Origin of the sequence: Klebsiella aerogenes (assembly GCA_029027985.1) — a bacterium.
Lineage (GTDB): Bacteria > Pseudomonadota > Gammaproteobacteria > Enterobacterales > Enterobacteriaceae > Klebsiella > Klebsiella aerogenes_A.
This window is the reverse complement of record CP119076.1, coordinates 1-57671: the sequence shown is the minus strand read 5'-3', so window position 1 is coordinate 57671 and position 57671 is coordinate 1. Positions and strand designations below refer to the sequence as shown.

The following is a 57671-nucleotide window of genomic DNA, read 5'->3' as shown; positions in this document are numbered from 1 at the left end:
CATTCTGCTTAACGTGCTGGTGCGCGAAAGTCTGGCGGAGCATCCTGGCGGCAGCGCCATCGTGCGCAGCCTTGGTGATACGCTGCTAGTGCTGCTGTTGCGCACGTTGCTCGGCACGCAGGAACCGCCGGGCGGCTTGCTGCGACTGATGAGCGATACGCGACTGATGCCTGCGGTATTCGCCGTGCTGGCCGCGCCAGAGCAGCCGTGGACCATCGAGAGCATGGCGGCGCGGGCATTTTTATCGCGCGCCACTTTCGCCCGCCATTTTGCCCGCGTCTATCATTTAACGCCGCAGACGTGGCTGTCGCAGCTGCGGATGGCGCTGGCCGCCCGCCTGCTGCATCTCGACCGCCAGGCGCGGCTCGACATCATTGCCGAACGCTGCGGTTTTCAGTCACTGGCTTCGTTTGCAAAAACCTTTAAAAAACAGTACGGCGTGACGCCAGGCGAGTGGCGGCGGCAGTAAAACGCGCGCCGTGCCGCCACCATGCTATGATTCTTGCTTTGCGTTATTTCATTCGAGGGAAAAATGGGTTCCAGCAAACGAGGGATGTTGAACGTCTTGATCGCCGCCGTCCTATGGGGGAGTTCCGGGGTCTGCGCGCAGTACATTATGCAGCAAAGCCAGATGTCGTCGCCGTACCTCACCATGACGCGCCTGCTGTTCGCCGGGCTGATCCTGCTGATGCTCTCTTTTGTTCACGGCGACAAAATTTTCCGCGTACTGCAAAACCGCAAAGATGCGCTCAGCCTGTTGTTTTTCTCGCTGGTCGGCGCGCTGACCGTGCAGTACACCTTCCTGATGACCATCGAAAAGTCGAACGCCGCCACCGCCACGGTGCTGCAGTTTCTGTCACCGACAATTATCGTCGCCTGGTTCGCGCTGGCGCGAAAAACGCGGCCAAGTCCGTTTGTGCTGCTGGCGATCGGCACGTCGCTGGCCGGGACCTTCCTGCTGGTGACTCACGGCAACCCGACCTCACTCTCTATCTCACCGGCGGCGCTGTTTTGGGGGATCGCCTCGGCCTTTGCCGCTGCGTTTTACACCACCTATCCCTCCACACTTATCGCCCGTTACGGCACGCTGCCGATTGTCGGCTGGAGCATGTTGATTGGCGGGGCGATGCTGCTGCCGTTCTACGGTAGCCAGGGCACCAACTTCGTGGTGAACGGCCGCCTGCTGCTGGCGTTTTTCTACCTGGTGGTGATCGGGACTTCGCTGACTTTCAGCCTGTACCTTAACGGTGCGCAGAAAATCGGTGGCGCAAAAGCCGGGATCCTTAGCTGTGCCGAGCCACTGAGCAGCGCCTTGCTCTCCCTACTCCTGCTGGGCATCACCTTTACCCTGCCGGACTGGCTGGGGACGCTGCTCATTCTTTCTTCCGTGGTGCTCATCGCCGTAGACTCACGGCGGCGGGTACGTGCAGCCTAATAGCAATTGGCTGATTTTAAACAATAAAAACGGCCCAACATTTGCGCAATTTATCAGCTGCGCATATAGTTGACTGAAGCGAAAAATGAAGGAGAAGCGCCATGAAAGCATGTTGGATGTTGTGTCTGGTTACTGCCCTGAGCACAAGCGCGGCATGGGCCGAATCGCCGCTGCAAAGCCTGCAATTTGAACAACAAAAACAGCTGGTGTTAAAAACCGTGAAGGAAAAATGCGCACCGACGAGCACCCTCAGTGATACCGATTTCGCGAATAAGGTGCTCGCCTCAAAAGACAACCAAAATTACGTTCGCGAGGCCACGCTGGCGAAAGAGCGCAATAATCAAAAAGGCTACCTGACTGCCATCGACAAGATCCGCTGCCCGGGGAAATAACGCGCTGAATAGGCGTAACGCTTAATTCGCCTGTCCGGGTGGTAAATCAGGTCACCCCGGCCAGCGTCGCACCGCCGGGGGAACGCTTATTTCTGGCTCAGTCGGCGAGCGATACGCTCAAGTTTCATCATCAGCAACAGCGTCACGCCCACCAGCACGATGGTTAGCGCCGAGCCATCGGCGATATTGCCGCGGTCGGTCAGGCTGAAGATGGTCACCGGCAGCGTCGTCCAGCCCGGCGGATAAATCATCACCGTTGCCCCCAATTCCCCCATCGACAGCGACAAACTCAGCGCCAGCGCCGAGATCATCCACGGCGTCATCAGCGGCAGCGTCACATGACGCAGGCGATACCACGGCGACGCGCCAAGGCTGGAGGCAACGTTTTCGATATCGGCGGAAATCCGCGCCAGCCCGGTGGTCACGTTGCTGAACGTGAACGCGGAAATCAATACGAAGTGCGCCGCCAGTACGATCCAGAACGTCCCGTTCATTTGCAGCGGCCCCTGACTGAACGCCACCAGAATCCCCAAGCCTACCGATACAGAAGGAATGGCGCTGGGCAGATAAAACGCCAGGCCAAGGTATTTTTGCAGCTTCGCGCCATACTGACGCAGCGCCAGCGCCGCCCACATCCCGCACAGCAGCGCGAACAGACTGGCGCAGAAACCCACCACCAGGCTTGAGAACAGCGAATCCCACGCCGCGCCGCGAAAGGCGTTAACAAAGTGGGCAAAGGTAAACCCGGTAGGTAGCAGGCCGTTCCACTGCTGGCTCAGGCTGGAGAGTAAAATCACCGCCAGCGGTAAAAAGAAGACCCCGGCAAATAGCGTGACCGCCAACGCGCCCGCCGTCGCACGACCTTTACGCGACCAAATCAACATCGTTAGCTCCTTACGCCAGTACGCGCCGCGGCCAGGCGGTACAGCATAAACAGCCCCAGCGACAGCAGAATATTAATTAACGCAATCATGCAAGCCACGCTGTAGTCGGACTCCAGAATCGCCTTGCTGTAGACCATCATCGGCAGGGTATTGACCCCTTTGGCGCCGATAAACAGCACGATGCCGAATTCATTGGTGGTCAACAGCAGGCACAGGCTGCCGCCCGCCATCAGCGCCGGTAGCGCCGCCGGGAAGATAACCTGCGCAATCACCCGCAGCGGATGAGCACCGAGGATGCTAGCCGCTTCCAGCTGGCTCTTATCTATCTGCCGCAACCCGGCCATCAGCGGGCGCATCACCAGCGGCGTAAAGACGGTGATCTCCGCCAGAATGACGCCGTTAATCGAATAGAGGAAGTCCACTGGCGGCAGTTCAAAATCAAACAACGACATCAGAGTGCCATTGAGCAACCCCGCTGAACCGTAAATAAAGGTGAACGCGAGGGTGATCAGAAAGGTCGGCAGCGCAATAAAAGTATCGATAATCCGGCTAATCAGCTGGCTGCCGGGGAACGGGATGAACACCAGAATCAGCGCCAGCACGCTGCCGAGCACCAGGCAACCGAGCGTGGCGAAAACGGCGATTTGCAAGGTATTGAGCAACGCACTGATAAAGCGTTTAGAGTCAATCACCTGCCAGAAGGTATCAAGGCTCAGGTTACCGCTGGCATCGCGCAGCGCCTGTTCAGCGATCAGCAGCAGCGGATAGAAAAACAGCGTCGCCAGCACCAGCAGCGGCAACGCCAGCCACAGGTAAGGGCGCAGGTTCAGCGCCGGACGCGCAAGCATTAGGGTTTGCGCCATCATTACACCTCAATCAGAACCGCATCGTTGGGTTCAAAGTAGAGCGCCAGCTTGTCGCCCGCGCGCGGCAATGGATTCACATGGGTCATCACGATTCGCACCGCCTCGCCCGCGACGTCGCACAGCAGATGGGTCAGATCGCCCTGCCAGTGCACCGACGTCAGGGTCGCGTTGAGGCGATTACTGGTCGCCGAACGCGGCGTCAGGCTCATGTGCTGCGGGCGAATACATAGCAGCTTGTTGCTGCCGTGCTGTCCGCCCTGGCTGAAAGCGTTAATCAAGCCGCCGCCGCAGCTCACGCTGACCAACCCCGGCTGCGGGCTATCTTTCAGCGCCGTCGCTTGCAGGATATTGGCGCGACCGAGGAATTCCGCGCTAAAGCGGTTCGGCGGATAGTGGTACAGCTCGTGGGTCTCGCCATGGGCGATCATCGACCCGTCTTTCATGATGCCGATTTTGTCTGCCAGGGTCAGCGCTTCGGTCTGATCGTGGGTAACGTAGAGAATCGTCAGCTCCGGCAGTTCGCGGTGCAGGCGAGCTATCTCCTCCACCATGTTATGGCGGATTTGCGCATCCAGCGCCGACAGCGGCTCATCAAGCAGCAGCACGCGAGGACGCACAGCAATGGCGCGCGCAATAGCAACGCGCTGTTGCTGGCCGCCGGAAAGCTGGTGCGGGTAGCGCGTGGCGTAGTCCGCCATACCGACGATTTTTAATGCCTCCGTGACGCGCTCGGCGATCAACGCTTTCGGCTGCTTTTGCGCCCGCAGACCGAAGGCGACGTTGTCTTCTACCTTCATATGCGGGAACAGCGCGTAGTTCTGCACCACCATCGCCAGCCCGCGTTTGTACGGCGGCAGATGAGTAACGTCAGTATCGCCGATCAGAATCCGACCACCCGCCGGTTGGACAAACCCGGCTATCGCCCGCAGCACCGTGGTTTTCCCGGAACCGGAAGGGCCAATCAGCGCCAGTACCTCACCGGGTTCGATGGTCAATGACAGCGGTTTCAATACCACGTTGCCGTGATACGAAACGCGCAGCGAGTCCAGGGTAATCCCGGAAGTCCCCGCCAGCGACGGGGAAGGAGTGACGGTCGTTTTCATCAACATCGGCTTACTCGCTATCGGTCACTTTATGCCAGCGGGCGATATCCGCCGACAGCGATACTGCAACGTCATCCCAGTTCGGTTCCCAGCTCTTCACGCCGTCGAGCGCCGCTTTCGCCGCCTTAAAGTTGGCGTCATCAGGCGTCACGTCGCTACGCACCGGCAGCCCCCAGGAGAGCGCGCTCACGCTGGATTGCGCCGGCTTGTCCAGCAGGAAGTTGATCAACTTTTTGCCGTTTTCGCTGTTCGGCCCGTTCTGCACCAGCCCGATGGTGTACGGCAGCGCCAGCGCGCTACGTTCGCCTTTGTCGTCTGCCGGCCAGAAGATTTTGACGTTCGGATTACGCGCCATCTGCGACAGGTTCATCTGCAGATCGCCGTTAGCGACATACAGTTCGCCTTTGTTGACCAGCGCCGTCAGCTTGCCGGTGGATGCCGATGGGCCGACGTTGTTCGCCTGCAGTTTGCCAAGGTAATCAAAACCGGCGTCTTTGCCGCCAAGGCTATGGAACGCCTGCAACATCACCGCGGTGCCGTCGCCCGCCTGACCCGGCGTGGAATACTGCAGCTTGTTCTTAAAGCGGTTGTCCAGCAGGTCGTGCCAGCTGGCTGGCGCGGTTTTCAGCAGTTGGCCGTTGTAGATGAAGGTCAGATAGTTGTTCACCAGCGGCGCATAATGGTCGTTGGCGCCAGGGATCTGCTCGTTGCCCTGCGGTTTGAAGGTTGCCAGCAGTTGCTCTTTGGCGGCGCGCTGAATAAACGGCGGCACCGTCACCAGCACGTCGGCCTGCGGGTTGGTGCGCTCCTTCGCCAGACGTTCGACGATCGCGCCGGAACCGCCTTCCACGTACTGCACTTTGATGCCCGTCGCTTTGGTGAAGGCGTCGAACTGGCTCTGATACCAGCTGTTATCGCCGTCATGCAGGCCATCAGCGGAGTAAACCGTGACGACGCCATCCGCCCAAACCGGGGAACTGGTTAGCGCGAACAGGGACAGCAGAGCAAGTCGGGAGAGTTTCATCGTGTAAGCCTCATCGGGGGTAAGTTATTCTGGTCTACACCAGATTGGCTTTCACGCTACCGATGGTTTATGACAAAACGATGAAAGAAGTGTGTCGAAAGAGTTAAAAACGAAAACCCAGGATCAGCGGGTATTGGGATTTGTCGCCCCGGTAAGCGCCAGCACTACCGGGGAGAAAAGACAATAAAATCAATGCGTATCGACTTCAATTCGCAGGCTATCATGACGCCAGTATTCGATATCGTAATCGAGAATGCGCCCGTGCTGATCGTAATTGAGTCGGCGCAACAACAGCGCCGGGCGCCCTTCCATCACCCCCAACGCTTCCGCGGCCTGCGCCGGCATCGAGGTCGGGTAAAACGACAAATGCATACTGGTATATATCAAGTCGTACTGGCTGTGATAAATCTCGGTCAGGCTGCCATTGAGATCGTGACGCAGCAGCTCCGGCACCCGGGCGGGTAAACAGTGGTTTTCGCAGTAGCACACCGGCCGCCCGTCGGCATAGCGCAGGCGCGTCAGCAAGTAAACCTGATCGAAGGGCTGCAGATCCAGCGGCGCCATCACATCCAGCGGCACCGCGGTTAAGCGGCCGTTAAGCAGCACCGTTTTTGGCTCACGCCCCTGTTCGAGACACAGCTTGTGGAAATTGGTGTTCTGCGTCGGATCCAACCACAGACGTTCCGGCGTCACAAACCAACCGCGGCGGTCGGCGCGGTAAATCACGCCGCTGGCTTCCAACTGCGCCAGGCTCTCGCGCACCGTAATACGCGTGGTATTGAACAGCGCGCACAGCTCGCGTTCTGACGGCAGTTTATCGCCGCTTTTCAACGCGCCGTTTTGAATACGCGCCTGCAACTGCGCCTTAATCATCAGGTACTGCGGCATCTCGCCAGAGGGTGATTTCATGTTTACTCACAAGCAGATTTGATATCGCCATTATACCTGGCGAGATGAATTTTTTGTTGCAGCGCCACATTTCCTTTGACCCTGCCCCGACTTTATCTCCATGATAAATGCAAATCTGGTATAGACCAAATGGTGAGACAAATGACTTCACGGAACTACCTGCTGCTGACCCCCGGCCCGTTAACCACCTCCCGCACGGTGAAAGAGGCCATGTTATTCGATAGCTGTACCTGGGACGATGATTACAATCTCGGCGTGGTACAGATCATCCGCCAGCAGCTGGTACAGCTGGCGACCCCGGCCGATGGTTATACTTCAGTGCTGCTACAGGGTAGCGGCAGTTACGCGGTTGAAGCCGTACTCGGCAGCGCCATTGGCGAACAAGGCAAAGTGCTGATCATCAGCAATGGCGCCTACGGCGCACGTATGATTGAGATGGCGCAACTGATGGGCATCGCCTGCCACCCCTACGACTGCGGCGAAGTCGCTCGCCCGGATGCGGCGGCGATCGAACGGATCCTGCAGGACGACCCGGCGATCACCCATATCGCGATGGTACATAGCGAGACCACCACCGGTATGCTCAACCCGATCGAAGAGGTTGCGGCGCTGGCGAAGCAATACGATAAACGCTATATCGTCGATGCGATGAGCAGCTTCGGCGGCATTCCGATGGATATTGCCGCACTGAATATTGATTATCTGATTAGCTCGGCCAACAAATGTATTCAGGGTGTGCCTGGCTTCGCCTTCGTGATCGCCCGCGAAGCGGAGCTTGCCGCCTGCAAAGGTCGCTCGCGCTCGCTATCGTTGGATCTGTACGCGCAGTGGCGCTGCATGGAGGATAATCACGGGAAGTGGCGTTTTACTTCTCCAACCCACACCGTGCTGGCCTTTGCCCAGGCGCTGAAAGAGCTGGCGCAAGAAGGCGGCGTCAGCGCTCGCCATCAGCGCTACAGCAACAATCAGCGCCGTCTGGTCGCCGGGATGCGCGCGCTCGGCTTCCAGCCCTTGCTCGACGACAGCCTGCACTCGCCGATCATCACCGCTTTTTATTCGCCTGATGCGCCGCAGTACCGCTTTAACACGTTCTATCAGAAGCTGAAAGATCAGGGCTTCGTTATCTATCCGGGCAAAGTGTCGCAAAGCGATTGCTTCCGCATCGGCAACATCGGCGAAGTCTACGACGCCGACATCACCGCCCTGCTGGCGGCCATCGACAACGCTATGTACTGGAAACAATAAGGAACCGCCATGAACCGTATTACCGCACTGATTCTCGACTGGGCCGGCACCACCGTAGACTTCGGCTCCTTCGCGCCGACGCAAATTTTCGTTGAGGCGTTCCGTAAAGCCTTTGATATCGAGATCACCCTCGAAGAAGCCCGCGTGCCGATGGGGCTTGGCAAATGGCAGCACATTGAAGCGCTGGGCAAACTGCCTTCCGTCGATAGTCGCTGGCAGGCTAAATTCGGCCGCGCCATGAACGCCGCCGATATCGATGCGATCTACGCCGCTTTTATGCCGCTGCAAATCGCTAAAGTTGTCGATTTTTCCGCGCCGATCGCCGGCGTTGTCGACACTATTGCTGCGCTGCGCGCCGAGGGCCTGAAGATCGGCTCCTGCTCGGGTTATCCGCGCCCGGTGATGGAAAAACTGGTACCGGCCGCCGCCGCTCAGGGCTATGCGCCGGACCACTGGGTCGCCACCGATGATCTCGCCGCGGGCGGGCGTCCGGGGCCGTGGATGGCGCTGCAAAACGTCATTACGCTGGGTATCGATGCCGTCGCGCACTGCGTGAAGGTGGACGACGCCGCGCCGGGGATTAGCGAAGGATTGAATGCCGGGATGTGGACCGTGGGGCTGTCGGTTTCCGGTAACGAATTCGGCGCCACCTGGGAGGAGTATCAGGCGATGTCGGCGACAGAAATTGCCACCCGCCGCGAGCTGGCCGCCAGCAAACTGTATGCCGCAGGGGCGCATTACGTGGTGGATACGTTAGCCGACCTGCCGGGGGTGATTGCCGACATCAACGCCCGTCTGGCGAAGGGCGAACGGCCGTAGGTTTTTGTCCGGGCAATGGCTTACCGCCTTGCCCGGGCGTAACGTTAGTTTATCCGTACTCTCGTTATTACCAGCAACCCGGTGAACAGCATCAGAATGCCTGATAGCACCAGCGGCGACAGCAGACCCAGGTGGTCGAGCGCGATGCCGCCGACCGCCGCGCCGCAGGTGTTGGCGAGCTGGATCACCGCCACCTGAATCGACCCGGCTTTTTCCGCCTGATCGGAGAGCGAACGGGTGATCCACGTAGACCATCCCACCGGTATCAACGCAAAAGCAAAGCCCCAGATAATCGCTACCGTTGAGGCCACCACTTTGCTTTCGCCCCACAACACCAGCGCCGCCGCACTGGCGGTTAACACCAGTGGCGAAATCGCCAACGCCGCCTTAACCGAGTGCTTCAATACCATTGATGAGAGCGACGTGCCGATAAAACTGGCGATACCAAAGCTCAGCAGCACCAACGTCAGGCCGTCGACGTCAAAGCCGGCAAGTGTCATGTAGATCGGGCGAATATAGGTAAAGAAGGCGAACTGCCCGGCAAAGGCCATGAAAATGGCGCACATACCGGCCAGTACTCCCGGGCGCTTCAGCAGGCCGAACATATTTTGCTGCTGCGAAGCCGATTCACCCGGCAGCGACGGTAGCGCCTTCAACACCCAAATCGTACACAGCACGCCCATCACCGCTGCGGCGTTGAAGACGTTGCGCCAGCCGATGATCCCGCCGAGGAAGCTACCTAACGGGGCGGCAATCACCAGCGCTATCGATACCGCGCCGAAGATAATCGACAGCGCTTTCGGCACCACGCGCATGGGTACCAGTCGCATGGTCAGCGACGCCGACATCGCCCAGAAGCCGCCGAGCGCCAGGCCCAGGCAAGCGCGCCCCAACAGCAACAGGGTAAAGCTATTGGCAAACGAAACCAGCAAACAGGAAAGGGTCAGCAAGAGCGAAAACAGAATGACCACGTAGCGACGATCGGTTTTGCCAATCACCGTGGTCACAAACAGGCTGGAGAACATCGCCACAAACGCCGTCGTCGTCACCGACTGCCCGGCCACCCCTTCAGAGATGCCTAAATCCAGCGCCATCGGCGTCAGCAGGCTGACCGGCAGAAACTCAACGGTAATCAGGCAGGCGACGCAGAAAGCAACCGCGAATACTGCCGACCAGTTTGGCCGCGCGAGATCGCTTGCGTGGGGTTTGGCTTCATTTGAATGACTCATGAGTTACCTGCTGAGAAAAATGGCGGAAAGCTGCGCAGTGTAACATTTTGTGTGTGACGTATTTAACGTTTTCACAACTCTCAGCGCTTTTCACGAGAGGATGCGTAGCTGCTCCCATGTTTAAAAAAACGAGAAACGATGCGTCATTTTGATGAATCATGTCTCGGTCGCGTAACTGCTCTTCAACCCATTGAGATTAAAGCTCTACGGGAACAACTCAACGTTAGCCAACCGGTGTTTGCTCGTTATCTGAATACCAGCGTGTCTACCGTGCAAAAATGGGAAACTGGCGCTAAACGACCAAGCGGACTGTCATTAAAATTGCTTAGCGTCGTACAAAAACACGGCCTGAAAATCCTGCTGTAGCCCTTCTGCCGGATGGCGCTAACGCTTATCCGGCCTACAAGGAACACAAGGGACGAACGCGTAAACCGTAGGCCGGATAAGGCGCAGCCGCCATCCAGCACACAAGCCGGGATAACAATGATATCAGTGCAGCCAGTGCACGCCGTCTTCCGGCAAGAACAGGGCGTTATAGCGCTGCTGCAGGTTATGCAAATCGCTCACATCCGGATCCAGCTCGCGTAGAAACCCCTGCGCCAGACGGATCTGCGCGTCGGTTATCGGCGCCGCTAAACGCGCTTTTTGCATCAGGCGATACCAGTAATGCAGGTTCTTTTCGCTGGCGTCGACGATAGCGGCCTGCCAGATCAGCAGGACCTGCGCAGCGTTCTGCAGATGCGCTTCATTTGGCCGCTCAAGATAACGTAAATACTCATTACCGGCGGTTTTTCCCAGCTGATCGATCATCGACTCCAGCGGGACGGGAGTAATACCAAGACGCTCGCTCAGACGGCGAATCGCCCGTCGGGAATCAGACGTCAGCACCCGAAAACCGACAACAAACACCACCGCCAGCGTGGCCAGCATAATCCAGATCATGAGTTCTCCTGCGTTATCTGCACTCATGATATCTGGAAACAGCTCGCTGGTACTAATCCACCAGCATGATTTTCAACGCGAAAAGTACTGCGACCGCAATGACGCAGAGATTCAACTCACGCCAGCGTCCAGTAAACACCTTCATAATGCAGTAAGACATGAAACCAAGCGCAATCCCCTCGGTAATAGAAAAACTAAAAGGCATCATTACCGTCGTGACAAAGGCAGGCACCGATTCAGTAAAATCATCCCAGTTGACACGAGACAGGCTGGAAGTCATCAGCACTCCGACAAAAATAAGCGCCCCCGCCGTTGCATAAGCGGGAACCATTCCCACCAGCGGGGAAAAGAACATCACCAGCAGGAATAAGACACCAACCACCACTGCCGTCAGCCCTGTGCGTCCCCCTACCGCCACGCCCGAAGTACTTTCAATATAGGCAGTCACTGAAGAGGTGCCGATAAACGCCCCGGCGACGGAACTCAGACTGTCAACATACAGCGCTTTATTCATACCAGGAAACTTACCATGGCGATCGATTAATCCCGCTTTATCGGTTACGCCAATGAGCGTTCCTGAAGAATCAAATAAGTTGATAAGCATGAATGAAAAGATAATACCGGCCAGATTGAGTGACAATGCGCCACTCAAATCTACCTCGCCGATCACGTCAGTAATGCCTGGAGGAACGGAATACACGCCATTAAAATGAACATCACCGAAAAACAATCCGCAACAGGATGTCACAACGATGGAAACCAGTACGGCGGCGTGAAAATGCCGCGATGACAGGACGGTAATAATAAAAAAACCTAAAATCCCCAGTAACACGGTATGAGAATTTAAGTTACCGATGGCGACCAGCGTGTCTTTATTGGCGACAATGACACCCGCATTTTTTAAACCCATCATCGCAATAAATAAACCAATACCGCTGGTAATGCCAATACGTAAACTAACGGGAATATTTGAGATCATCCAGTAACGAATACGAAAGAGGGTAAGTAGAAATAAGCCCACCGCCCCCCAGAAGATTGCCCCCATCCCCGTTTGCCAACTGACCCCCATCGCTCCCACGACGACAAACGCAAAAAAGGCGTTGAGCCCCATCGCTGGCGCCAGCGCCACAGGAAGATTAGCGACCACCCCCATGGCAATACTGCCGACACCGGCAATCAGGCAGGTGGTGACAAACACCACTTTGGGGTCCATCTGCGCGGCCCCCAATATCTGCGGGTTCACAAAAACGATGTAGACCATCGTTAAGAACGTTGTCATTCCCGCTATTGTTTCGGTCCGCACGTTAGTGCCATGCTGATGAAGTTTAAATAACCGCGAAAGCAGCCCTGAGTCAGGGGTTACCTCATCACTGATATCATTATTCATTTTCTCATCCATTAGTTAAGATATAACCACAACTCTTTTTAAAGCATATTTCACACGTAATTCAGTGATTACAATCACAATGCAAAAGCACATTTAAAGATAAGCTTAAAATAATTCTTTGTGATAAATAAAAATCAATTTGATAAAATCAAAATGAGAAAAAAATGAATAAATCCATTAACTATAAATATCATTACATTAGCCGCCAGGAACAGCAGGAATTGTTAGCCGTTTCTCGCGGAGAGGCCATTGCCGATTATATTATTGATAATGTCATGCTTCTCGATTTAATCAATGGCGGAGAAATGACAGGGCCTGTGGTCATCAAAGGAAAGTATATCGCAGGTATCGGTGCAGAATATCGTGATGCCCAGGCATTGCAGCGCGTAGATGCTCGTGGCGCCACGGCTGTTCCCGGTTTTATCGATTCACATCTGCACATTGAATCCAGCATGATGACACCCGTCACCTTTGAAACCGCAACGCTGCCCCGCGGCCTCACGACGGTCATCAGCGATCCACACGAAATCGTTAACGTTATGGGGGAAAGGGGGTTTGCCTGGTTTGCGCGCTGCGCCGAACAGGCACGGCAAAATCAGTATCTTCAGGTAAGTTCCTGCGTTCCGGCGTTGGCGGGGTGCGATGTGAATGGCGCCGATTTCCCCCTCGAACAAATGCTGGCCTGGCGCGATCATCCGTTAGTTACGGGGCTTGCGGAAGTGATGGATTATCCCGGCGTCGTTGCCGGACAAAATACGCTGCTTGATAAAATGGATGCCTTTCGCCATCTGACTCTGGACGGTCACTGCCCGGGGCTTGGGGGTAAAGCGCTGAATACTTACATCGCCGCCGGGATCGAGAACTGTCACGAGAGTTTTAGCAGGGAGGAAGGTCTGCGCAAACTCCAACTTGGTATGGCGCTGATGATTCGCGAAGGGTCCGCAGCCCGCAATCTTGACGCGCTGGCGCCGCTTATCAATGCGTTTAACAGTCCGCAGTGCATGCTCTGCACCGACGATCGCAACCCTTGGGAAATTGCCCACGAAGGGCATATTGATGCTCTGATCCGGCGACTGATATTACAACATGATGTACCGCCACATGTTGCTTACCGCGTCGCCAGTTGGTCAGCAGCCCATCATTTTGGCCTGCACCATCTTGGATTACTGGCGCCCGGCAAACAGGCGGATATTGTTCTACTGAGCGACATCTGTAACGTGACGGTCCAACAGGTATTTGTCAAAGGAGAGCCTGTTGATGCCGATATCCTGAAGACGGAAGAGCCGACAAGGCTGGCGCGCACCTCCCCGCCCTATGGCAATACCATTGCGCGCCAGCCTGTCGCTGCCGATGATTTTCCGCTGCATTTCATACCAGGGAAACGGTATCGGGTTATTGATGTTATCCCTAACGAATTGATAACCCATGCCAGTAGTTGCGTCTGTACTCCTGACGGTTTCGATCGTGATGATTTAAGCTACATCGCAGTACTTGAACGCTATGGTCATCAGCTTCCTCCCGCCTGCGGTCTACTGAGTGGATTTGGATTACGTGAGGGCGCGCTGGCTGCGACGGTCAGCCACGACAGCCATAACATTGTGGTGATCGGTCGCAGCGCTGAAGAGATGGCCCTCGCCGTTAACCAGGTGATTGAAGACGGGGGCGGGCTGTGCGTCGTACACTGCGGTCAGGTACAAAGCCATCTGGCGCTGCCGATTGCCGGACTCATGAGTACCGACACCGCAGATTCGCTGGCCGAGCAGATCGACAGGTTAAAAGCAGCGGGCCGCGAGTGTGGCCCCCTGCCCGATGAACCGTTTATCCAGATGGCATTTCTCTCCCTACCGGTGATACCGGCATTAAAACTTACCAGTCAGGGACTTTTCGACGGCGAAACGTTTACTTTTACCTCTCAGGAAATGACTGACTGATTTAAGGCAACCAGAACCAGAAAGACGCGGCAGGAACGCAAAGCATAAAAAAGCCCGGCATCATACCGGGCAAACGTTACCAATACACACTTAAGCGATTTTCAGTTGCTGGATTTTTTTCTCGCGGCGGATTTTGCGCTCTTCAAATACCGCCACGACGGCCATCAGGCAGATACAGCCGATAGCGGCGGCATCCAGCGCCGCAAAGGTGCCCGCCCAACCGGTCAGGCCAAACACCGGCGTGCCGTCGGCGATCATCCCGAGGCCCAGTTTGGCAAAGCTATCGCCAATCAGATAAGCGAAGGTGCCCTTGATCCCATCGGCAGCGCCGATCGCTTTTTTCGGTACAAATCCGACTGCCGCAACGCCGATTAACAGCTGCGGACCAAACACCAGGAAGCCCAGCGCAAACAACGAGGCCAGATAGACATACTGGTTGCTGGCGTGCTGATAAACGCCGAGGGTGGCGATAATCAGCGCCAAGGCGACGCAGGCCACCAGCGCGCGGCGACCGTTGGCCAGATCCGACAGCCAGCCCCACAGTAGCGTGCCGACCAGCGCCCCCACTTCAAACAGGGTAAAGCCCTGAATCGCCACCTCTTTAGACAACTTCAGTTCCTGGAAGGCATACACGGTGGACCACTGATCGATACCAATACGCACCACGTAAAGGAAGATATTGGAGAAGCACAGTAACCAAATCACTTTGTTCTTCAGCACGTACTCCACAAAGATCTGCCACTTGGTCATGGCGTTTTCTTCGGTCTCTTTATCTTCTTCGCTGATCGCTTCGCCAAACAGCTCTTCCGCTGTACCGAGACCGTAGGCTTCCGGCGAGTCGCTACCAAAACGCAGGCCGATGAAGCCGACAATCAGCGCAATAATCGACGGGAAGATAAACATACCGATGACATGACCGTCGAACAGGTAGTTCGCGCCAAGCAGCGCGACGCCCGCCGCGCCCGCACCGCCGAGGTTATGGGAGATATTCCAGAAACCGAGGAAGGTGCCGCGTTTGCGTCTGGGCGTCCACTTAGTGATGGTGGAGTAGCTGCACGAGCCGCCGGTGCTCTGGAAGAAGCCGCTCAGCGCGTAGAAGGCGATCATCAGGAACAGGCTGGTTGAACCCGCGCCCATGCTGGCACTAAAGCCAAGCATACAGATAGCGGAAAGGATCAGCATAAACGGCAGGAACTGCTTGGTGTTTTTGCCGTCGGCATAATAGGAAACCAGGGTCTTACCCACGCCGTAGGTGATGGAGAAGCCCAGGCCGATCATCCCCAGTTGCGTCATGCTCAACCCGTAGGTGGAGATCATGTCGTTCTGCGCGATATTAAAGTTCTTGCGGATCAGATACATGGTCAGGTAGCCGATGAAGACCACCAGATAGGACTGCATGAAGGGTTTGAACCACATTTTGCGCCGCACATCGAGCGGCAGATCCAGGGTCGGCTTGCGTACCTGATTCAGAAAGGCCAGCATGGGTATCTCCTGAGCTGATTTTTTATGCCTGCGTAATAACCAGGCATTGTAAAAATCAGCGCGCCGTCTGGCCTGAGACGGCGTCCAGGTGAAACCGGGAAAATTTCTTAGTTTTGCCCCATTCAGGGCGAAAAGGTGAACTACATCACGCTTCGCTGGCGATACGCGGCGCCTGAGCATTTAAAAACGGCAGCAGCAGCAGCGCGGAGATCCCGGCAGCAATGGCGATCACCACGAAGAAGCCGGTCCAGTGCCAGATATCCATCACCTGCGCCAGCGGCCAGCCGGAGAGCGAGGCGCCGAGATAAGCGAACAGGCCGACAAAACCGGTCGCCGCCCCGGCGGCTTCTTTATGCGAGCATTCAGCCGCCGCCATACCAATCAGCATTTGCGGGCCGAACACGAAGAAGCCGGTGGTGAAGAAGCAGGCCGCCTGCATCACGTAGCTGGCGAATGGCATCAGCCACAGCCCGCCGACTGACAGTAAAATCCCGGCGGCGAAAATCAGGTTCATCGGCCCGCGATTGCCGTTAAACAGTTTATCCGACCCCCAACCCGCCACCAGCGCGCCGATAAAGCCGCCCAGTTCAAACATGGTGACCGCCGAATTCGCGGTCACTAGATCGACACCGAGCGTCTCCGACATATACAGGTTGCCCCAGTCGTTAATTGCCGCCCGCACCACGTACACCAGTACATAGCACAGCGATAGCAACCAGATATAGGGATTAGCCAGCACGTATTTAGTCAGAATCTCCTTGCGGCTCAATCCTGCCCCCTCCTGCTGCTGAGCGATGTCCAATTCATCGTGCCGCCAGTCGCCGACGGCGGGTAAACCGACCGCCTGCGGCCGATCGCGCAACCGCCAGCACAGATACAGCCCGGCGAGGATCGCCAGGCTGCCGGCAATCGTCATCCCGGCGCGCCAGCCGTAGTGCAGCGCCGCTGCGCCCACCACCATCGGGATCAGCGCGCCGCCGACGTTATGCGCCGTATTCCACAGCGCCCACCAGCCGCCGCGCTCGGTTCGCGAATACCAGGCCGTCAGTAGCCGGGCGCAGACCGGCGAGCCCCAGCCCTGGAAGAAGGCGTTCAGCGCCCACAGCAGGGCGAAGGCCCACAGCGAAGTGGAAAAACCGAACAGAATATTCACCACGCCGGTGGCAACCAGCCCCAACCCCATGAAATAACGCGCGTCGGAGCGGTCGCTGACGATGCCGGAGAAAAATTTCGATAATCCGTAGGTAATGTAGAACAGCGTGGCCAGCAGGCCGATATCGCTGCGGGTCAGCACGTTACTGGCGAGGATTTCAGGGACCGCGGCGTTGAAGCTTTTGCGGGTGAAATAGAACAACGCGTAGCCGAGCCAGATAGTCAGCAGGATATGGCGACGCCAGTAGCGATAGCGCTCGTCCAGCTCGCGTTTATCGTCAATCGGCGCAGCGTCCGGCGGGGCTTTTAAAAAGGCAAACATCGGCGCACCTCTCAGGCGTAACGCAGCGGTAGGTTGACGCACACGCGGGTACCGTGCGTGCAGGAGATAGTCAGCGTGCCGCCCAACGCGGTGACGCGTTCGCGCATTCCGGTGAGGCCAAAGCCCTGCAAATTAGACCCCGGCGGCAAACCGCAGCCATCATCCTCCAGCACCAACATCAACCGCCCATCCTGCTGCCACCCTTGCAGGGTAACGGCGCTGGCGCTGGCATGCTTAACAATATTATTGAGCCCTTCCTGACAGACGCGGAACAGGGTCACACGCAGGTTTTCGCTCAGCCCCACTTCGCTAATTCGCCATTCGAGGTGGCTAACGATGCCACGATCTTCCAGTTCCATCTCACGCATCAACGAGCGTACCGCCTGCTCGAGAGAAAGATCGTCAAGCTGGCGCGGACGCAGACGGCCGAGCAGGCGGCGCACGGAGTCATACACGCCCAACGAGAGCTGTTCAATCAGCTGGCCGCTCTGGCGCACGCTGCCATTATTCGGCGCCAGACGCTGGACAATCCCCGCCTGGGTGCGGATAGCGGTAATGGTCTGGCCGATATCATCATGAAGCTCACGCGCCACGTCGCGGCGCACGCTCTCTTCCGTTTCCAGCAGGCGCTCCGCCAACCGACGATTGCGCGCCAGCTCGTTTTGCAGCGACTGGTTAAGCTCGCGCAACCGCTGGATCCCCGCGCCCAGCAGCAGCCCGGTTAAGCTCTGCACCAACAGCGAAAGCAGTAAATCAACCGGGTGATCGTGCCAGGTCTGGCTGGCAATCAACGCGATGGCGTTCATCAGGGCGGCAATCAGCGCCCCCTGCCAGCCGTAGTGCCAGGCAAGCGCGATAATCGGTAGCGCCAGGCAAAAAGGGGTAAAGCGGGAGAGTTCAGCGGGCAACCCAAGCTGCAGCCACAGGCTGACGGTAAACAGCAACAGATACCAGATCAGATGGCGACCGCGCCAGTTGACCGGCTGCGAGACCAGCGATGGCCCCAGCGGCCGCCAGACAGTGCTGGTGAGGTAGTGCCAGATAACCAGGCAGATCGGCGCCAACGTCAGGCCGCCGGTCAGCGTCAACAGCAGCGCGGTCAGTCCCTCGCCCCCTTCCGCCAGCCACGGCAGCGATTGCAGCAAGGCGGCGGCGATCAGCGCTCCTCCCTGACGTAACAGCGTTAGCCAGTCGCGCTGATGGCGATAGCGAGAAATCAACGCCACCGGCAGCAGGGTTAGCAGACTTCCGGTCATCAATATTATCGGATGCGCCAGCGCCACTTCCTGCGCCAACCAGAAGAGAAGCAGCCATTCCGCTCCCAGCAGCACAGGCCAGTAACCGCGCGGACATTGCAGCATCAACCCCAGGCGCAGACCAAATGGGAACAGTAGTACCGCCAGTTCCGGACGTTCCACCAGATGTAAGCTGATGCTCCACAGGCAGAACCATGCGGCGGAAAAGATAAAAAAGCAGGCGACAACGGTGATAAGTCGGGAGAAAAGCGCGTTCATTGCCAGCCGTCAAACATCCGCCGCGCCAGTTCAACATCGTTACTGACGCTCAGCTTTTCCATCAGATTAGCGCGATGGACGTGGACGGTTTTTGGCGACAATCCCAGCTCAGCGGCAATCTCTTTCACCGCCATTCCCTGCGCCAGCTTTTCCGCTACCTGACGTTCGCGTTTAGTGAGCGGATCCTGACGCCCCGCCGCCAGTTTCACCGCAATATCCGGCGTCAGATAGCAGCCACCGGTCGCCACCGTATGTACGGCGGCAATCAGTTCATCGGGGCTACAACGTTTAGAGAGAAAACCACGTGCCCCCGCGTTCAACGCCTGTTCCACCAGCGCCGGGCTGTCATGGACGGAGAGCATGATCGTCGCCATCCCCTTCGGCAGCTGGCTTAACAGCTCCAACCCGGAAATATCCGGCATTGAGATATCGCAGATACAAACCTGTACGCCGCGCCCCGGCAGCCCCGCCAACGCCTCGCGCCCCGAACCAAACTCAGCCACCACCTGCAAATCAGGTTCCAGCCCCAGCAGTTGGGCAAAGCCGGAGCGGACGATAAGGTGGTCGTCGATAAGGGCAACGGTAATCATGGTTTTATCCTGGAGGGTATAAAAAACGCGCCTACCTTAACGATAAGCGCGTTGCTGTTCAAGCCTTGAGCGGTCAGACGATGCCTGTCGTGACGGTAAATGTCCGGGTTTGCTGCGGTTCTACCTGAATCAACGTGCCGTTTCGCTCTGCCGCCAGGAAACCTTCTGGGCGACACGTCGCGGGGAGGGCGAAGGCTGCCACCTGCTGATCGCCGTTATAGAGGATCCAACGGGTCACATAATTCAGCTCCGAACTGGCGAAACGGGTAACGAACGTGGTGCCATCCGGGGCGATCATGCTAAATTCCGGCTTTTCCGTGTACCTGTCCAGTTGGTCAGCAAAGAAGACAATTTCCGGATCGTAAAAGCCCGGCTCATTGAGCGCCGCCAGCGAGGCTTCTCCCTGTAATAGTCGTTGATTGAACGCCAGCCATTGTTCTGTCGGTTTGACATGCGCCGGAACGGATTCACGCAACTTCAGCGCCTCATCGGGGATATTCTGGCTAAAGGTCGCTTCCGGTACATACGCATAGTTCATATGACACATGTACTGTAACGGCATCGCTACGCTGGCGAGGTTAGTGACCGACATTTGAATATCAAACAGCGCGCTCGCCTTATGCATCACCACCGCAGGTTGTGCCTGATAATGATGACCGAACCCCATCACATATTCATAGCGCCCGCTCACCCGCAGGCTATCCCCATCCAGCTCCAGCCAGGCTTCATCCATCGCGGCACAGGCCATTTCGCCGTGCAACGGATGAGAATCCTTCGGCGACGGGCAGCCATTGGCCAGTAGCCCAGAGTGAAAGGCAAAACAGCCGTACGTCGCCACCACTTCGGTTGCTGGTTTGGGTTGGCTGAACATGTTGCGCATGGTCAGATCGTGGCCGTCAAACTGCGCATCCCAGATCATCTGCCCCATCCAGGGCAGAATAACCAAATGTCCACGGCTGTTTTCTAGCTTCAGCCCTTCCACACCGCTGGCATAGAGAAACGCGGTGACCGTGAAATCACTATTCTTCAGTAGAACTCGCGGATGTTCAGTAAACAGTTCCCGCCACAACGTTATACGTGTTGTCATAATCGTGCTCCTCAGGAAGCGGTCGCTTCTGCCAGGTTGCTACGTACTTTGCTTTCGCGCCAGAAGTAGATACCGACGTAAACGAAGCACAGCATAGAGACCAGGAACGACAGTTGCAGCGAGTGGAACATATCCGCCACATAACCCTGAATCGCCGGAACCACCGCCGCGCCGACAATCGCCATCACAATAACCGCTCCTGCCATCTCGGTATGTTCGTTATCCACCGTATCCAGCGTACCGGCATAGATTGTCGCCCAGCAGGGGCCGAACAGGACACTCACCAGCACCGCGACATATACCGCGCTAAAACTCGGCACCAGCGAGACATAGGCAAGAAACAGCGCCCCGATGATCGAGTAGAGAATGAGTACTTTTTCCGGGTTAAAACGGGTCATCAGAATATTGGCGATAAACTTGCCGATAAAGAAGCAGGCAAAGCTATAGACCATAAAGTTGGAGGCATCGCGTTCGTTGATATCCCCCAACTCCAGCGCCAGACGAATGGTGAATGACCACACCGCCACCTGCATCCCAACATACAGAAACTGCGCCACAATCCCACGACGAAAACGCGCGTTGCTGGCCAGATAGCGCAGCGTATCCATGGCTGACGGGCGTTTATGGTTTGCGGTTTGCGCCACTTTACAGGTCGGGAAGCGAGTCAGCAGGAACAGGACCATCACCACCACCAGAACCATAATCATGTACTTATACGGTTCCAGCGTATTTTCCAGCATCAGCAGTTTAAAGTTATGGATCTGCTCAGCATTCATCCCGGCCATCTGCTTTTGCAGACTCTCGCCTTCGGAAAAGACCAGATATTTGCCCAGCAGAATACCGGAGGCTGCGCCGATCGGATAAAAGGTCTGGCTAATGTTCAGACGTAGCGTGGCGTAAGCTTTTGGACCAATCATCGAACTGTAGGTGTTCGCTGCAGTTTCCAGAAAGCTCAGGCCAATTGCTATCGCAAAAATCGCCGCAAGGAACATGGTGTAGGTTGCCATGTGCGATGCCGGGAAAAAGAGCGTACAGCCGACGATATAAAGCGTCAGTCCCATTAAGATGGCGATTTTATAGCTGGTCTTTTTAATCACCAAAGATGCTGGAATCGCAATTAAAAAATAGCCGCCATAAAAGGCACTCTGCACTAATGCCGAAGCAAAGTTGCTGAGTGAAAATACGCTTTTAAATTGCGTAATCAGAATATCATTTAATGCGGCTGCGCATCCCCAAAGCGGGAATAAACAGGATAACAAAATAAACTGGAACAGAGGGGTCTTATTCAGATAACCATCGGGCATCTGAATGATGTTTTTATCGTTCATAGTGCTACCTTTTACAGTGCAGGAGTGTTATTCGTTTAAGGTAAGAAACTCATTAAATTGTTCGATACTCGGATAAGAGGATTGGGTGCCTTTCCCTGTGACGCTAAAAGCAGCGAAGAGAACGGCTTTTTTCATAGCGGCTTCCACGTCACCGCTTTGAACGTAATAGTGGGCAAAACAACCGATAAAAGCGTCGCCTGCGCCACTAGTGTCGACAGCATTCACTTTAAACGCCGGAACATGGACTTCCTGGTCACGCGTCATCCACAGTGCGCCTTTTTCACCCATAGTGACGATAATATTATTCAGTCCTTTATCAACCAGAGAACGTGCCGCAGCGCAAATACGATCGTAAGTATCAACCGGCATACCGGTTAATATCTCCAGTTCGGTTTCATTCGGCACAAAGAAATCACATTTACAGGCATATGACATATCTAACTCCCGTAATGCCGGAGCCGGATTTAATAACACTTCAATGCCATGCTTTTTACCGAATTCAATTGCGTGATATACCGTCTCCAGTTGAACTTCCAGTTGCAGCACGATTAACTGACATTTTTTCAGGTCTTCCGCAGCGCGATCGATATCTTCCGGAGAGAGAAACTTGTTTGCGCCTTTAATAATCAGAATACTGTTACTGGAGTTGGCATTGACGAAAATTGGCGCGACGCCGCTGCTGGTGCAGGGAACTTTTTCCACATAAGTGGTGTTAATGCCCCAGGATTCGAGGTTGCGAATGGTGTTATCTGCAAAGATATCGTCACCGACCTTCGTCAGCATCAACACCTTAGAATTGAGCTTGGCCGCCGCGACGGCCTGGTTTGCCCCTTTACCGCCACAGCCAATTTTGAATGCTGGCGCTTCCAGCGTTTCCCCTTCTTTAGGCATCTGGTTGGTGTAAGTGATGAGATCCACCATGTTGGAGCCGATAACCGCGATATCCATTTTACTACCTCTCAGAAACAATCACACAACAATGATATTAAAATAACATTATCATGTTACTTTCGTACCATTTGTGACTCTGATCGCGATTGGAAGATCATTTTTTTGTTTGTTTATTGTACGTATTGTTGCAGTCTTATCACGATTCAAATCATTTTCTTCGTTACAATTCACTGAAATTGAACTGTTTATAATCAATAAAACGTGAAAAAACGCACTTTTATTTCCCGGTGGCCAGAAGTATAGTAATGCAGCAATGTGATGTTCTCAGAGACACATAAATGTTACTGAAAGAACATACACACGATGATTCGCGGAGAGAAATGCATGGAAACCAAGCAAAAAGAACGTATTCGACGTCTGATGGAGTTGTTAAAGAAAACGGATCGAATCCATCTGAAAGATGCGGCGCGGATGCTGGAGGTTTCCGTGATGACCATCCGTAGGGATCTCAGCCTGGATGATGAGCCGCTACCGCTGACGTTGCTCGGTGGTTACATTGTGATGGTGAACAAGCCCGCCGCCACCGTTAACGCGCCGCTCCCCGCGCAAAAACAGTATCATCGAGACGATTTACCTGTCGCCATCCTGGCCGCCGGACTGGTGAGTGAAAACGATCTGGTCTTTTTTGATAATGGCCCGGAAATGCCTTTGGTTATCAGCATGATCCCGGATGATATTACGTTTACCGGCATCTGCTACTCACATCGCGTGTTTATGGCGCTCAATGAAAAACCCAACGCCACGGCAATCCTGTGCGGTGGAACCTATCGGGCCAAGAGCGATGCCTTTTACGATACCAGCAACCCTTCGGCACTGGATTCGCTTAACCCACGGAAAGTCTTTATCTCCGCCAGCGGAGTACATGAACACTTCGGTGTCAGCTGGTTTAACCCAGATGACCTCGCCACCAAACGTAAAGCGATGGAGCGCGGTCTTCGGAAAATTTTGCTGGCACGTCACGCCCTGTTTGATGAGGTCGCTCCCGCCAGCATTGGTCCACTCTCAACTTTTGATGTACTGATAAGCGATCGCCCGTTACCGGCAGATTATGCTACCCACTGCCGGAACGGTTCCGTCAAAGTGATCACCCCAGATTCAGATGGCGATTAACGTTACTCGAAGAAAACGGCAATCTTGTTAAACATGGTCGGATCGGACTGGTTACGCGCCACGTTGGTGACGTCTTCCAGCTTTTCAATCTGGCTAATCATCTGCCCAAGGCGCTGATCGTCATTCACCAGCAGCCAGATACGGCTGTGTTCGCTGCCCTGAATCGGCAGACAGAGAATGCCCTCCACGTTGAAGGCGCGGCGGGCAAATAGCCCGCAGACGTGGGTCATGACGCCAGGGTGGTTGCGGACGGTGAGTTCCAGAATGACGTTATCACATTGTTTTTGCATGGCTTATTCCCCCACCATCTCAGTATTGGCCGCACCCGGCGGTACCATCGGATACACTTTCTGCTGCGCATCGATGCGCACGTGGATCAGCGCCGGCCCCGGACGGTCGATGATCGCCTGAAGCGCCGCCTGCGGATCGGCTTCGTGATTTAAATCACAGGTTTGCAGGCCGAAACCGGCGGCAATTTGCATAAAGTTAATCATCCCCGGGTAAGTCGCGGCAAAGACGCCCTGCTGATAGAACAGGCTTTGCTGCTGATGCACCAATCCCAGCGCTTCGTTATTCATCAGGATGATTTTCACATCCAGCTGATTTTCAGCGGCAGTGGCCATTTCCTGGATATTCATCATCAGACTGCCGTCGCCGGAGAAGCAGATGACCTTGCGCTGCGGGTTAGCCAACGCCGCGCCGATCGCCGCTGGCAGGCCGAAACCCATGGTGCCGAGGCCGCCGGAAGTCAGCCACTGGCGCGGGCGGTTGAGCGGATAAGCCTGCGCCGTCCACATCTGATGCTGGCCGACGTCGGTGGTGATAATCGCTTCATCGTCAACACAGGCGGCAACGGCGTTAATCAGGCCATAGTGGGAGAGCGGATCGCTTTCCTGCGGGATGGCACACGGGAATTCGCGCTGTAAATCGGCCACCAACTGGCGCCACGCGTCGCGCGGCTGTGCCTCAATCTGCGGAATCAGCTGGGCTAAGACTTCCGCCACATCGCCCTGAATCGCCACGTGCGGTTGCTTGATTTTGCCCAGTTCGGAACGGTCGATATCGACGTGGATAATCTTCGCGTTCGGGCAGAACTGCTCGGTTTTGCCAATCGCCCGGTCATCAAAACGCGCGCCTAAAACAATCAATAAATCCGCTTCTTGCAGAATAAAGTTGGTGCTGCGCGCGCCGTGCATCCCCAGCATGCCCAGCGACAACGGGTGCGCCTTCGGCAGCATACCCAGCGCCATTAAGGTCATGGTGGTCGGCAGGTTGGCTTTTTCCGTCAGAGCGCGAATCTCCTGCGGAGCATTAATCACCCCGCCGCCCAGATACAACACCGGACGCTGCGCGGCGTTGATCATCGCCGCCGCTTCGCGGACGCGTTCAGAGGAAAATTCCGGCGCCGCAGCGCGCTCGCCGGGCTCCGGCAGGGTTTCCAGTTCAATGGTCGCCGACTGCACATCCTTAGGAATATCTATCCACACCGGCCCCGGACGTCCGGACTGGGCGATACGGAAAGCGTCGCTAATCACCTGCGGCAGCTCGGCGATATCGCGAACCAGGTAGTTATGCTTGGTGATGGGGATAGAGATACCGTAGGTGTCGACTTCCTGGAAGGCGTCGGTGCCGATCATTGATGCCGGAACCTGCCCGGTGATGCAGACCAGCGGAATGGAGTCGAGGCGCGCATCGGCGATGGCGGTAATCAGGTTGGTGGCGCCCGGGCCGCTACAGGCCATACAGACCGCAGGTTTGCCTTCAGTACGCGCCATACCCTGAGCGATAAATCCTGCTCCCTGCTCGTGACGCGCCAGGATATGGCGGATCTGCGTGCTTTGGCTTAAGGCATCGTAGATAGGCAGGATGGAGCCGCCCGGAATGCCGCTGACCGTAGTAATACCCTGGCGTTCCAGTAAATGAACAACCAGCTGCGCGCCGGTGAAGCGCATTGTGTTTGATGTTGTGCCCGAACTTGCCATGCTCCAGTCCTTTTATTCTGGGCCGACTTTACCGGGGGGCTCTACAACAAAAAACCCCGCTCGGTTTGCGCCGGCGGGGTTTGGAATTCGTGTTGTTCCGGACCCTACGGCGCATTGCCGACGACGACCACCACAGACACGACGACCACCGCGGCAGGCGCGGTTTTTAGTAGGGTCGAAGTCATCATGGCAGCGTTCATTAGGGACCTGTTGTGTCGAAAAATTAACTGAATTTATACAAACACAGGTTTTCGCATTACACAATGGAATTATTTTCAACCAGCGAAAATTGCGCTCAAGATCACAATTCGCAGCACGGGCGGCAGAAAACAAAAAACCCCGCCGTAGCGAGGTTTTGAACAGCATTTTCACGGGTGGTAACCGCAAGCACACTGTATTACGTCAACGACAAAAGTATACGCGATCGCAGCAGAACGCGCAATTTAAGGCCGTTTTTTCTCTGAAATAGAGTATGGAACGGTAGAATGAATTTGTCCATAAAATACTGTTCATTTATACAGTATCTATCTATACTGAGTGTGTTCACTCTGTGCCATTCGGGGGCCGCATGCTTGACCGGCGCAACGAAGTCCTGGCTGAAACGGGTGGTGCCGTCAGCGCCTTAACCCCGAGAGAGCACACTGTGTTACGTCAACAATACGCAGTTTACAGCCTGCGCGGCAACGCGCTGGCTATCGCTGCGTAACCCCTGTGATAACGGGGATAAGCTGGCAACAGGCAGCGGATAGGTACGTCAGCTTATTGTGCTCCTTAACCACAGGAGACGCGCGTATGGGCGGAATGGATATTATTATTTTAATCCTGAAACTCATGGTTGCTGTGTTGCAACTACTTGATGCAGTCCTGAAACAGTTCCGCTGATTCAGGTTCAAGTCGCACCTGAGAGGGGCGGGAAACCGCCCCTCTACAGGCGCCCGCCGGGCGTTCTGGGATGACTTGATGGAGGAAACCATGCCACCGCTGTTAATTGCCGCAACGACGCCGGATGACCCGGGATTCGTCGCTCTGCGCACCGAAAGTCTTGAGCAGCACTTCAACATGCTGCGCCGCCTGGCGGAAAACTGGCAGAGCGGCAAAAACCGCTTTAACGCGCCGGGTGAAAAGTTGCTGGGCGCGTTCGTCAACGGCCAGTTGGTTGGGGTCTGCGGACTGAATATCGATCCCTTCAGTCAGCAGCCGCGGGCCGGGCGCATTCGTCATCTCTATATTAGCGATAGCCACCGCCGCATGGGGATCGGCCAGCAGTTGCTGGTTTCGGTTATCACTCATTCCGGCGCCTGGTTCGATTTTCTCAACACCCACGCTCCGGCGCAGGCCTGGCCCTTTTATGAACGGCTTGGTTTCCGCCCGGTATACGATGAACCGCGGGTGACACATCGTTTGTTCTGCTCGCTTTAGCCACCGCTGGCTGGCCGCACGGGCGCATGTTACAGTCCGATGACCTTAACCCCAGAATCCGCCAGCAATGACTATCACCGTATTTTGCATTTTGCTGTTCGCCGCGCTGCTGCACGCTAGCTGGAACGCGATCGTTAAAGCCAGCGGCGACAAAATGTATGCGGCGATAAGCGTCAGCGGTTCGGCCTCGTTGATCGCCCTGATAATGCTACCTTTCGTGCCGCAGCCGACGCTGGCCAGCGCGCCATATCTGGTGGCATCCTGCGCTTTACAGGTGGTGTACACCGTGCTGGTGGCGAAGACCTATCAAGTGTCGGATATGAGCCAAACCTATCCGCTGATGCGCGGCGCCGCGCCGCTATTGGTAGCGGCAATCAGCGTGATATTTCTCGGCGATCGCTTATCGCCGCTGGCCTGGCTGGGTATTGGTGTCATCTGCCTGGCGATTCTGGCGATGGCGTTTAATGGCCGTGTCAGTTCCCGCACAGGCATCGTGCTGGCGCTGATCAACGCCTGTTTTATCGCCGGCTATACGCTGGTGGACGGCACCGGCGTACGGCTGGCCGAATCGGTGCCAGGCTACACGCTGTGGACCTTTTTTATGAACGGTTTCTGCCTGCTGTGCTGGGCGATGGCGGCGCGGCGCCGGGAAGCCAGCCGCTATTTACGCCAGCACTGGAAGAAAGGCATCTTCGGCGGTATCGGCACCATGGGCTCCTACGGCCTGGCGCTGTGGGCGATGACTCAAGCGCCGCTGGCGGTGGTCGCCGCGCTGCGTGAGACCTCGATTTTGTTTGGCGCGCTGATTGCTTTTATCGTCCTGAAAGAGCAAGTGGCGGCGCTACGCATCGTCGCCGCCTGCGGTATTGCCGCTGGGGCGATCCTGTTGCGGCTGTCGTAGATTAAAATGGCAACATTAGTTGCCATTCCTGTTTATAAAACCTGCCTGAAATTTCTCCAGCAATCCGTGTTATGTGGTTGTTCTGTCATTTTTATGTGGTAGATTCCTCCAGCGTTTAGGGGGTGTGCCAGTCACATATTCTTCATTTCTCATTGCTCACAAAGTATTCATCGACATGAAACGGCATAAGAACTTCAATTTGTTGTTGATGCTGGTACTGCTGGTGGCCGTTGGCCAGATGGCGCAGACCATATACATCCCGGCCATCGCCGATATGGCGGTATCGCTGAACGTCCGTGAAGGCGCGGTACAAAGCGTGATGGCGGCTTACCTCCTGACTTACGGCGTTTCACAGCTGTTTTATGGCCCGCTCTCCGATCGCGTGGGTCGCCGTCCGGTGATCCTCGTAGGGATGTCTATTTTTATGCTGGCGACACTGGTTGCCATCACCACCCATAGCCTGCCGGTGCTGATCTTCGCCAGCGCGATGCAGGGCATGGGGACCGGGGTCGGTGGCGTGATGGCACGAACGCTGCCACGCGATCTGTATGAAGGCGCGCAGTTACGTCACGCTAACAGCCTGTTAAATATGGGAATACTGGTCAGTCCGCTGATTGCGCCGCTGCTCGGCGGTATCCTCGATACTCTGTGGAACTGGCGTGCCTGCTACGCCTTCCTGCTGGTACTGTGCGCAGGCGTCACTTTTAGCATGGCGAAATGGATGCCGGAAACCCGCCCGCAAGGCGCGCCGCGCACCAAATTACTGACCAGCTACAAAACGCTGTTCGGTACCGGCGCGTTTAACTGTTATCTGCTGATGCTGGTCGGCGGATTGGCCGGGATTGCGGTATTCGAAGCCTGTTCCGGCGTGTTGATGGGCGCGGTGCTGGGGCTGAGTAGTATGGCGGTGAGCATTCTGTTTATTCTGCCGATCCCGGCGGCGTTCTTCGGCGCGTGGTTTGCTGGTCGACCCAATAAACGTTTCTCGACGCTGATGTGGCAATCGGTCATCTGCTGCCTGCTGGCGGGGATTATGATGTGGGTGCCGGGGCTGTTTGGCGTGATGACCGTCTGGACGCTACTGGTGCCCGCGGCACTGTTCTTCTTCGGCGCCGGTATGCTGTTCCCGCTGGCCACCAGCGGTGCAATGGAGCCGTTCCCGTTCCTTGCGGGTACCGCAGGGGCGCTGGTGGGCGGATTACAGAATATCGGTTCCGGCGTACTGGCCTGGCTGTCGGCGATGATGCCGCAAACCGGCCAGAGCAGCCTCGGCCTGCTGATGATGCTGATGGGCCTGTTGATTGTGCTGTGCTGGCTACCACTAGCCTCGCGCTTTAGCAGTCGCCAGCAGCCGGTATAAGCGCTGCTGTCGCTCCCCGGATTGCGGCTTACGCCTTATCCGGGCTACCGGACGGCACAACCGTAGCCCTGCTAAGGGTAGCGCCAGCAGGGAATATCTCCAGGTATCACGCCTTTTATGTCAGGCTGCGTAGCCATTCGAGAAAGGCGTCAATCTTCGGCCACTGACGGCCCGCCAGGGTCGTCACATAGTAATGCTGGTGACACTTCAGCGTCATGTCGCCAAACGGGGCGATCAGTTCGCCGCTCTCCAGTCGCTTCTGCACCAGCCGTTTACGTCCCATCGCCACCCCGACGTGGTTCATCGCCGCAATCACCGCTAAATCGGAACGATCGAAGCCGATACCCGACGATTGCGGCAACTCAATCGCGAACTGCTGCGCCCAACTGAACCACTCATCGGTGCCGGAATCGTTGCTCCATGCCTGGCGATCGTGCAACAGCGTACAGTGGCGCAGATTGCCAGGATTCTGCGTAAGCTGATGACGACGTGCGTAATCCGACGTACATACCGGCACAATCGCCTCATCCATCAGAAAATGGTGGCTGAGCTGCGACGACGGCGCATCATCAAAATAGATAGCCAGATCGATACCCGCGCGCTGCAGGTTGACGTTATCGTTGCCAGTCAGCACGGTGAGCGAGATCGCCGGGTAACGGCGGGTAAAATCACCTAGCGCCGGTACCAGCCAGCACTGCGCTATCGACGGGCGCGAATAGACCGTCAGAGTACCGGAGAGCTCCTGGTTTTTAATATCCAGAATCTCCTGGTTGAGGCTATCCAGCGAGGATTTCAGCGCCCAGAACACCCGCCGCCCCTCGTGGGTCAGTTCCACCTTGCGGTGCGAGCGCATAAACAGCTGAATCCCCAACTCTTCCTCCAGTTGATTGATACGGTGGCTCACCGCGCTCGGCGTCAACGACAACTCTTCCGCCGCCAGGGCAAACGACTCATGACGGGCCGCTACCTCAAAAGTATACAGCTTAGATAGCTGCCAGCCGTTTAGCAGCCGATTTCCCACCACTTTCAACGCTTCCATGATGGCTCCTCTCGCATTTTTATTTCCGCCAAGTGTAAAAAAATCGCCACCCGGATGCGCCTAAAAGATGAATATAAGTGACCCAAGACACATTACATGGTCTATTTACGAACCAAATCACGCTTTTGATTCAATCTGGATCACCTGAAAGGCCATTTATATCGTTTGTCAGCCCATGCCGATTTTCTGTTCAATAACCCCACGTTATTCATGGCGAGGTGGGGTATGGAATCTCAAATCTGGGTTGTGAGCACGCTGCTTATCAGCATCGTGTTAATCGTCTTAACGATCGTCAAACTGAAGTTTCATCCGTTTCTGGCGCTGCTGCTGGCGAGCTTTTTTGTCGGCGCGATGATGGGCATGAGTCCGCTGGATATGGTCAACGCCATTGAGAACGGCATTGGCGGCACGCTTGGCTTCCTCGCGGCGGTCATCGGTCTTGGCACCATTCTCGGCAAGATGATGGAGGTCTCCGGCGCGGCGGAACGCATCGGCCTGACGCTGCAACGCTGCCGCTGGCTGTCGGCGGACGTGATTATGGTGCTGGTCGGCTTGATCTGCGGTATTACGCTGTTTGTTGAAGTGGGCGTGGTACTACTGATCCCACTGGCGTTTTCGATCGCCAAAAAAACTCATACTTCGCTGCTGAAGCTGGCCATTCCGCTGTGTACCGCGCTGATGGCGGTGCACTGCGTGGTACCGCCGCATCCGGCAGCGTTGTTCGTTGCCAATAAGCTGGGCGCTGATATCGGTACGGTTATCGTCTACGGCCTGCTGGTTGGTCTGATGGCATCGCTGGTCGGCGGTCCGCTATTCCTGAAGCTGCTGGGCAACCGTCTGCCGTTTAAACCGGTACCCAGCGAATTTTCCAACCTTGAAGTGCGCGAAGAAGCGACGCTGCCGTCGCTCGGCGCCACGCTATTTACCGTACTGCTGCCGATTGGGTTGATGCTGGTGAAAACCGTCGCCGAACTGAATATGAGCAAAGACGGCACGCTGTATATGCTGCTCGAGTTTATCGGCAACCCGATCACCGCCATGTTTATCGCTGTCTTCGTCGCCTATTACATCCTCGGCATTCGTCGACAAATGGGCATGAGCGCCCTGCTGACCCATACTGAAAACGGTTTCGGCTCAATTGCCAACATCCTGCTGATTATTGGCGCAGGCGGCGCGTTCAACGCTATTCTGAAATCCAGCGGCCTGGCCGATAGCCTGGCGGTGATCCTGTCGAATCTGCATATGCATCCGATTCTGCTCGCCTGGCTGGTGGCGCTGATCCTGCACGCCGCCGTCGGCTCCGCTACCGTGGCCATGATGGGCGCCACCGCTATTGTGGCGCCGATGCTGCCGCTCTACCCAGGCGTAAGCCCGGAGATCATCGCTATCGCCATTGGTTCCGGCGCTATTGGCTGCACGATCGTGACCGATTCCCTGTTCTGGCTGGTGAAACAGTACTGCGGCGCAAGCCTCAACGAAACGTTCAAGTACTATACAACGGCGACATTTATCGCTTCCGTACTTGCACTAGCCTGCACCTTCCTGCTTTCTTTCATCATCTGAGCGCAAAGAGACGTGATATGAAAAACGCTGACATGACCACCTTAACCGCGACCTTCCCGCTTGTGCAGGACCTGATCGCCCTGAAAGAAACCACCTGGTTTAACCCGGCGACGACAACGCTGGCGCAAGGGTTGCCCTACGTCGGTCTGACCGCCGACGATGTGCAAGACGCCCATGATCGTCTTGAGCGCTTCGCGCCGTATCTGGCGGAAGCTTTCCCGGAAACGGCCGCCAGCGGTGGGATTATCGAGTCAGAAGTAGTGGCGATTCCCGCCATGAAACGCTGTCTGGAGCAAAAATTCCACCAGACGATTGTCGGCGATCTGCTGCTGAAAAAAGATAGCCACCTGCCAATTTCCGGCTCAATCAAAGCGCGCGGCGGAATTTATGAAGTCCTGACCCATGCGGAAAAACTGGCGCTGGAGGCAGGGCTACTCACCACCGCGGACGATTATCGCCAGCTGCTGACGCCAGCGTTTAAACAGTTCTTCAGCCAGTACAGCATTGCCGTCGGCTCAACCGGCAACCTCGGTATGTCGATCGGTATTATGAGCGCACGTATCGGCTTTAAAGTCACGGTACATATGTCGGCGGATGCCCGAGCGTGGAAAAAAGCGAAACTACGCAGCCACGGCGTGACGGTCGTTGAGTATGAAGAGGATTACGGCGTCGCGGTCGAACAGGGGCGCAAGGCGGCGGAATCCGACCCGAATTGCTTTTTCATCGACGACGAGAACTCCCGCACGCTATTCCTTGGTTATGCCGTGGCCGGTGAGCGCCTGAAATCGCAGTTCGCCAAAGCAGGACGCGTGGTCGATGCCGATCACCCGCTGTTCGTCTACCTGCCGTGCGGCGTCGGCGGCGGCCCCGGCGGCGTGGCATTCGGCTTGAAGCTGGCCTTTGGCGATCACGTTCACTGCTTGTTCGCCGAACCCACCCACTCGCCATGCATGCTGCTCGGCATCTATACCGGGCTTCACGATCAGATTGCAGTGCAGGATTTAGGGATTGATAACCTGACTGCCGCCGATGGTCTGGCGGTCGGCCGCGCTTCCGGGTTCGTCGGCCGGGCGATGGAACGGCTGCTCGACGGCCTGTATACCCTTAGCGATCAGACGATGTACGACATGCTGGGCTGGCTGGCCAGCGCGGAAAACATTCGTCTTGAGCCTTCCGCGCTGGCGGGAATGGCCGGGCCGCAGCGCGTCTGCGCCAGCCAGGAGTACCACCAGCTACAGAGGTTAAGCGACGAACAGCTACGCCACGCCACTCATCTGGTGTGGGCGACCGGCGGCGGCATGGTGCCGGAAGAAGAGATGGCGCAGTATCTGGCGAAAGGGCGCTAAATCGCCCGCAGCAGCGGCATCAGCTCGCCCGGTGACCGCTGCTGTTTACGCAGATCGCGCATAACCCGCATACAGGGTGCGCTGGCAACAAAGAACTGGCGATAACCTTCGCAGAGCGGATCGTCATCGCCTGCGCATAAGCGCCGCCAGGCGCAGACGAAACAGGCGCTGTTGGCCGCCGCCTGCGGTCGATCGCGCGGCGGTTCGCCGCACCAGATGCGCAGGGTCTCATCAAACAGCGTTATCGCAATCCGACCAATATCTTCCCGTGCCCAAATGTGGAATATCGCGCACAGAAAATCCCCCCAGAGCTCGGCATCTTCCGCCCTGAGTTGAGGAATAAAACGCACGGCCCGCACGCCCTGCGCGCGGAGTTCACGATACAGCTGCAACGGTTGCTGGCAGCAGCGGCGGTCAATCTTCACCTCCAGCACTGCCGGTTCGGGGTATGAGAGGGAGTGGCATTCTGTCCGACATCCTGTCATGTCACATCCTTAATAAATAAAATAATCTGCCGTAGGTGTGTTACAGCAAACAATAACGACAGCGAAAGCACTGCGAGGGAGATCAAAAATTTGTCACGAACTGCCTTCGGCTGCAAAAAATCGCTCTCGCCGACGTCCATCAAGTTTCGGCTGCGGGTATAGCGCCAGAGAATCATCGCCACGACCGCCAGCACGCCAATCGACAACCAAAACGCCAACCCGGCGCTATGCCAGTTATGTTTAATCGCCAGCGCCATCAGCGCCCCGTAGCCCAGCAGGGTGCGAAACCAGGCCAGCGACGTGCGCTCCGGCTGCAGGCCGGGATCGCTCTCCCGCCGCGCCCGGCGTTTATCCGCCATACAGCACCAGCAACATCACCGCCACCACGACCGCCAGCAACAGGATGCTAATCACCAGCAGCGTGCGGGTATAGGGGAGATCCTGCTTCAGGCGCATCGCCTTTTCGTTACTCAGCCAGCGCAGATAGCCATACACCGCCAGCCCGCCGGCAAACAGGCACAACAGCAGCGCCAGCACTTCGCGAATAAGCGGAGTGGCAAAATCCGGCGCTAACTGATCAAGGCCGACCCCGGCGGCAAGAAAGCCGAGCGCCGTGCGGATCCATGCCAGAAATGTGCGTTCATTAGCCAGCGAAAAGCGGTAATCCGGCGCTTCGCCGACGCGAGAGATTTTCATCAGGAGTCCTTGTTCGTCAGGCAAACCGGCTTCAGCATAGCCTAAATCACGAACAGGAGAGAAGAACCGGCACCCGATGGATGCCGGTAAAGTGAAGATTAATTCAGCTCCGGCCAGTACGCTTTGTTGGCCGCAATCAGGTCATCCAGAATGGCTTTCGCCACCGAGGCGCTCGGCACGGTTTTTGACAACGTAATCGCCTGCCATAGCTTGTGGTATGAACGTTGTTCCCAGGCATCGACCACCAGTTTTTCCACCGCGACCTGCTGACTCATCATCCCTTTCTGGAAGTGTGGAATATCGCCTACCGTCAATGGTTCCGGTCCGTTGTGGCCGACCAGGCAAGGGATCTCCACCATCGCATCGGCATCAAAGTTATGGATAGCGCCATTGTTCGGCACTATCAGCAGCATCCTTTCCTGCGTGTTAAAAGCGATGGCGGTCGCTAAATCGACGATATACGACGCATGCTCGTCGATCTCCAGATCCCCGGCGGATGATTTACCGGCGGCGATGATCGCCCGGCAGGCGCTGAAGACGTTTTTCTCCCGATGATCCATCACCTCATTAGCTCGGGTGCGCTCCGGGTTGGAGTGCGCGACAACGTAATCCGGATACAGGTAATATTTCAGATAGGTATTCGGCATGGTCTGCGGATCCAGCGCCTGCACATCTTTCGCTTTAGCGAAAGTATCGTTCCAGCTGGCTTCAGTATGAGGGTCGTTTGATGGCGGTACATAGCCATATTTCGCCACATACTCCCGCAATTTCGGCATCAGATCGTTACCTTCGAGATCTTCAATCGACGTCCACCAGCCGAAGTGGTTGAGGCCGTAGTAGCGCACGCGCATCTGCTTGCGGTCTTTAAGACCGACGATTTGCGCCATCCGCCCTTCAATACCGATCGGCATATCGCAGATATTGAGAATTTTAGCATTCGGCCGCAGGCGACGGGTAGCTTCGGCGACAATCGCCGCCGGGTTGGAATAGTTGAGCATCCAGGCGTTCGGCGAATATTTTTCCATATAGTCCACCAGTTCCAACACGCCGCCAATAGAGCGCATGCCGTAGGCGATGCCGCCCGGTCCGCAGGTTTCCTGACCCAACACGCCGTGGCGCAGAGGAATTTTTTCATCTTGTTCGCGCATGGGGTACTTACCCACGCGAATATGCGCCATCACGAAATCGACATCGCTAAAGGCGGCCTGTGGGTCGGTGGTATAGCTGAACGTAATCTCCGGCGCCTGTTCTTTAAGGATAACTTTGCACGCTTCGGCGATAGTCTCCTGACGCGCGCCATCGTTGTCGTAAAATTTCAGCGCCCGCAGCGGAAAGCGATCGCGATTGGCCAACAGCATTAAGACGATTCCAGGGGTAAAGGTACTGCCGCCGCCTGCGATAACAACTGAGAATTTTTTCATGATACTGCCTCCGTCATGGTGGGGGGTTCTGTCGGTAGAGAATCTTTCATTAGGGTTTCCAACTGGTCGCGCACCTGCGGAACATGCAGGCCAACAATGACCTGAATGCCGTTGCCGCGGCGGACCACGCCGTGGGCGCCGAGCGCCTTAAACACCTCGTCGCTTTGCGTTTTCGCCATATCCACCAGCGCGATGCGCAGCCGGGTGGCGCAGTTATTGATGCTTTCAATATTTCCGGCCCCGCCCAGCGCTTGCAGGAAGCCGCCAGCCTGGCCCAGCTTGTTTTCCGTCGCCGCCGCGGCGCTGGTTTTGCCGCGTGCCGCCTGATAATCCGCTTTGCTGTAGAGTTTGATTTCGCTGTCTTCACGACCTGGCGTTTTCAGGTTCAGACGTAGGATCAAGGCGCGGAAGATGATGAAGTAGATGCCGGTAAAACAGACGCCAATACCTATCTGGATAAACATCATCGACGCGTGGTTATGGAACATGGGGATCCAGTTTTGCGGAAGGAACTGATCGAGCAGGCCGCCGCCGAAATTCCCCACCACGCCGCAGACATACATCACCGTCGCCATGGTGGCCGCCAGTACGGCATGTACGGCGAACAGCAGCGGAGAGATAAACAGGAAGGTGAATTCCAGCGGTTCGGTAATTCCCACCAGCATCGCGGTCAGAGTGGCGGGGATCAGCAAACCGGCGACCTTCACACGGTTTTGCGGCGCGGCGGTAAAATAGAGCGCCAGCGCAATGCCTACCGAACCGAAGACTTTCGAGTTGCCGTGCAGTGCAAACCCCCCTTCAGGGAACAGCGCTTTCAGCGGCTCGACGCTCTGACTGAACTCTTGTAGATGCTGCGCCCAGTAGACCTGAATGCCTCCTTCCACCACCGCCGGGCCGAAGATGAAGGGCCCATAGACAAAGTGGTGCAGGCCGGTCGGGATCAGAATGCGTTCAAGGAAGATGTAGACCCACACGCCGAGCGCGCCGGCAGAGCGCAGGAAAGCCTGTAGCGACTCAATCCCCATTTGTACCTTCGGCCAGCCGAGCAGCGTCAGCCAGGCGCAAGGGATCATCGCGAGGAAGGCGACAATTACCACGAACGACGAGCCCTGGAAAATACCAAGGAACACCGGCAGCGGTTTGTCGAAGTAGCGATTGTGCAGCGCAGTGACGATACCGGAGATAACGATCGCCCCGATAATGCTGGTATCGAGGGTTTTAATCCCGGCAATCATCGTCAGACCGCTACCCGTCGTTGGATCGGCAGAAAAATCGACGCCGAAGAAATGACCCCAGGTCATCCCCATGGCGTTGATGAAGTAGTTCCAGGTGAGAAAACTCACCAGTACCGCCAGACAAGCCCGGCCCTGGGCCTGCTTCGCCAGGCCAATCGGCAGACCGACGGCGAAAATCAGCGGCATATTGCGAAAGACGGTCCAACCGCCCTCCTCAATGATGTGAACAATTTGCGCGAACAGGCTATCGGGCGCAGTGAGCGCTTCGCCAACAAACATCGGGTTGCGCAGCATAATGGCGATACCCACCACAATCCCGGCAAAGGGAAACAGCAAAACCGGAGTAAACATGGCGCCGCCGAAGCGTTGTATTTGACTGAGCATTTGAAATCCTCATGTAACAACTCGTAGGGTAAGTGGCCTTTTTTTGTGATTTACCGGCCTGCTTCGAGCATAGGAATTCGCCTCATTGGCAACATGCTGCGCCGCTGCGATTCGTGATCGCATTCATGGTTTTAATTACGGCAATGTTGTCTACTTTTTGCGTAAAACATAGACACCATGAATCAAGGTGATGGAATCATCGCCACTAATGGTTTTTATTATTTTGTTTTTTTTCTATTTTTAATCTTCATTAGCTAACGCTCGCTGATTCATCGAGGGCGAATAGAGGTCTATTGGTGATCTACAAATCTATTGCCGACAAACTACGCCTGCGTCTCAATTCTTCCGATTTCAACATTGGCAGCCCGCTACCGGGCGAGAAAAAGCTGGCGCAGGAGTTCAGCGTGGCGCGCATGACGATTCGCAAAGCTATCGACCAACTGGTGGAGAGCGGGCTGGTGGTGCGCCGCCACGGTTCTGGCACCTATGTCGCCCGTAAAGACGTGCATCATGAGACCACTAACCTTACCGGCCTGGCGGAGGTTCTGCGCCAACAGGGCAAAGAAGTGGTGAGCCAGGTGCTGGTGTTCGAAGTGATGCCCGCGCCGCCCGCTATCGCCAGCCAGCTACGGATTAAAATTGATGAACGGATCTATTTCTCGCGCCGGGTGCGCTATGTCGATGGCAAACCGCTGATGCTGGAAGACAGCTATATGCCGGTCAAACTGTTCCGTCATCTCTCGCTGGGCCATCTGGAGGGGTCGAAGTTTGACTATATCGAGAAGGAGTGTGGTATCACTATCAGCGGCAACTATGAAACCCTCACTCCGGTGCTGGCGGATAAACAGTTGTCGCGTTCAATGAACGTACCGGAACAGACGCCGCTGCTGCGTATTACCTCGCTTTCTTACAGCGACAGCGGCGAATTTCTTAACTATTCGGTGATGTTCCGCAACGCCAGCGAGTACCAGGTGGATTACCACCTGCGCCGCGTCCAGGCACAAAGCCCGCTAACTCAGCCCCCAGAACAGCACGGCCAGTAGCTGCGGGGTAATAATGCGCAAGAACATCACCAACGGATAAACAGTCGCATAGGACAGCGCCGCCGCGCCGCTGGTCGCATGCAGGTTGTTGGCGAAGGCCAGCGCTGGCGGGTCGGTCATTGAGCCAGCCAGCATGCCGCAGATCGTCAGATAGTTCATCTTCGCCAGTATCCGCGCCAGTATTCCCACCGTCAGCAGCGGGATCGCGGTGATGAAAATGCCGTAGGCAATCCAGCTTAGCCCCTCGCCGTGGGTCAGGGTATCGACAAAATCACCGCCGGATTTCAGCCCCACCACCGCCAGAAACAGCACAATACCCAGCTCGCGCAGCGCCAGGTTGGCGCTCGGCGGCATAAACCAGTACAGCTTGCCGATGCTGCCGATACGCCCGAGGATAAGCGCCATAATCAGCGGTCCGCCGGCAAGCCCCAATTTCAACGCCACCGGGAAGCCGGGAATAAACAATGGGATAGAGCCCAGCAGTACCCCGAGGCCAATGCCGATAAACACCGGCAGCATCTGCACCTGCTGCAGTTTTTGTTGCGCGTTGCCAAGCTCATTGGCGACCGCGTCAATGGCCTGCGGCCGCCCGACAAGGTTGAGAATATCGCCAAACTGCAGGCTGGCATGGCTGCTGGCGACCAGTTCAACGCCAGCGCGATTAAGCCGTGAGATCACCACGTCATAGCGTTGTTTAAAGTGCAGATCGCGGATTTTCTTGCCTAATACCTTCTCGTTGGTCACCACTACGCGTTCCACTTTGAGATCGGTGCCGCGCGTCGAGAGCGAGGTCGCCACCTCTTTACCGATCACCAGCTGCGCGTTGTGTAAATCCTCCGGTCTCCCCACCAGATGCAGCAGGTCGCCATTCTGGATAAGCGTGCCTGGCGCTGGCACCATCAGCAGCTCATCGCGTTTCAGCCGCGAGCAGATAATTCTGTCGCTGTTGAGCATCGGCACGTCCTGAATCGCCATATTGTTCAGATTCGGGTTTTCTACCCGCACGTTGATGGTGTGCAGATGGGCATGGCTAGCGCCGCTGCTCTCATCAAACTGCTGCGCTTCTTTTTCTACATTGATGCGAAAGAACAGGCGTACCAGCCACATAGTCAGCAGAATGCCGCAGATACCAAACGGGTACGCCATCGCGTAGCTCATCCCCATCTGATCGACGACGTCGAACGGCAGGCCAAGATCGCGTAGGATTTGTTGCCCGGCGCCGAGCGCAGGCGTATTGGTGACCGCTCCGGAAAAGATGCCGAGCACCACCGGTAGGGGGATATTAAACAGTTTATGTAGGATCGCGGTGACCAGCCCGCCGAGCACCACGATAAGAATGGCGAACAAATTGAGCTTCAACCCGGAGACGCGCAGCGACGCGAAAAAGCCAGGTCCAACCTGAATGCCGATGGTATAAACGAAGAGGATCAGGCCGAATTCCTGGATGAAATGCAGCATCGGGCTGCTCAGCGTAATCCCTGCCTGATCCACAAAATGGCCAACGATGATGCCGCCAAAAAGGACCCCGCCGATACCAAAACCGACGCCGCGTATTTTGACATTGCCGATCCACAACCCGACAACCGCAACCAGCGCCAGCACGCTAACGGTCAATGCTATATCACTCATTGTCTTTTCCCTGTGAATAACATTACGAATAACAGGGATTATGACCGAAGGATGGGAGACTGTATGCAGGCTCGCGCACAAAAAAGCCCCGATTATCGGGGCTTCAAAAGAGGAATGCTCGCTTAGCTGTTCAGCGCCGGGCGCTCGCTAATGGCGATACGCTGCGGGGCAACAACATCCGGCTCGTGGCGGGTTAAGTCGATATGCAATAAGCCGTTGGTAAAGGTCGCGCCAGAAACCTCCATATTATCGGCGAGAGTGAAGCTCAGGCTGAAGGCCTGATTCACCAGCCCCTGGTGCAGCCATTTCGTCTCTTTTTCAGCAGCCTGCGGCGTCCCTTTGACGCTCAGACGCGTGCCTTCCAATTGAATGTCCAAATCTTCCTGACGGAATCCGGCGACCGCAAGGGTAATACGATAATGGTTATCGTCGCTTTTTTCGATGTTATAGGGCGGGAAGGTTTGGCTTTCACCGGCGGTTTGCAGGGCGTTAGCCAGTTTGTCAAAACCGATCCATTGACGCAGCAGTGGGGATAAATCGTAGTTACGCATTGTGTTTTCTCCTTCTGAGAAGCGAGTTGGTCCCTGCGAATTCGGCGAATTCGCATTTGCTTCCTGACGGCAAGCAAGTGGATGCGTCAGGCCGCCATGCGGCCTGACAGAAATAATTAGTTAATTTCGATACGGCGCGGTTTGTTCGCTTCCGGAATCACGCGTTCCAGATCGATATACAGCAGGCCGTTCACCAGGTTCGCGCCGCGAATGTGAATGTTGTCAGCGAGCTGGAATTTACGCTCGAAGTTGCGCTCCGCGATGCCCTGGTACAGGTAAGTACGCTCTTTCTGCTCGGCGGCATGAGCGCCTTTCACCACCAGAAGATTGTCCTGTGCGGTTATCTCTAATTCGCTTTCCGCAAAACCGGCGACGGCAATCGCAATGCGGTAATTATTTTCGTCTACTAATTCAACGTTATACGGAGGGTAGCCACCGTTGCCCTGGCTTTGATTATTTTCTAACAGGTTAAACAGACGGTCGAAACCAATAGCAGAACGATAAAGCGGGGAGAGATCGAAATTACGCATAGTAAATAGCTCCTGAAATCAGCGAGAATTTGGTGGCTTTCCATCATGGACAAGCCGTTATGACCCGGAATACCCCTCAGGCGTACTCTCATTGGGTGACACTACTAAAATGGGTGTGCGCACGTACTTTTCAAGCCGATATCGACCAATTTTTTTTGCAGTTTGCTGGCGAATGCTTAGACTGGTGGCAAAGCACAAAAGGCAAAGTGCGATGCTCGCCACAGTGCAGCGCAATAACGCTAGGCATTCACGGGACGGCTCGCTATAACCGAAGTAAGCCCGATAAAATGACGGAAGAGTGATGAAAAGCGGACTGTTAAAGCTGATCCTGTTCAGCGGGATGATTAGTTTGGGCGGTTGCTCCAGCGTGATGTCGCATACCGGCGGCAAAGAAGGGACCTACCCAGGCACGCGCTCCAGCGCACATACGCTGGGCGATGACGAAACCAACTGGGGCGTGAAATCGCTGGTCGCCCTCGATATGCCGTTCACGGCGGTCATGGACACACTGCTGCTGCCGTGGGATATGTTCCGCACCGACAGCTCGGTGAAATCGCGGGTTGAAAAAAGCGAGCAGGAAACGCTGGCGACCAACTCAGTGATCCCGCCAGCGCCGATGCCTTCACGCTAAGTTAGCGCAGCGTTTCGGTTATCCACAACTGGCGATAACCTTCGACGTCCTCCATCCACGCCAGGTATTTCCCATTCGGCGAAAATACAATGGCATCCGCGGAAGGCGAGTTTTCGCGATCGGTTGTCAAAAAAGCCACTGCGCCGCTGCGAGCATCGCAGAGCGCAATTTTGTTTTCTACCACACATCCCAGCCACGCTCCCGATGGATGCCAGTTAAACGCCGACTGAATGCCTGATGAAGTATGCGTCAGCTGGCGCGGCTCGCCGCCTTCCGGCGAGATAAGCCACAATTGCGCCACGCCTGCGTCGTCGCGCATCAGAAAAGCGATCTCCGTGGCCTGCGGGTTGGCCCTAACCCAGTGGCGCGGCGCATTAACCAGCCCCGGATAGCGTTTATGCTGGGTAAAGGTCAAACGGCGCTGAACGACGCCCATTGGCGGCACGGGCATCGTCGTTGCCGTCCCGGCCAACGGCGTCTCCCCCTGCCGCTTCCAATCCGCCTCGTTTTGCGGCAATGCGACCATAAACAGTTCCGGCACTTTATCGCCGTTTTCCGCCAGCGTATCGCCGATAAACGCCAATGCGTGGTTACCAACCCACCCCTCCTCATAGGCGCGATTAATGTCATCGCTACCCGGCACCGGAGTCGGTGTCGTGCGGCTGACCAGCACACACCAGTGGCTACCGCCATATTCACGCGGATGCTGCCCCTGTGGCGCAACCGGGCCATAAGGCGCGGCTACGCCGACGTTACGCAGATCCAACGCCGGATCGCGTTCATGCAATACATGGTCGTTATAAGTGAAGCTGACGAATTGGCCGTTGGGGCTAAAGACGTGGACGTGGCTGCCGCCGCGTAGCGCGCCGGGGGTATAAGGCGCGGTAATATCCATCGCATCGAGATTGCGGGTTTCACCCTTCTCGTTCACCACGCCGCGACGATGGTGAAAATCGTAATGCCAGGCAGCATCCGGGTGTTCCGGGCCATGGATAAAGACATACTTATCCTCCGTCGGATGCACAGTGACCACGCCAACACAAGCGCCGTCAGCGGCGTTGTATAGCGTTTCAACGGCGCCGCTATGGATATTCACCCGTTCAATCGTCTCGCCGGTGAAAGAGGCGCCCGACGGACGCACATCGAAAACCAGCCACTGGCTGTCCGGGGTCCAGGTGTTGATATTGGTAAGCTGATGATGACGGGGAGCAAAAGTGACTTGTTTCATGGCGATACCCTGATGCGAGACTTACGCATCAGGGTATCGTATCGCAAAAATTTAGCCTACACGTTTCACATCGCCAACCAGCAGGATGTACGACAGCGCGCCAATCAGCGCCACCGCCGAGATATAGACCAGCGCCGGTCCAAAGCCGTAATCCTGTGCCAGATAGCCAATGACCAGCGGTACGGTAATACCGCCCAGCCCGCCGACAAAGTTAAATACCCCGCCAGTGAGGCCAATCAGGCGCATCGGCGCCAGCGAAGAGACCAGCGACCAGGTAATCGAAGCGAAACCGTTGCCAAAAAACGCCAACGCCATCAGCGCCATAATCCAGATCGGATCATTGGTATAGTTGGCCCCCATGATGCAGGTTGAGATCAACAGCCCACAAATAATCGGCGTTTTACGCGCCACCCCCAGTGAATATCCTTTTTTCACCAGTTTATCCGCTAACCAGCCGGAGAGCAGGACGCCAAAGAAAGCGGCAAGGAACGGGACGGTGGTCATAAAACCAGCCTCCAGTGCGGCAATGCCTTTTTCCTGCGTTAAGTAGTTCGGGAACCAGGTCAGGAAGAACCACAGCGTAGAGGTGACGGCAAACTGCCCGAGATAAACCCCCACCAGCTTACGATGGAAAACCAGTTTCCAGTCCGCTTTGGATAACGGCTGACGCGCCTCTTTCTTCACTGGCGCATCGCCATCCACCAGACCGCCGCCATCGCGAATGTAGTCGAGTTCGGCTTGACTGACGCTTTTCGTCAGACGCGGCGGCTGATAAACCTTGAACCAGATAAGCGACCAGATGATGCCGATGCCGCCGGTCACGATAAAGACCCAGTGCCAGCTCAGCAATTCCTGGATCCAGATCAGCAGCGGCGTTAAGAATGCCAGGCCGACAAACTGTCCTGAGGTATAGAAACCCACGGCGGAGGCGCGTTCATGCTCCGGGAACCAGCTGGTCACCATTCGGTTATTAGTCGGGAAGGCTGGCGCTTCGAATATCCCGGTGATCGCGCGCAGGCCGATCAGCGACATTAAGCCGCTCGCAAACCCCTGTAGCAACGTCGCCACCGACCAGCCAAAAATCGCGATAAAGTAGGTTAGCCGCGATCCTACGCGGTCAAGGAACCAACCGCCCGGGATCTGGCATAGCGTATAAAGCCAGGCAAAGGCGGAGAACACATATCCCATTTCCGCTTTGCTAATGCCAAATTCTTCCTGAATATGTGCCGAAGCAACCGCGAGGTTGGCGCGGTCAACATAACAAATAACTACGGTAATAAAGATCATTATCAGCGTCAGATAACGGCGACGCCCGGGTTTAACAGCGGTAACTGAAATATCCATCGCAATCTGTCTCCAGATTTTGGGCGTAGCGAAGCCGCTCACCACGCCCGGTAATTTACAGAGGGTGTTTTTGTTTTTTATTAATAACTACACTGCAATGCGCTAAATAATTCGTTCTGGGGAAAGGCGGCAAATTTTCGCATCCCTGGGAGCATACAATAGTATGTGACCAGGGTAAGAAAATGCAGCCAACGCATCACCAGTGCGAAGTATGACGCGCATTTACCATTCGGCGACCGAGCCGTCTTCATGGCGCCACAACGGATTTCGCCAGTCTGGCGCGTTCTTGCTTAACTCCGCCACCCGGGCTTCATCAATTTCCACGCCAAGACCCGGTTTCATCAACGGTTTAAAGAAACCACCTTCCATGTTGAAATCGTCTTTGTTTTTCACAAAGTCGAGCAGTTCTGCGCCCTTGTTGTAGTGGATCCCCATGCTCTGCTCCTGGAATACCGCATTGCGCGAAACGAAGTCGACGTGCAGGCAAGCGGCCAGCGCAATTGGCCCCAATGGGCAGTGCGGCGCCAGCGCGACATCATAGGCTTCCGCCATTCCGGCAATTTTAAAGCATTCGGTAATACCGCCTGCGTGCGACAGATCCGGCTGTAAAATAGCCAGTCCCCCCGCTTCCAGCACGCGTTTAAATTCAAAGCGCGAGAACATACGTTCGCCAGCGGCAATCGGAATATGCGTTTGCGCCGCCAGCCGTGGGTAATATTCCGCCTGCTCGGCGAGTACCGGTTCCTCAATAAACAACGGGCGATAGGGTTCCAGCTCTTTAATTAATACTTTGGCCATCGGCGCGCTGACCCGGCCGTGAAAATCGAGGCCAAACTCGATGTCATTGCCAAAGGCTTCGCGAATTTGCGCGACAGTATTGACCGCGGCATCTACCGCACGGGAGTTATCAATCACCCCCATTTCTTCGCAGCCGTTTAATTTAAAGGTATCGAAACCAATCCCGCGCAGCTTTTTAATACCGTCGATCACCTCTGCCGGACGATCGCCGCCAACCCAGCTGTAGGCTTTAATTTTGTCTCGCACCAGGCCGCCCATCAGTTGCCAGACCGGGGCATTAAGCACTTTGCCTTTAATATCCCATAACGCCTGATCGATACCGGCGATGGCGCTCATCATGATGGGACCGCCGCGATAAAAGCCGCCGCGGTACATCACCTGCCACAGATCGTTGATTCGCGCTGGGTCCTGACCTATCAGGTAGTCGCCAAATTCATGTACGGCGGCTTCCACCGTGCGGGCGCGTCCTTCAATGACCGGCTCTCCCCAGCCAACGATTCCCTCATCGGTTTCAATCTTCAGGAACATCCAGCGTGGGGGTAAACGGTACGTGGTGATGTTGGTTATTTTCATTTCACTGCCTCTCGATACGCTTTAACGAATGCTGCCGCCTGCTGCGCGGTGCGCGCCACCGTCTGACCGGCACGATAAAGATCGCTGCCGAGACCGGCGCCCGCGCAGCCGGCGTTAATCCATTGCGCCAGATTTTCCGGCGTCACGCCGCCGACGGCGAAGACCGGAACCTCTGGCGGCAGAACGGCTTTCAGCGCTTTGATGTAATCCGGGCCAAATGCCGATGACGGGAAAATTTTCAGCGCCTGCGCGCCGGCATCCAGCGCGTTAAAAGCTTCGCTGGCAGTGGCGCATCCCGGACAAACGGTCATGCCGTAGCTCACCGCCCGGCGTATCACCTCCGGCTGGCTATTTGGCGTGACGATAAGCCGGCACCCCATCGTTGCCAGCCGATCGACCTGTTCCGGCTGTAACACGGTTCCCGCGCCGATCAGCGCCCGTTCGCCATATGTTTCGACAACCAGTGGGATGCTCTTCTCCCACTGCGGCGAATTCAGCGGGATTTCAACCGCGTCAAAACCGGCGTCGATAACCGCGCCGACATGTTCCAGCGCCTCATCTGGCGTAATGCCGCGCAGAATAGCGATAAGCGGAAGATTAGTTTGCCACTGCATAAGCGATGCTCCTTATTCCTGTCTGAAATGCCGTATCCCCCTCAACCGTAGCCACGTCCCGGCCAATCGCCCGAAATGCCTGCTGATAGCGGGATGTTAACGATGAACCGGCGACGAGGGTGACAGCCTGCTGCCCGGCGAAGGTTTCACTGAGGGTGGCGACTTCCGCGCCAATGAGCAGGCCGGAAAGAAACTCGCTGACTTGTTCGCGCGCCAGCGTGCCCAGCACGTGCGAAGCGCGAACTTCAAAAAGCTGAGGCAATACCGCTGGCGTATTGATTCCACGCTCAAGACCGGCCGCGAACGCCGTCGCGGACGTTTCCTGCGGCGGTAGCCCGGCGCCGACCAACGAGTGCCGAAGCAGCAGATGGTGCAGCTCACCGGTCAAAACGGTGCGAAAATCATGAATTTGCTGGCGATCCGCCTGTACCCATTTGCAGTGGGTGCCCGGCATCACATAGACAGAAGAAGGCGCTAATGTACGCGCGCCCAGCAGCTGCGTTTCTTCGCCGCGCATGACGTTATGGTTATCATCGCGCGAGACGCAGAGACCGGGAATAATCCAGATATTGTCGCCAACAGCGGTTAACTGCTGGCCAATAGCCGTGAAATGAGCGGGAAGCGGCAGATAAGGGGCAATTTTCCAGCCCACATTGCTGCCAATCATTCCCGCCATCACCACCGGAGTGGCGCCGTCGCGCCAGTATTGTGTGATTTCAGCTAACACCGCTTCGGGCGATCTACCGTTCAGGCGCGTTACGCCAGCTTCAGATTGCCTGCTCTCCAGGCACTCATCGCCCTGATAAAGCCAGGCGCGTAGATTGGTTGATCCCCAGTCGATTGCGATGTAGCGAGCCGTCATGTGATTTCCTTGAGCCTTCGTGTCGAGCTGGCGATCATCGTCAATGCCGCTTGCTCCGCCGCGTCGCTATCCTGATGCCGAATGGCGTCGAATAGCGCTTTATGTTCCTGGAGCGTTTTCGGCATGTTGCCTTCATCGCCCATCCAGGTTCGTTCAAATACTGCCCGCTGTAGCGAGCTGATAGCCACGCTAAGCTGCTGTAACACCGGGTTATGCACGGATTGCAGCACCGCTTCGTGATAGCGGATATCGGCTTCGTTAAACGCATCCCGGTTTTGATTGTTGGCAATCATGTCATTCAGCGCCGATTCGATTTCCGCGAGATCGCTTGAGGTCGCGCGTTCTGCCGCCCAGCGCGCAATTGCCGGTTCCACCAGGTTACGCACTTCGCTCATTGCGCTGATAAGCCGCGGGTCATAATCATTTTCCAGTACCCACTGCAGCACCTCTGTATCGAGGTAGTTCCACTGGTTTCTCGGCGCGACAAACGCCCCGCGATAACGCTTCATTTCAATGAGTCGCTTCGCCATCAGCGAACGAAACACTTCGCGGATGATGTTGCGAGAAGTTTCAAACTCTTCGCACAGCTCCGCTTCTGCCGGCAGCGCCGAACCCGGTACGTACTTACTGCTGACAATTTGTTTGCCCAGCGTGATCACAATGCGATCGGTCTTATTGAGAGTCATAGAGAGTCCTTGTGCTCTTTGTGTACTTCTCTACTTTACCGTCGCCGCTGAATTTCGCCTCACTTTTGTAGTACCAGTGTGATGCTATACGCCATTGCCGTGAACACAATGTAGTACAACATTATTGTGTTGTACTACAATTTAGATCACAAAAAGAACAATTCATATGAATAAAAGATGCACGCGACTGGCGCAGGTTGACCTTAAAAAAGAAAAAGGGAGGGAGATAACAGGATTAGAAGGCTTCGCCGACCTGGAAGTAAAAACCGCTACTGCCTTTACCCACACCGTAATCGAGGCGAATATTAACGCGGGGTTTGAATTCAAAGCGGTAACCGACGCCCGCTGAAGGCAGCCAACGCCCGTTATCCAGCGAGTCAATGGATGGCCCCATGGTACCGGCGCCAACCCAGGCGACGACGCCATGCCGCCAGTTGAGCTGACGACGATATTCCAACTGGGAGCTAACCACGTTTTTATCGCGATAGCGCCCCTGGTAGTAGCCGCGCATACGTTCATCGCTACCGAGCAGCGGCATCATACTCCACGGCACATCCCCCTGGGTGAATGTGCCATCCGCTTCCCAGGCCAACACGCTTTTGTCGCTCAAAGCCTGATAGCGACTGTAATGCAGGCGAAATTCATCAAACCGCGTGTCGCTGCCAAGACCGGGCGCATAGTGGGTATAACGAAAATCGGCGTACTGGCCTTTGCGCGGGTTCGGTACAAAATCGCGGTCATCCCAGTTGATATCGAGACTGGCGCCGGAGCTGAATACCGACGGTCCCTGCGGGGTGCTTTCAATTTTCGGTAGATCGTCATGGTCCATCGCATCGGCGTTTTGCGCCGCCAGCGACCACCCCGCCCCCAGATAGACGTTGTCGATCAGCTGTCGGTAGAGAGTCGGACGCAGGGTCAATATCTGGGCGGTATACTTTTCTTTTTTGTTATCCTGGTCCCCGGCGTGGAAACCCTGTCCCCAGTAATATGTCGGCGTGTTAGCCATTGAGCCTTCAACAAATACGCGCCACAGATCGTTGTCGAAAAAAGCATAGTTTTTAACGCTAAGGCCAAACGCGCCGGTGGAACTGACGTAACCGCTGAGCGTCAGCGTTGAGTTCTGACTGGTGGTGTCATCCGGATCGGGGCGATACATGCCAACGACGGCCGTGCCGAGACCGAGCCCCAACTCTGGCGTATAGAACGGGCCAGGCATTACGCCCCAGTCGATGCCTTTACTGGCGTCGAACTTATCGCTGGCGCCGAGGCTCTGCAGCCAGCCGTCGATTTTCTCACGGCTGAGCGCCTGGGCCTGAGCCTGACTGAAAGCCGCGTATGTAAGGAGCAGCAGGATAGCGCTAAACAATCTGATCAAAAGCGATACTCACCAGAGATAAAGAAGCTATTACGTTCGGCAAAACCCAATTCGGTGGTGATATTAAAGTTTTGGGTCATCTCATACTGCGCGCCCACCAGCACGTTCCACGGAGACTGCAGATGCTGTTTCACGTCAAAACGGCCGTTATTGTCCTGGTTGGCCAGATTAACCATGTTTTGCAGCATCGCCGACGGCATCGACAGATCGCTCAGGCTGCCCTTAAACTCCTGCTGTACGTCCTGATACATGCTGCCAACCCAGACGTTCAACTTTCCGGCAGGCAGATGCAGCGCATCAAACGACGGAGTATTGAAACGATAGCCCAAACGGGGCGAAAAGGTAAAAGCGTCGATGCTGCCATCAAGAATATCAAAGCGCGTTTGGGTGTAGTTGGCGTCTAACACCGTGAACCAGTTGCCGACCCCGCCCACCAGGGTGGTGCCCAGACCATAGGTGGTGCCTTTAAAATCAAGACGAAAATCGAGATCCTGCATGCCCGGCATAGGCACCACTTTGCCATTCGGTCCTTTCAGACCTACAGCGATTTGCGAAACAGAATGACCTTCGGTGTGTCCAACAAGGCCATAGACGTTCATAAACGGCAGCAGCCAGGTATCCAGCTTGAGCGTCTCGGTTTTGCTGCTTTCCCGCGTATTGCCGACGCCAATCTGGAAGGCGTTATCCAGCGATACAGGCCCGTGACCAAAAATATTCTCAACGGCATTTTTACATGCACGGCGCTTGCCACAATCAATGTTGCGGCCATCCAACAACAAACCGGTGAAAGTAATGCTATCGACATTAATATTCTGTCGCATGTCCATATAGTTAATACTAACGCCAAACGGCAACGGCAGGACGTAACCGCGCTTTCTCGCTTCATCGCCAAGAAAAGGTAAAACCGAAGTCGATTCCGGCGCCGCTGCCTGATCCTTTGTCGGCACGGGAAGATCCGCCGGTTCGGTACCGTGCCAGGCATACGCAGGCTCAAGTTGATCGGTTGGTTCTGCGGCCGCGCAGATCTGAATAAAGACGAAAGGCAGCGCAACCAACATCAAACAATGGTTTTTATTCATAGAAAATATGATGTTAGTTCTTAAAAGAACAAATGCGTAAAAAAGGGCGGGTAGCTTATAAAATCCCCTGCGCTGATTAAGGGATTAAAATGCGGATTAACATCCGTTCATGAAAAAGGAGCAGACCGGCCCGGAGAATTCCGGGCCAGAAATGTGCTTAGGCTAAAACGTACTTTTCGATGGCGAAGGCGACGCCATCTTCAAGGTTAGATTTGGTGATAAAGTTCGCCGCTTCCTTCACGGAAGGAATGGCGTTATCCATCGCGACGCCAACACCGGCAAATTCGATCATCGCAATGTCGTTTTCCTGATCGCCAATCGCCATAATCTCTTCCGGCTTGATACCCAGCGTATCGGCCAGCGACTTCACTCCGGTACCTTTATTGACGCGTTTATCGAGGATTTCGAGGAAGTACGGCGCGCTTTTCAACACGGTATACTTCTCTTTCACTTCCGCCGGGATACGGGCAATGGCCTGGTCGAGAATCGCTGGCTCATCGATCATCATCACTTTCAGCAACTGAATATCGCGGTCCATGTTTTCCGCTTCGCAGAACACCAGCGGAATGGTCGCTACATAGGATTCATGCACGGTGTAGTAGCTGACATCGCGGTTCGCGGTATAGAGCTTGTTGCGATCGAGCGCATGGAAGTGGGAACCGACCTCGCGGGAGAGTTGCTCAAGGAAGCGATAGTCGTCATAGCTCAGCGCGGTCTGCGCCACGGTGCTGCCGTCGCTTGCCTTCTGCACCAACGCGCCGTTATAGGTAATGCAGTAGTCGCCCGGCTGTTCCATATGCAGCTCTTTCAGGTAGCTGTGGACGCCAGCGTAAGGGCGGCCAGTGGTCAGCACGACATTAACGCCGCGGGCACGCGCCGCCGCGATGGCGGCTTTCACCGCCGGAGAGATGGTATGGTCTGGCAGCAGCAGCGTGCCGTCCATATCAATTGCAATCAGTTTAATAGCCATGGGATCCCCGGGTAAGATGAGTCTTCACTCATGCTAACGCGATTCCGCTCAAAAAACAGCTATCGAAAAGAGGGAAAACGAGGATGGATTGCGCAAGTGGGATTCCCCTTTTGCCGCAAAAGAAAAACCCGGTAGCGTAACGCGTACCGGGTTTAGCAAAACGATCGCCCCGGCAGGTATCCTGCCACCGGGGAAATCCAGGTTTAGATATCGATGTTCGCCGCTTTCAGGGCGTTCTCTTCGATAAAGGCGCGACGCGGTTCAACGGCATCGCCCATCAGGGTGGTGAACAACTGGTCGGCGGCAATCGCATCTTTCACGGTAACGCGCAGCATGCGGCGGCTGTCCGGATCCATGGTGGTTTCCCACAGCTGATCCGGGTTCATCTCGCCCAGACCTTTATAACGCTGGATAGAGAGACCGCGACGCGACTCTTTCACCAGCCAGTCCAGCGCCTGTTCGAAGCTGGCAACCGGCTGACGGCGCTCGCCGCGCTCAATGAACGCGTCTTCTTCCACCAGGCCACGCAGCTTCTCGCCCAGCGTGCAGATGCGGCGGTATTCCGCGCCGCCAACGAACTCGTTATCCAGCGGGTAGTCGGTATCGACGCCGTGGGTACGAACGCGCACGATAGGCTCGAACTGCTGCAGCTCGCTGTTTTCACGAACATCAAACTTCCACTGGCTGCCGTGCTGCTCTTTCTCGTTCAGCTCGCTAACCAGCTGGTTAATCCAGCGGGTAACGGTCTGCTCGCTGCTCAGATCGGCTTCGGTCAGCGTCGGCTGATAGATAAGCTCTTTCAGCAGCGCACGCGGGAAACGACGTTCCATGCGACCAATCATTTTCTGTGTCGCGTTGTACTCCGCCACCAGTTTTTCCAGCGGCTCGCCTGCTAATGCCGGCGCGCTAGAGTTAGTGTGCAGGGTGGCGCCGTCGAGCGCGATGGCGATCTGGTACTGATCCATCGCCTCGTCGTCTTTAATATACTGTTCTTGCTTGCCTTTCTTCACTTTGTACAGCGGCGGCTGAGCAATATAAACGTGTCCGCGCTCAACGATTTCCGGCATCTGACGATAGAAGAAGGTCAACAGCAGCGTACGAATGTGCGAGCCGTCGACGTCCGCATCGGTCATGATGATGATGCTGTGATAACGCAGTTTATCCGGGTTGTACTCATCACGGCCGATGCCGCAACCCAGCGCGGTAATCAGCGTCGCCACTTCCTGGGAAGAAAGCATCTTGTCGAAACGGGCTTTCTCAACGTTGAGGATTTTACCCTTCAGCGGCAGGATAGCCTGGTTCTTGCGGTTACGCCCCTGTTTAGCAGAGCCACCCGCGGAGTCCCCTTCCACGAGGTACAGTTCAGAGAGCGCCGGGTCGCGTTCCTGGCAATCCGCCAGTTTGCCCGGCAGACCAGCCAGGTCCAGCGCGCCTTTACGACGGGTCATCTCACGTGCGCGGCGTGCGGCTTCACGAGCGCGCGCGGCGTCGATAATTTTACCGACGACGATTTTCGCATCGGACGGGTTTTCCAGCAGGTATTCGCTCAGCAGTTCGTTCATCTGCTGCTCAACCGCCGATTTCACCTCGGAAGAGACCAGTTTATCTTTGGTCTGTGAGGAGAACTTCGGATCCGGCACTTTCACGGAAACGACGGCAATCAGGCCTTCGCGAGCATCGTCGCCGGTGGCGCTGACTTTCGCTTTTTTGCTGTAGCCTTCTTTATCCATGTAGGCGTTCAGGGTACGGGTCATCGCTGCGCGGAAGCCCGCCAGGTGAGTACCGCCATCGCGCTGTGGGATGTTGTTGGTAAAGCAGTAAATATTTTCCTGGAAACCGTCGTTCCACTGCAGCGCCACTTCAACGCCGATACCGTCTTTTTCGGTGGAGAAATAGAAGATATTCGGGTGGATCGGCGTTTTGTTCTTGTTGAGATACTCAACGAACGCCTTGATGCCGCCTTCGTAGTGGAAATGGTCTTCTTTACCGTCACGCTTATCGCGCAGGCGGATAGACACCCCGGAGTTGAGGAACGACAGCTCGCGCAGACGTTTCGCCAGGATGTCGTATTCGAATTCGGTGACGTTGGTGAAGGTTTCATGGCTCGGCCAGAAACGGACCATGGTGCCGGTGCTTTCGGTTTCGCCGGTCACCGCCAGCGGCGCCTGCGGGACACCGTGCTGGTAAATTTGTTTGTGGACTTTGTTATCACGCTGGATAACCAGTTCCAGCTTCTGCGACAGGGCGTTAACGACCGACACGCCTACGCCGTGCAGACCGCCGGAAACTTTATACGAGTTATCATCGAATTTACCGCCGGCGTGCAGGACGGTCATGATGACTTCCGCCGCGGAGACGCCCTCTTCCGGGTGAATGCCGGTTGGGATGCCGCGGCCGTCATCCTGTACGGAGACGGAATTATCGCTGTGGATAGTAACAACGATGTCTTTACAGTAACCTGCGAGCGCTTCGTCGATAGCGTTATCCACAACCTCGAATACCATGTGGTGCAGACCGGTGCCGTCATCCGTGTCGCCGATATACATACCCGGGCGCTTACGCACCGCATCCAGCCCTTTCAGGACTTTGATACTGGAGGAGTCATAAGAATTCGACATCAACGTTTCTCGCTCATTTAATCTTGGGTTAATCCGTTATTTTACCCTTTTCCACGGTGAACATCTTCGAATTTTTGTCCGACATGTCCATTACGTGTTCAGCGCTGATTGCGCTGACGAAAACCTGCGATTGCGTGGCTTTTAAGCGGCTGGCAAGCAGCCCGCGCCGGGCATCGTCAAGCTCCGAGGCAAAATCATCTATCAGGTACAGGCAGCGCCGCCCGCTTTCGCGGGTCAGGAACTCACCCTGCGCCAGTCGTAGGGCGCACATCAACAGCTTAAGCTGCCCGCGCGACAGCGTGTCCTCGACCGGCGCCCCATCGGCGCGAATACGGAAATCCGCTTTATGCGGGCCGTGGGCGGTGTAGGTCAACATTCTGTCGCGTTCGAAATTCCGCTCCAGCACCTCGGCATAATCAGTCTCTTTTTCCCAGCCGCGCTGGAAAGAGAAGGCGAGGGTGAATTCCGGTAAAAATTGCTGACAGGTATCCGCCATGTCTTCGACGATAGCGGCGCTGTATTCGGCACGCCAGCGGCTGATTTGTTCCGCCAGCGGAATTAATTCCAGATCCCACGGCCGCAGCTGGGCATAGCGGCTAACCTGGCGCAGCGCGGCGTTGCGCTGTTTCAGCAGGCGCTTCAGGTTGCTCCAGGCGGTGAAGAATCCGGCTTCGTTGTGAAAGCATCCCCAATCAAGGAATGCTCTTCTGTATTTGGGGCCGCCGTTGAGTAAAGTAAACCCCTCCGGCGTAATCAGCTGCATCGGCATCAGGTGCGCCAGCTCCGCCACCTTGTGGCCATCGGTGCCGTCGATACGTACCTTGCTGTCGCCCTGCTTGTCTTTGGTCAGGCCGATGGATGTTTCCCGCTCTTCGCCTTGCAAACGCCCGTGCAGAACAAAAGACTCCTGCTCGTGGCGGATAACGCGGCCAATCTGCAAACTGCGAAATGCCCGGCCATGACCAAGCGTATAGATGGCTTCCAGCACGCTGGTTTTGCCGCTGCCGTTGGCGCCAACCAGGAAGTTAAAGCCGGGAGATAAAGCGAGATCCGCGTTTTCGATATTGCGAAAATCGCGGATCAACAGGCGGGAGAGCGACATTACAGTCTCATTGGCATAACAACATAGGCAGCCGACTGTGATGCGGCATCTTCAATTTGTACGCTGGAGACGGAATCGGTCAGCAGAATGCGCACGTTCTCGCACTTCAGCGCGTTCAGAACGTCCAGCACGTAGCTGACGTTAAAGCCGATTTCCATCTCAGTCCCGGCATAGGTGACATCCAGAATTTCTTCCGCTTCTTCCTGCTCCGGGTTATTAGCGGTGATTTTCAGCTGATTTTCACTAACGTACAGACGCACCCCGCGGAATTTTTCGTTAGAAAGAATCGCCGCGCGAGCAAAAGCCTGTTTGAGAATATCGCAGCCAGCATCGAGGTGTTTATCCGGGTTCTTCGGCAATACGCGGCGATAATCCGGGAAACGGCCGTCAACCAGCTTCGACGTGAAGATAAAATCACCGACGTGGGCGCGGATGTTGTTGCTGCCAATCTGTACGCGCAGCGGCGTATCACCGCCGTCGAGCATACGCATCAGCTCAATCACGCCTTTACGCGGCACGATCACCGAGTGGTTCGGCAGCGACTCTTCCAACGGCATTGAGCAAACCGCCAGACGGTGGCCGTCGGTGGCGACGGTGCGCAGCTCGCTACCTTCGGTTTCAAACAGCATGCCGTTTAAATAGTAACGGACATCCTGGTGCGCCATCGAGAACTGGGTCGCTTCAATCAGGCGCTTCATCGTCGCCTGCGGCAGAGTAAATTCCACTTCGCTCTGCCAGTCGTCCAGATTCGGGAAATCAGCGGCAGGCAAGGTCGACAGCGAAAAACGGCTGCGGCCGGAGCGTACCAGCATACGGTCGCCTTCCAGCTGTACGGCAATCTCCGCGCCTTCAGGCAGACCGCGGCAAATATCAAAGAATTTACGCGCCGGAACGGTTGTGGCGCCCGCTTCGTGCGGCTGAAGCAGCGACACGCGCGCGACCATTTCCATTTCCAGATCGGTACCGGTCAGCGACAGCGTGCCATCTGCGACCTGAAGCAGCAGGTTACCGAGAATGGGCAGCGTTGGACGACCACCTAACGGACCGCTCACCTGTTGCAGCGGTTTTAATAAATGTTCACGTTCTACGGTAAATTTCATAGCGTCACGAGGATAATGTTCTGATTAAATTGGAAAAATCTTCTTTAATGTCGTGGCTTTCTTCACGCAACTGCTCAATCTTGCGGCAGGCGTGCAGCACGGTGGTATGGTCTCGGCCGCCAAACGCATCGCCGATTTCCGGCAGACTGTGGTTGGTCAACTCTTTCGCCAGCGCCATCGCCATCTGGCGTGGGCGCGCCACCGAACGGGAGCGGCGTTTAGACAGCAGGTCCGCTACCTTAATCTTGTAATACTCCGCCACCGTCTTTTGAATATTGTCGATGGTGACCAGTTTTTCCTGCAGCGCTAACAGATCGCGCAGCGCTTCACGCACGAAATCAATGGTAATCGCCCGACCGGTAAAGTTGGCGTTGGCGATAACGCGGTTCAGCGCCCCTTCCAGCTCACGCACGTTAGAACGCAGGCGCTTGGCAATAAAGAACGCCACCTCGCCCGGTAGGCGGATGTCGTTCTCATCGGCTTTTTTCATCAGGATCGCGACGCGGGTTTCCAGTTCAGGCGGCTCGATCGCCACCGTCAGGCCCCAGCCAAAGCGCGATTTCAGACGATCCTCAACGCCATTGATCTCTTTTGGATAGCGATCCGAGGTCAGAATGATCTGCTGATTGCCTTCCAGCAGGGCATTGAAGGTATGGAAAAACTCTTCCTGCGAACGCTCTTTATTAGCAAAGAACTGAATATCATCGATCAGCAGGGCGTCAACGGAACGGTAATAGCGTTTAAATTCTTCGATGGCGTTGTTTTGCAAAGCTTTTACCATGTCCTGCACGAAACGCTCAGAGTGCATATAAACCACTTTAGCGTTCGGTTTGCGCGCCACAATACCGTTGCCGACCGCGTGCAACAGGTGAGTTTTACCCAGACCAGTGCCGCCGTAAAGGAACAGCGGGTTGTACGCGCCACCCGGGTTATCCGCCACCTGACGCGCCGCCGCGCGGGCCAGCTGGTTAGATTTACCTTCGACGAAGTTATCAAACGTATGTTTAACGTTGACGTTGGAACGGTAGGTCGGCTCTGCCGGCGCCGGGACGTTATCCCAACCCTGGCGAGGGGCTGCTGGCGCGACGCGCGCGGCCTGCACCTGCGCAGCCGGAATCGCCGTGGCGACGCTTACCGCGCCCTGATGGGACGGCGCCGCAGGTTTCGCGCCGACTTCAAAACGCAGCTGTGGGGCATCGGCACCGCAAAAATCATTGAGGAGCCCATTGATATTATTAAGGTATTTGTCCCTTACCCAATCGAGCACAAAACGGTTTGGCGCATACAGTGCCAGCGTGTTATCGCTCAGTTCCGCCTGCAATGGGCGGATCCACATGCTGAATTCTGTGGCTGGTAACTCATCCTGCAATCGGGCAAGACACTGCTGCCAAAGCGAAAGTGACAC

55 protein-coding genes, 1 pseudogene and 1 other annotated feature (1 of these 57 running past the window's edge) are annotated in these 57671 nt (G+C 55.9%); of the genes and pseudogenes, 16 read left to right on the top strand and 40 right to left on the bottom strand.

Going from position 1 to position 57671, the window contains the following annotated elements; translation table 11 throughout:
- The 3 genes from PYR66_00280 to PYR66_00270 all read left to right on the top strand — a co-directional run.
- Nucleotides 1–469, top strand: partial view of an AraC family transcriptional regulator gene (locus PYR66_00280; protein ID WEF28215.1) — the 3' portion only. Its footprint begins 437 nt before the window's first position; the window shows 469 of its 906 coding nt (coding positions 438–906); its start codon lies off the left edge, out of view; its stop codon occupies nucleotides 467–469.
- A 63-nt stretch (nucleotides 470–532) separates the two neighbouring features.
- The gene (locus tag PYR66_00275) at nucleotides 533–1435 is read left to right on the top strand and encodes a carboxylate/amino acid/amine transporter (GenBank protein WEF28214.1); all 903 of its coding nucleotides are present in this window, start codon (nucleotides 533–535) and stop codon (nucleotides 1433–1435) included.
- Nucleotides 1436–1536: 101 nt separating this feature from the next.
- Nucleotides 1537–1827 (top strand): hypothetical protein, encoded by a 291-nt coding sequence (locus PYR66_00270; protein ID WEF28213.1) that lies wholly within the window; start codon nucleotides 1537–1539, stop codon nucleotides 1825–1827.
- Nucleotides 1828–1913: 86 nt separating this feature from the next.
- Here the strand turns inward: PYR66_00270 and phnV are convergent, their stop codons facing one another.
- The 5 genes from phnV to phnR all read right to left on the bottom strand — a co-directional run bounded on the left by phnV (nucleotide 1914) and on the right by phnR (nucleotide 6613).
- Nucleotides 1914–2711: a 2-aminoethylphosphonate ABC transport system, membrane component PhnV gene (gene phnV, locus PYR66_00265; GenBank protein WEF28212.1), complete on the bottom strand. Its 798-nt coding sequence runs from the start codon at nucleotides 2709–2711 to the stop codon at nucleotides 1914–1916.
- Between the two features lie 2 nt (nucleotides 2712–2713).
- The gene (gene phnU / locus PYR66_00260; protein ID WEF30537.1) at nucleotides 2714–3574 is read right to left on the bottom strand and encodes a 2-aminoethylphosphonate ABC transporter permease subunit; all 861 of its coding nucleotides are present in this window, start codon (nucleotides 3572–3574) and stop codon (nucleotides 2714–2716) included.
- A gap of 2 nt (nucleotides 3575–3576) precedes the next feature.
- Entirely contained in the window at nucleotides 3577–4686 is a 1110-nt protein-coding gene (gene phnT, locus PYR66_00255) for a 2-aminoethylphosphonate ABC transport system ATP-binding subunit PhnT (GenBank protein ID WEF28211.1), read from the bottom strand.
- Nucleotides 4687–4690: 4 nt separating this feature from the next.
- Complete coding sequence (phnS, locus tag PYR66_00250; GenBank protein WEF28210.1) at nucleotides 4691–5704, bottom strand: 2-aminoethylphosphonate ABC transporter substrate-binding protein; 1014 nt, start codon at nucleotides 5702–5704, stop codon at nucleotides 4691–4693.
- A gap of 189 nt (nucleotides 5705–5893) precedes the next feature.
- Entirely contained in the window at nucleotides 5894–6613 is a 720-nt protein-coding gene (gene phnR, locus PYR66_00245) for a phosphonate utilization transcriptional regulator PhnR (GenBank protein ID WEF28209.1), read from the bottom strand.
- A 141-nt stretch (nucleotides 6614–6754) separates the two neighbouring features.
- On the opposite strand from phnR, the gene phnW reads away from it, so the two are divergent.
- Entirely contained in the window at nucleotides 6755–7858 is a 1104-nt protein-coding gene (gene phnW / locus PYR66_00240; GenBank protein ID WEF28208.1) for a 2-aminoethylphosphonate--pyruvate transaminase, read from the top strand.
- A gap of 9 nt (nucleotides 7859–7867) precedes the next feature.
- Nucleotides 7868–8677: a phosphonoacetaldehyde hydrolase gene (locus PYR66_00235; protein WEF28207.1), complete on the top strand. Its 810-nt coding sequence runs from the start codon at nucleotides 7868–7870 to the stop codon at nucleotides 8675–8677.
- A 44-nt stretch (nucleotides 8678–8721) separates the two neighbouring features.
- Here PYR66_00235 and nepI read toward each other — a convergent pair whose 3' ends face one another.
- Nucleotides 8722–9906 (bottom strand): purine ribonucleoside efflux pump NepI, encoded by a 1185-nt coding sequence (gene nepI, locus PYR66_00230; protein ID WEF28206.1) that lies wholly within the window; start codon nucleotides 9904–9906, stop codon nucleotides 8722–8724.
- A gap of 129 nt (nucleotides 9907–10035) precedes the next feature.
- On the opposite strand from nepI, the pseudogene PYR66_00225 reads away from it, so the two are divergent.
- Nucleotides 10036–10272 (top strand): annotated as a pseudogene (locus tag PYR66_00225) (DNA-binding transcriptional regulator).
- 123 nt (nucleotides 10273–10395) lie between these two features.
- On the opposite strand, the gene PYR66_00220 reads toward PYR66_00225, so the two are convergent.
- Entirely contained in the window at nucleotides 10396–10848 is a 453-nt protein-coding gene (locus tag PYR66_00220; protein ID WEF28205.1) for a DUF1198 domain-containing protein, read from the bottom strand.
- Between the two features lie 52 nt (nucleotides 10849–10900).
- Nucleotides 10901–12235, bottom strand: a complete 1335-nt coding sequence (locus PYR66_00215) for an NCS2 family permease (GenBank protein ID WEF28204.1) — start codon at nucleotides 12233–12235, stop codon at nucleotides 10901–10903.
- Between the two features lie 164 nt (nucleotides 12236–12399).
- On the opposite strand from PYR66_00215, the gene adeD reads away from it, so the two are divergent.
- Nucleotides 12400–14166, top strand: a complete 1767-nt coding sequence (adeD, locus tag PYR66_00210) for an adenine deaminase (GenBank protein WEF28203.1) — start codon at nucleotides 12400–12402, stop codon at nucleotides 14164–14166.
- 90 nt (nucleotides 14167–14256) lie between these two features.
- On the opposite strand, the gene uhpT is transcribed toward adeD, so the two are convergent.
- The 7 genes from uhpT to rbsK all read right to left on the bottom strand — a co-directional run bounded on the left by uhpT (nucleotide 14257) and on the right by rbsK (nucleotide 22589).
- Nucleotides 14257–15648: a hexose-6-phosphate:phosphate antiporter gene (uhpT, locus tag PYR66_00205; GenBank protein ID WEF28202.1), complete on the bottom strand. Its 1392-nt coding sequence runs from the start codon at nucleotides 15646–15648 to the stop codon at nucleotides 14257–14259.
- 145 nt (nucleotides 15649–15793) lie between these two features.
- The gene (locus PYR66_00200; GenBank protein ID WEF28201.1) at nucleotides 15794–17122 is read right to left on the bottom strand and encodes an MFS transporter; all 1329 of its coding nucleotides are present in this window, start codon (nucleotides 17120–17122) and stop codon (nucleotides 15794–15796) included.
- Nucleotides 17123–17133: 11 nt separating this feature from the next.
- Nucleotides 17134–18636, bottom strand: a complete 1503-nt coding sequence (uhpB, locus tag PYR66_00195; GenBank protein ID WEF28200.1) for a signal transduction histidine-protein kinase/phosphatase UhpB — start codon at nucleotides 18634–18636, stop codon at nucleotides 17134–17136.
- Nucleotides 18633–19226, bottom strand: a complete 594-nt coding sequence (uhpA, locus tag PYR66_00190; protein ID WEF28199.1) for a transcriptional regulator UhpA — start codon at nucleotides 19224–19226, stop codon at nucleotides 18633–18635. Before uhpA ends, uhpB begins: the two co-directional genes overlap by 4 nt.
- Nucleotides 19227–19299: 73 nt before the next feature.
- A complete protein-coding gene (locus tag PYR66_00185) occupies nucleotides 19300–20313 on the bottom strand; it encodes an aldose 1-epimerase family protein (GenBank protein WEF28198.1) in 1014 nt (337 codons plus the stop codon).
- An 11-nt stretch (nucleotides 20314–20324) separates the two neighbouring features.
- Complete coding sequence (gene fucP, locus PYR66_00180; protein WEF28197.1) at nucleotides 20325–21641, bottom strand: L-fucose:H+ symporter permease; 1317 nt, start codon at nucleotides 21639–21641, stop codon at nucleotides 20325–20327.
- A 27-nt stretch (nucleotides 21642–21668) separates the two neighbouring features.
- Nucleotides 21669–22589, bottom strand: coding sequence for a ribokinase (gene rbsK, locus PYR66_00175; protein ID WEF28196.1), 921 nt, complete (start codon nucleotides 22587–22589; stop codon nucleotides 21669–21671).
- 327 nt (nucleotides 22590–22916) lie between these two features.
- Here rbsK and PYR66_00170 point away from each other — a divergent pair, with 327 nt between their 5' ends.
- Nucleotides 22917–23702, top strand: coding sequence for a DeoR family transcriptional regulator (locus PYR66_00170; protein ID WEF28195.1), 786 nt, complete (start codon nucleotides 22917–22919; stop codon nucleotides 23700–23702).
- Between the two features lie 2 nt (nucleotides 23703–23704).
- Here PYR66_00170 and ilvN read toward each other — a convergent pair whose 3' ends face one another.
- The 3 genes from ilvN to ivbL form a co-directional block, all read right to left on the bottom strand.
- Nucleotides 23705–23992, bottom strand: a complete 288-nt coding sequence (ilvN, locus tag PYR66_00165) for an acetolactate synthase small subunit (GenBank protein WEF28194.1) — start codon at nucleotides 23990–23992, stop codon at nucleotides 23705–23707.
- 3 nt (nucleotides 23993–23995) lie between these two features.
- Complete coding sequence (gene ilvB / locus PYR66_00160) at nucleotides 23996–25684, bottom strand: acetolactate synthase large subunit (GenBank protein ID WEF28193.1); 1689 nt, start codon at nucleotides 25682–25684, stop codon at nucleotides 23996–23998.
- 104 nt (nucleotides 25685–25788) lie between these two features.
- Complete coding sequence (gene ivbL / locus PYR66_00155) at nucleotides 25789–25884, bottom strand: ilvB operon leader peptide IvbL (protein WEF28192.1); 96 nt, start codon at nucleotides 25882–25884, stop codon at nucleotides 25789–25791.
- Nucleotides 25885–26446: 562 nt separating this feature from the next.
- On the opposite strand from ivbL, the gene tisB reads away from it, so the two are divergent.
- The 4 genes from tisB to emrD all read left to right on the top strand — a co-directional run bounded on the left by tisB (nucleotide 26447) and on the right by emrD (nucleotide 29364).
- Nucleotides 26447–26566, top strand: a complete 120-nt coding sequence (gene tisB, locus PYR66_00150) for a type I toxin-antitoxin system toxin TisB (GenBank protein ID WEF30536.1) — start codon at nucleotides 26447–26449, stop codon at nucleotides 26564–26566.
- 90 nt (nucleotides 26567–26656) lie between these two features.
- Nucleotides 26657–27103, top strand: coding sequence for a GNAT family N-acetyltransferase (locus tag PYR66_00145; GenBank protein ID WEF28191.1), 447 nt, complete (start codon nucleotides 26657–26659; stop codon nucleotides 27101–27103).
- A 67-nt stretch (nucleotides 27104–27170) separates the two neighbouring features.
- Nucleotides 27171–28004, top strand: coding sequence for a DMT family transporter (locus PYR66_00140; GenBank protein WEF28190.1), 834 nt, complete (start codon nucleotides 27171–27173; stop codon nucleotides 28002–28004).
- Between the two features lie 175 nt (nucleotides 28005–28179).
- Nucleotides 28180–29364 carry a multidrug efflux MFS transporter EmrD gene (gene emrD / locus PYR66_00135; GenBank protein ID WEF28189.1) on the top strand — a complete coding sequence of 395 codons (1185 nt, stop codon included), beginning with the start codon at nucleotides 28180–28182 and terminating at the stop codon, nucleotides 29362–29364.
- Nucleotides 29365–29479: 115 nt separating this feature from the next.
- On the opposite strand, the gene dsdC is transcribed toward emrD, so the two are convergent.
- Nucleotides 29480–30403 (bottom strand): DNA-binding transcriptional regulator DsdC, encoded by a 924-nt coding sequence (gene dsdC / locus PYR66_00130; GenBank protein WEF28188.1) that lies wholly within the window; start codon nucleotides 30401–30403, stop codon nucleotides 29480–29482.
- 225 nt (nucleotides 30404–30628) lie between these two features.
- Between dsdC and dsdX the strand changes: the two genes are divergently transcribed.
- Both dsdX and dsdA read left to right on the top strand, forming a co-directional pair.
- Nucleotides 30629–31966, top strand: a complete 1338-nt coding sequence (gene dsdX, locus PYR66_00125; protein WEF28187.1) for a D-serine transporter DsdX — start codon at nucleotides 30629–30631, stop codon at nucleotides 31964–31966.
- 17 nt (nucleotides 31967–31983) lie between these two features.
- Nucleotides 31984–33312, top strand: a complete 1329-nt coding sequence (dsdA, locus tag PYR66_00120) for a D-serine ammonia-lyase (protein ID WEF28186.1) — start codon at nucleotides 31984–31986, stop codon at nucleotides 33310–33312.
- Here dsdA and PYR66_00115 read toward each other — a convergent pair.
- The 5 genes from PYR66_00115 to PYR66_00095 all read right to left on the bottom strand — a co-directional run bounded on the left by PYR66_00115 (nucleotide 33309) and on the right by PYR66_00095 (nucleotide 37533).
- Complete coding sequence (locus PYR66_00115; GenBank protein ID WEF28185.1) at nucleotides 33309–33797, bottom strand: regulator; 489 nt, start codon at nucleotides 33795–33797, stop codon at nucleotides 33309–33311. The two genes, dsdA and PYR66_00115, sit on opposite strands and share 4 nt — an antisense overlap.
- Complete coding sequence (locus PYR66_00110) at nucleotides 33794–34156, bottom strand: DUF202 domain-containing protein (GenBank protein WEF28184.1); 363 nt, start codon at nucleotides 34154–34156, stop codon at nucleotides 33794–33796. Before PYR66_00110 ends, PYR66_00115 begins: the two co-directional genes overlap by 4 nt.
- Nucleotides 34146–34493, bottom strand: coding sequence for a YidH family protein (locus tag PYR66_00105; protein ID WEF28183.1), 348 nt, complete (start codon nucleotides 34491–34493; stop codon nucleotides 34146–34148). The genes PYR66_00110 and PYR66_00105 overlap by 11 nt, the downstream gene beginning before the upstream one ends.
- Before the next feature lie 98 nt (nucleotides 34494–34591).
- The gene (locus tag PYR66_00100; protein WEF28182.1) at nucleotides 34592–35914 is read right to left on the bottom strand and encodes a 6-phospho-alpha-glucosidase; all 1323 of its coding nucleotides are present in this window, start codon (nucleotides 35912–35914) and stop codon (nucleotides 34592–34594) included.
- Nucleotides 35911–37533, bottom strand: a complete 1623-nt coding sequence (locus PYR66_00095) for an alpha-glucoside-specific PTS transporter subunit IIBC (protein ID WEF28181.1) — start codon at nucleotides 37531–37533, stop codon at nucleotides 35911–35913. The genes PYR66_00100 and PYR66_00095 overlap by 4 nt, the downstream gene beginning before the upstream one ends.
- 296 nt (nucleotides 37534–37829) lie before the next feature.
- Here PYR66_00095 and PYR66_00090 point away from each other — a divergent pair, with 296 nt between their 5' ends.
- Nucleotides 37830–38576: a GntR family transcriptional regulator gene (locus PYR66_00090; GenBank protein WEF28180.1), complete on the top strand. Its 747-nt coding sequence runs from the start codon at nucleotides 37830–37832 to the stop codon at nucleotides 38574–38576.
- Here the strand turns inward: PYR66_00090 and PYR66_00085 are convergent.
- The 3 genes from PYR66_00085 to ibpA form a co-directional block, all read right to left on the bottom strand.
- Complete coding sequence (locus PYR66_00085; protein WEF28179.1) at nucleotides 38544–40205, bottom strand: putative transporter; 1662 nt, start codon at nucleotides 40203–40205, stop codon at nucleotides 38544–38546. The two genes, PYR66_00090 and PYR66_00085, sit on opposite strands and share 33 nt — an antisense overlap.
- A 122-nt stretch (nucleotides 40206–40327) precedes the next feature.
- Entirely contained in the window at nucleotides 40328–40756 is a 429-nt protein-coding gene (ibpB, locus tag PYR66_00080; GenBank protein ID WEF28178.1) for a heat shock chaperone IbpB, read from the bottom strand.
- Nucleotides 40757–40872: 116 nt separating this feature from the next.
- Nucleotides 40873–41286 (bottom strand): heat shock chaperone IbpA, encoded by a 414-nt coding sequence (ibpA, locus tag PYR66_00075; protein WEF28177.1) that lies wholly within the window; start codon nucleotides 41284–41286, stop codon nucleotides 40873–40875.
- Nucleotides 41280–41354 (bottom strand) — a sequence feature (ROSE (Repression Of Heat Shock gene Expression) occurs in the 5'-region of heat shock genes and acts as an RNA thermometer to modulate expression.). (Overlaps the previous gene by 7 nt.)
- Nucleotides 41355–41587: 233 nt before the next feature.
- On the opposite strand from ibpA, the gene PYR66_00070 reads away from it, so the two are divergent.
- Nucleotides 41588–41917, top strand: a complete 330-nt coding sequence (locus PYR66_00070; protein WEF28176.1) for a YceK/YidQ family lipoprotein — start codon at nucleotides 41588–41590, stop codon at nucleotides 41915–41917.
- A gap of 1 nt (nucleotide 41918) precedes the next feature.
- On the opposite strand, the gene PYR66_00065 is transcribed toward PYR66_00070, so the two are convergent.
- From PYR66_00065 to dnaA, 13 genes are all read right to left on the bottom strand, one after another.
- Entirely contained in the window at nucleotides 41919–43145 is a 1227-nt protein-coding gene (locus PYR66_00065) for a DUF3748 domain-containing protein (protein WEF28175.1), read from the bottom strand.
- 51 nt (nucleotides 43146–43196) lie between these two features.
- Complete coding sequence (locus tag PYR66_00060) at nucleotides 43197–44534, bottom strand: MFS transporter (protein ID WEF28174.1); 1338 nt, start codon at nucleotides 44532–44534, stop codon at nucleotides 43197–43199.
- Nucleotides 44535–44711: 177 nt separating this feature from the next.
- The gene (gene dgoD, locus PYR66_00055) at nucleotides 44712–45860 is read right to left on the bottom strand and encodes a galactonate dehydratase (GenBank protein ID WEF28173.1); all 1149 of its coding nucleotides are present in this window, start codon (nucleotides 45858–45860) and stop codon (nucleotides 44712–44714) included.
- On the bottom strand, nucleotides 45857–46474 hold the full coding sequence (locus tag PYR66_00050) for a 2-dehydro-3-deoxy-6-phosphogalactonate aldolase (GenBank protein WEF28172.1): 618 nt from the start codon (nucleotides 46472–46474) through the stop codon (nucleotides 45857–45859). The genes dgoD and PYR66_00050 overlap by 4 nt, the downstream gene beginning before the upstream one ends.
- Complete coding sequence (locus PYR66_00045; GenBank protein WEF28171.1) at nucleotides 46458–47336, bottom strand: 2-dehydro-3-deoxygalactonokinase; 879 nt, start codon at nucleotides 47334–47336, stop codon at nucleotides 46458–46460. The genes PYR66_00050 and PYR66_00045 overlap by 17 nt, the downstream gene beginning before the upstream one ends.
- The gene (gene dgoR, locus PYR66_00040) at nucleotides 47333–48022 is read right to left on the bottom strand and encodes a D-galactonate utilization transcriptional regulator DgoR (GenBank protein WEF28170.1); all 690 of its coding nucleotides are present in this window, start codon (nucleotides 48020–48022) and stop codon (nucleotides 47333–47335) included. Before dgoR ends, PYR66_00045 begins: the two co-directional genes overlap by 4 nt.
- 235 nt (nucleotides 48023–48257) lie before the next feature.
- Nucleotides 48258–49397: a BamA/TamA family outer membrane protein gene (locus PYR66_00035; GenBank protein ID WEF28169.1), complete on the bottom strand. Its 1140-nt coding sequence runs from the start codon at nucleotides 49395–49397 to the stop codon at nucleotides 48258–48260.
- Entirely contained in the window at nucleotides 49394–50476 is a 1083-nt protein-coding gene (locus PYR66_00030; GenBank protein ID WEF28168.1) for a hypothetical protein, read from the bottom strand. Before PYR66_00030 ends, PYR66_00035 begins: the two co-directional genes overlap by 4 nt.
- A 157-nt stretch (nucleotides 50477–50633) precedes the next feature.
- Nucleotides 50634–51446 (bottom strand): sugar-phosphatase, encoded by an 813-nt coding sequence (yidA, locus tag PYR66_00025; GenBank protein ID WEF28167.1) that lies wholly within the window; start codon nucleotides 51444–51446, stop codon nucleotides 50634–50636.
- A 203-nt stretch (nucleotides 51447–51649) separates the two neighbouring features.
- The gene (gene gyrB, locus PYR66_00020; protein ID WEF28166.1) at nucleotides 51650–54064 is read right to left on the bottom strand and encodes a DNA topoisomerase (ATP-hydrolyzing) subunit B; all 2415 of its coding nucleotides are present in this window, start codon (nucleotides 54062–54064) and stop codon (nucleotides 51650–51652) included.
- 28 nt (nucleotides 54065–54092) lie between these two features.
- Complete coding sequence (gene recF / locus PYR66_00015; protein WEF28165.1) at nucleotides 54093–55166, bottom strand: DNA replication/repair protein RecF; 1074 nt, start codon at nucleotides 55164–55166, stop codon at nucleotides 54093–54095.
- Nucleotides 55166–56266, bottom strand: coding sequence for a DNA polymerase III subunit beta (gene dnaN / locus PYR66_00010; GenBank protein ID WEF28164.1), 1101 nt, complete (start codon nucleotides 56264–56266; stop codon nucleotides 55166–55168). The genes recF and dnaN overlap by 1 nt, the downstream gene beginning before the upstream one ends.
- A gap of 4 nt (nucleotides 56267–56270) precedes the next feature.
- Nucleotides 56271–57671 (bottom strand): chromosomal replication initiator protein DnaA, encoded by a 1401-nt coding sequence (gene dnaA / locus PYR66_00005; GenBank protein ID WEF28163.1) that lies wholly within the window; start codon nucleotides 57669–57671, stop codon nucleotides 56271–56273.

Coding starts and splice junctions, on each gene's coding strand:
- PYR66_00275 (WEF28214.1), top strand. CDS start 533: ATGGGTTCCAGCAAACGAGGGATGTTGAACGTCTTGATCGCCGCCGTC.
- PYR66_00270 (WEF28213.1), top strand. CDS start 1,537: ATGAAAGCATGTTGGATGTTGTGTCTGGTTACTGCCCTGAGCACAAGC.
- phnV (WEF28212.1), bottom strand. CDS start 2,711: ATGTTGATTTGGTCGCGTAAAGGTCGTGCGACGGCGGGCGCGTTGGCG.
- phnU (WEF30537.1), bottom strand. CDS start 3,574: ATGGCGCAAACCCTAATGCTTGCGCGTCCGGCGCTGAACCTGCGCCCT.
- phnT (WEF28211.1), bottom strand. CDS start 4,686: ATGTTGATGAAAACGACCGTCACTCCTTCCCCGTCGCTGGCGGGGACT.
- phnS (WEF28210.1), bottom strand. CDS start 5,704: ATGAAACTCTCCCGACTTGCTCTGCTGTCCCTGTTCGCGCTAACCAGT.
- phnR (WEF28209.1), bottom strand. CDS start 6,613: ATGAAATCACCCTCTGGCGAGATGCCGCAGTACCTGATGATTAAGGCG.
- phnW (WEF28208.1), top strand. CDS start 6,755: ATGACTTCACGGAACTACCTGCTGCTGACCCCCGGCCCGTTAACCACC.
- PYR66_00235 (WEF28207.1), top strand. CDS start 7,868: ATGAACCGTATTACCGCACTGATTCTCGACTGGGCCGGCACCACCGTA.
- nepI (WEF28206.1), bottom strand. CDS start 9,906: ATGAGTCATTCAAATGAAGCCAAACCCCACGCAAGCGATCTCGCGCGG.
- PYR66_00220 (WEF28205.1), bottom strand. CDS start 10,848: ATGATCTGGATTATGCTGGCCACGCTGGCGGTGGTGTTTGTTGTCGGT.
- PYR66_00215 (WEF28204.1), bottom strand. CDS start 12,235: ATGAATAATGATATCAGTGATGAGGTAACCCCTGACTCAGGGCTGCTT.
- adeD (WEF28203.1), top strand. CDS start 12,400: ATGAATAAATCCATTAACTATAAATATCATTACATTAGCCGCCAGGAA.
- uhpT (WEF28202.1), bottom strand. CDS start 15,648: ATGCTGGCCTTTCTGAATCAGGTACGCAAGCCGACCCTGGATCTGCCG.
- PYR66_00200 (WEF28201.1), bottom strand. CDS start 17,122: ATGTTTGCCTTTTTAAAAGCCCCGCCGGACGCTGCGCCGATTGACGAT.
- uhpB (WEF28200.1), bottom strand. CDS start 18,636: ATGAACGCGCTTTTCTCCCGACTTATCACCGTTGTCGCCTGCTTTTTT.
- uhpA (WEF28199.1), bottom strand. CDS start 19,226: ATGATTACCGTTGCCCTTATCGACGACCACCTTATCGTCCGCTCCGGC.
- PYR66_00185 (WEF28198.1), bottom strand. CDS start 20,313: ATGACAACACGTATAACGTTGTGGCGGGAACTGTTTACTGAACATCCG.
- fucP (WEF28197.1), bottom strand. CDS start 21,641: ATGAACGATAAAAACATCATTCAGATGCCCGATGGTTATCTGAATAAG.
- rbsK (WEF28196.1), bottom strand. CDS start 22,589: ATGGATATCGCGGTTATCGGCTCCAACATGGTGGATCTCATCACTTAC.
- PYR66_00170 (WEF28195.1), top strand. CDS start 22,917: ATGGAAACCAAGCAAAAAGAACGTATTCGACGTCTGATGGAGTTGTTA.
- ilvN (WEF28194.1), bottom strand. CDS start 23,992: ATGCAAAAACAATGTGATAACGTCATTCTGGAACTCACCGTCCGCAAC.
- ilvB (WEF28193.1), bottom strand. CDS start 25,684: ATGGCAAGTTCGGGCACAACATCAAACACAATGCGCTTCACCGGCGCG.
- ivbL (WEF28192.1), bottom strand. CDS start 25,884: ATGAACGCTGCCATGATGACTTCGACCCTACTAAAAACCGCGCCTGCC.
- PYR66_00145 (WEF28191.1), top strand. CDS start 26,657: ATGCCACCGCTGTTAATTGCCGCAACGACGCCGGATGACCCGGGATTC.
- PYR66_00140 (WEF28190.1), top strand. CDS start 27,171: ATGACTATCACCGTATTTTGCATTTTGCTGTTCGCCGCGCTGCTGCAC.
- emrD (WEF28189.1), top strand. CDS start 28,180: ATGAAACGGCATAAGAACTTCAATTTGTTGTTGATGCTGGTACTGCTG.
- dsdC (WEF28188.1), bottom strand. CDS start 30,403: ATGGAAGCGTTGAAAGTGGTGGGAAATCGGCTGCTAAACGGCTGGCAG.
- dsdX (WEF28187.1), top strand. CDS start 30,629: ATGGAATCTCAAATCTGGGTTGTGAGCACGCTGCTTATCAGCATCGTG.
- dsdA (WEF28186.1), top strand. CDS start 31,984: ATGAAAAACGCTGACATGACCACCTTAACCGCGACCTTCCCGCTTGTG.
- PYR66_00115 (WEF28185.1), bottom strand. CDS start 33,797: ATGACAGGATGTCGGACAGAATGCCACTCCCTCTCATACCCCGAACCG.
- PYR66_00110 (WEF28184.1), bottom strand. CDS start 34,156: ATGGCGGATAAACGCCGGGCGCGGCGGGAGAGCGATCCCGGCCTGCAG.
- PYR66_00105 (WEF28183.1), bottom strand. CDS start 34,493: ATGAAAATCTCTCGCGTCGGCGAAGCGCCGGATTACCGCTTTTCGCTG.
- PYR66_00100 (WEF28182.1), bottom strand. CDS start 35,914: ATGAAAAAATTCTCAGTTGTTATCGCAGGCGGCGGCAGTACCTTTACC.
- PYR66_00095 (WEF28181.1), bottom strand. CDS start 37,533: ATGCTCAGTCAAATACAACGCTTCGGCGGCGCCATGTTTACTCCGGTT.
- PYR66_00085 (WEF28179.1), bottom strand. CDS start 40,205: ATGAGTGATATAGCATTGACCGTTAGCGTGCTGGCGCTGGTTGCGGTT.
- ibpB (WEF28178.1), bottom strand. CDS start 40,756: ATGCGTAACTACGATTTATCCCCACTGCTGCGTCAATGGATCGGTTTT.
- ibpA (WEF28177.1), bottom strand. CDS start 41,286: ATGCGTAATTTCGATCTCTCCCCGCTTTATCGTTCTGCTATTGGTTTC.
- PYR66_00070 (WEF28176.1), top strand. CDS start 41,588: ATGAAAAGCGGACTGTTAAAGCTGATCCTGTTCAGCGGGATGATTAGT.
- PYR66_00065 (WEF28175.1), bottom strand. CDS start 43,145: ATGAAACAAGTCACTTTTGCTCCCCGTCATCATCAGCTTACCAATATC.
- dgoD (WEF28173.1), bottom strand. CDS start 45,860: ATGAAAATAACCAACATCACCACGTACCGTTTACCCCCACGCTGGATG.
- PYR66_00050 (WEF28172.1), bottom strand. CDS start 46,474: ATGCAGTGGCAAACTAATCTTCCGCTTATCGCTATTCTGCGCGGCATT.
- PYR66_00045 (WEF28171.1), bottom strand. CDS start 47,336: ATGACGGCTCGCTACATCGCAATCGACTGGGGATCAACCAATCTACGC.
- dgoR (WEF28170.1), bottom strand. CDS start 48,022: ATGACTCTCAATAAGACCGATCGCATTGTGATCACGCTGGGCAAACAA.
- PYR66_00030 (WEF28168.1), bottom strand. CDS start 50,476: ATGAATAAAAACCATTGTTTGATGTTGGTTGCGCTGCCTTTCGTCTTT.
- yidA (WEF28167.1), bottom strand. CDS start 51,446: ATGGCTATTAAACTGATTGCAATTGATATGGACGGCACGCTGCTGCTG.
- gyrB (WEF28166.1), bottom strand. CDS start 54,064: ATGTCGAATTCTTATGACTCCTCCAGTATCAAAGTCCTGAAAGGGCTG.
- recF (WEF28165.1), bottom strand. CDS start 55,166: ATGTCGCTCTCCCGCCTGTTGATCCGCGATTTTCGCAATATCGAAAAC.
- dnaN (WEF28164.1), bottom strand. CDS start 56,266: ATGAAATTTACCGTAGAACGTGAACATTTATTAAAACCGCTGCAACAG.